The organism is Pseudomonas sp. MCal1 (assembly GCF_026341415.1).
Lineage (GTDB): Bacteria > Pseudomonadota > Gammaproteobacteria > Pseudomonadales > Pseudomonadaceae > Aquipseudomonas.
This window is the reverse complement of sequence record NZ_JAKUMP010000006.1, coordinates 1-56,662: the sequence shown is the minus strand read 5'-3', so window position 1 is coordinate 56,662 and position 56,662 is coordinate 1. Positions and strand designations below refer to the sequence as shown.

At 60.9% G+C, this 56,662-nt stretch carries 51 protein-coding genes, 2 tRNA genes and 2 pseudogenes (1 of these 55 cut by a window edge); 36 read left to right on the top strand and 19 right to left on the bottom strand.

The features are described from left to right. The 8 genes in view from phrB to MKZ87_RS11650 are tightly spaced (at most 52 nt apart) and all read left to right on the top strand, a layout consistent with a single transcriptional unit that may run on beyond the window. On the top strand, positions 1–994 hold the 3' portion of the coding sequence (phrB, locus tag MKZ87_RS11685; RefSeq protein ID WP_234205986.1) for a deoxyribodipyrimidine photo-lyase. 452 nt of this gene lie to the left of the window's left edge; only the last 994 of its 1,446 coding nucleotides appear in the window; the start codon falls outside the window, past its left edge; it ends in the stop codon at positions 992–994. Then, a complete protein-coding gene (locus tag MKZ87_RS11680; RefSeq protein WP_085700881.1) occupies positions 987–1,409 on the top strand; it encodes a nuclear transport factor 2 family protein in 423 nt (140 codons plus the stop codon). The genes phrB and MKZ87_RS11680 overlap by 8 nt, the downstream gene beginning before the upstream one ends. Next, positions 1,406–2,188, top strand: coding sequence for an SDR family NAD(P)-dependent oxidoreductase (locus MKZ87_RS11675; RefSeq protein ID WP_234205988.1), 783 nt, complete (start codon positions 1,406–1,408; stop codon positions 2,186–2,188). Before MKZ87_RS11680 ends, MKZ87_RS11675 begins: the two co-directional genes overlap by 4 nt. Then, the gene (locus tag MKZ87_RS11670; RefSeq protein WP_234205990.1) at positions 2,185–3,432 is read left to right on the top strand and encodes an NAD(P)/FAD-dependent oxidoreductase; all 1,248 of its coding nucleotides are present in this window, start codon (positions 2,185–2,187) and stop codon (positions 3,430–3,432) included. Before MKZ87_RS11675 ends, MKZ87_RS11670 begins: the two co-directional genes overlap by 4 nt. Further along, positions 3,429–4,244: a DUF1365 domain-containing protein gene (locus tag MKZ87_RS11665; protein ID WP_234205992.1), complete on the top strand. Its 816-nt coding sequence runs from the start codon at positions 3,429–3,431 to the stop codon at positions 4,242–4,244. The genes MKZ87_RS11670 and MKZ87_RS11665 overlap by 4 nt, the downstream gene beginning before the upstream one ends. Then, positions 4,231–5,502, top strand: a complete 1,272-nt coding sequence (locus tag MKZ87_RS11660; protein ID WP_085701806.1) for an SAM-dependent methyltransferase — start codon at positions 4,231–4,233, stop codon at positions 5,500–5,502. The genes MKZ87_RS11665 and MKZ87_RS11660 overlap by 14 nt, the downstream gene beginning before the upstream one ends. Beyond that, a complete protein-coding gene (locus MKZ87_RS11655; protein ID WP_234205994.1) occupies positions 5,495–5,986 on the top strand; it encodes a DUF2878 domain-containing protein in 492 nt (163 codons plus the stop codon). Before MKZ87_RS11660 ends, MKZ87_RS11655 begins: the two co-directional genes overlap by 8 nt. Before the next feature lie 52 nt (positions 5,987–6,038). Further along, entirely contained in the window at positions 6,039–6,344 is a 306-nt protein-coding gene (locus tag MKZ87_RS11650; protein WP_007951707.1) for a YkgJ family cysteine cluster protein, read from the top strand. 56 nt (positions 6,345–6,400) lie between these two features. Here the strand turns inward: MKZ87_RS11650 and MKZ87_RS11645 are convergent, their stop codons facing one another. The 6 genes from MKZ87_RS11645 to hemA all read right to left on the bottom strand — a co-directional run bounded on the left by MKZ87_RS11645 (position 6,401) and on the right by hemA (position 11,760). Continuing rightward, positions 6,401–6,919: an acyloxyacyl hydrolase gene (locus tag MKZ87_RS11645; RefSeq protein ID WP_085700887.1), complete on the bottom strand. Its 519-nt coding sequence runs from the start codon at positions 6,917–6,919 to the stop codon at positions 6,401–6,403. A 111-nt stretch (positions 6,920–7,030) separates the two neighbouring features. After that, positions 7,031–7,822 carry a glutamate racemase gene (murI, locus tag MKZ87_RS11640; protein ID WP_234205995.1) on the bottom strand — a complete coding sequence of 264 codons (792 nt, stop codon included), beginning with the start codon at positions 7,820–7,822 and terminating at the stop codon, positions 7,031–7,033. Further along, positions 7,815–8,570, bottom strand: coding sequence for a molybdopterin-synthase adenylyltransferase MoeB (locus tag MKZ87_RS11635; RefSeq protein ID WP_234205997.1), 756 nt, complete (start codon positions 8,568–8,570; stop codon positions 7,815–7,817). The genes murI and MKZ87_RS11635 overlap by 8 nt, the downstream gene beginning before the upstream one ends. Next, on the bottom strand, positions 8,564–9,394 hold the full coding sequence (prmC, locus tag MKZ87_RS11630) for a peptide chain release factor N(5)-glutamine methyltransferase (protein WP_266200945.1): 831 nt from the start codon (positions 9,392–9,394) through the stop codon (positions 8,564–8,566). The genes MKZ87_RS11635 and prmC overlap by 7 nt, the downstream gene beginning before the upstream one ends. Next, positions 9,395–10,477 carry a peptide chain release factor 1 gene (prfA, locus tag MKZ87_RS11625; RefSeq protein ID WP_085700891.1) on the bottom strand — a complete coding sequence of 361 codons (1,083 nt, stop codon included), beginning with the start codon at positions 10,475–10,477 and terminating at the stop codon, positions 9,395–9,397. Then, positions 10,474–11,760: a glutamyl-tRNA reductase gene (gene hemA, locus MKZ87_RS11620; protein ID WP_085700892.1), complete on the bottom strand. Its 1,287-nt coding sequence runs from the start codon at positions 11,758–11,760 to the stop codon at positions 10,474–10,476. Before hemA ends, prfA begins: the two co-directional genes overlap by 4 nt. Before the next feature lie 182 nt (positions 11,761–11,942). On the opposite strand from hemA, the gene MKZ87_RS11615 reads away from it, so the two are divergent. The 8 genes from MKZ87_RS11615 (at position 11,943) to ychF (ending at position 18,867) form a co-directional block, all read left to right on the top strand. Then, positions 11,943–13,667 carry a tetratricopeptide repeat protein gene (locus MKZ87_RS11615; RefSeq protein WP_085701810.1) on the top strand — a complete coding sequence of 575 codons (1,725 nt, stop codon included), beginning with the start codon at positions 11,943–11,945 and terminating at the stop codon, positions 13,665–13,667. 3 nt (positions 13,668–13,670) lie between these two features. Next, the gene (lolB, locus tag MKZ87_RS11610; protein ID WP_085700894.1) at positions 13,671–14,288 is read left to right on the top strand and encodes a lipoprotein insertase outer membrane protein LolB; all 618 of its coding nucleotides are present in this window, start codon (positions 13,671–13,673) and stop codon (positions 14,286–14,288) included. Between the two features lie 3 nt (positions 14,289–14,291). Continuing rightward, complete coding sequence (gene ispE, locus MKZ87_RS11605; protein ID WP_085700895.1) at positions 14,292–15,143, top strand: 4-(cytidine 5'-diphospho)-2-C-methyl-D-erythritol kinase; 852 nt, start codon at positions 14,292–14,294, stop codon at positions 15,141–15,143. Positions 15,144–15,180: 37 nt separating this feature from the next. Next, positions 15,181–15,255 (top strand) — tRNA-Gln (locus MKZ87_RS11600). Between the two features lie 47 nt (positions 15,256–15,302). Continuing rightward, positions 15,303–16,244, top strand: coding sequence for a ribose-phosphate pyrophosphokinase (locus tag MKZ87_RS11595; RefSeq protein ID WP_003171603.1), 942 nt, complete (start codon positions 15,303–15,305; stop codon positions 16,242–16,244). A gap of 141 nt (positions 16,245–16,385) precedes the next feature. Beyond that, the gene (locus MKZ87_RS11590; protein ID WP_085700896.1) at positions 16,386–16,988 is read left to right on the top strand and encodes a 50S ribosomal protein L25/general stress protein Ctc; all 603 of its coding nucleotides are present in this window, start codon (positions 16,386–16,388) and stop codon (positions 16,986–16,988) included. 171 nt (positions 16,989–17,159) lie between these two features. Further along, the gene (pth, locus tag MKZ87_RS11585; RefSeq protein WP_007951726.1) at positions 17,160–17,744 is read left to right on the top strand and encodes an aminoacyl-tRNA hydrolase; all 585 of its coding nucleotides are present in this window, start codon (positions 17,160–17,162) and stop codon (positions 17,742–17,744) included. 22 nt (positions 17,745–17,766) lie between these two features. Beyond that, positions 17,767–18,867, top strand: a complete 1,101-nt coding sequence (ychF, locus tag MKZ87_RS11580; protein ID WP_085684819.1) for a redox-regulated ATPase YchF — start codon at positions 17,767–17,769, stop codon at positions 18,865–18,867. 63 nt (positions 18,868–18,930) lie between these two features. Here ychF and MKZ87_RS11575 read toward each other — a convergent pair whose 3' ends face one another. Next, positions 18,931–20,148 (bottom strand): MFS transporter, encoded by a 1,218-nt coding sequence (locus MKZ87_RS11575; protein ID WP_085700898.1) that lies wholly within the window; start codon positions 20,146–20,148, stop codon positions 18,931–18,933. Between the two features lie 333 nt (positions 20,149–20,481). On the opposite strand from MKZ87_RS11575, the gene MKZ87_RS11570 reads away from it, so the two are divergent. Next, on the top strand, positions 20,482–22,539 hold the full coding sequence (locus MKZ87_RS11570; RefSeq protein ID WP_085701812.1) for a methyl-accepting chemotaxis protein: 2,058 nt from the start codon (positions 20,482–20,484) through the stop codon (positions 22,537–22,539). On the opposite strand, the gene MKZ87_RS11565 is transcribed toward MKZ87_RS11570, so the two are convergent. Next, positions 22,532–23,434: a LysR substrate-binding domain-containing protein gene (locus MKZ87_RS11565; protein WP_227233535.1), complete on the bottom strand. Its 903-nt coding sequence runs from the start codon at positions 23,432–23,434 to the stop codon at positions 22,532–22,534. The genes MKZ87_RS11570 and MKZ87_RS11565 overlap by 8 nt on opposite strands. A 227-nt stretch (positions 23,435–23,661) precedes the next feature. Between MKZ87_RS11565 and MKZ87_RS11560 the strand changes: the two genes are divergently transcribed. From MKZ87_RS11560 to MKZ87_RS11520, 9 genes are all read left to right on the top strand, one after another. Beyond that, on the top strand, positions 23,662–24,780 hold the full coding sequence (locus MKZ87_RS11560; protein ID WP_085701814.1) for an ABC transporter ATP-binding protein: 1,119 nt from the start codon (positions 23,662–23,664) through the stop codon (positions 24,778–24,780). Positions 24,781–24,795: 15 nt separating this feature from the next. Continuing rightward, on the top strand, positions 24,796–25,716 hold the full coding sequence (locus tag MKZ87_RS11555; protein ID WP_085700902.1) for an ABC transporter permease: 921 nt from the start codon (positions 24,796–24,798) through the stop codon (positions 25,714–25,716). Beyond that, positions 25,716–26,522 (top strand): ABC transporter permease, encoded by an 807-nt coding sequence (locus tag MKZ87_RS11550; protein WP_085701815.1) that lies wholly within the window; start codon positions 25,716–25,718, stop codon positions 26,520–26,522. The genes MKZ87_RS11555 and MKZ87_RS11550 overlap by 1 nt, the downstream gene beginning before the upstream one ends. Positions 26,523–26,549: 27 nt before the next feature. Next, positions 26,550–27,596: an extracellular solute-binding protein gene (locus MKZ87_RS11545; RefSeq protein ID WP_266200925.1), complete on the top strand. Its 1,047-nt coding sequence runs from the start codon at positions 26,550–26,552 to the stop codon at positions 27,594–27,596. A gap of 61 nt (positions 27,597–27,657) precedes the next feature. Beyond that, the gene (locus MKZ87_RS11540; protein WP_085701816.1) at positions 27,658–29,112 is read left to right on the top strand and encodes an amidase; all 1,455 of its coding nucleotides are present in this window, start codon (positions 27,658–27,660) and stop codon (positions 29,110–29,112) included. 86 nt (positions 29,113–29,198) lie between these two features. Continuing rightward, positions 29,199–29,275: transfer RNA gene (locus MKZ87_RS11535), tRNA-Met, on the top strand. A 210-nt stretch (positions 29,276–29,485) separates the two neighbouring features. Further along, positions 29,486–30,733: an S-type pyocin domain-containing protein gene (locus MKZ87_RS11530; RefSeq protein WP_085701817.1), complete on the top strand. Its 1,248-nt coding sequence runs from the start codon at positions 29,486–29,488 to the stop codon at positions 30,731–30,733. A 9-nt stretch (positions 30,734–30,742) separates the two neighbouring features. Further along, positions 30,743–31,012 carry a bacteriocin immunity protein gene (locus tag MKZ87_RS11525; protein WP_085700907.1) on the top strand — a complete coding sequence of 90 codons (270 nt, stop codon included), beginning with the start codon at positions 30,743–30,745 and terminating at the stop codon, positions 31,010–31,012. Then, the gene (locus tag MKZ87_RS11520; RefSeq protein WP_085701818.1) at positions 31,009–31,263 is read left to right on the top strand and encodes a bacteriocin immunity protein; all 255 of its coding nucleotides are present in this window, start codon (positions 31,009–31,011) and stop codon (positions 31,261–31,263) included. The genes MKZ87_RS11525 and MKZ87_RS11520 overlap by 4 nt, the downstream gene beginning before the upstream one ends. 83 nt (positions 31,264–31,346) lie before the next feature. Here the strand turns inward: MKZ87_RS11520 and MKZ87_RS11515 are convergent, their stop codons facing one another. Then, positions 31,347–32,453 (bottom strand): M14 family metallopeptidase, encoded by a 1,107-nt coding sequence (locus tag MKZ87_RS11515; RefSeq protein ID WP_085701819.1) that lies wholly within the window; start codon positions 32,451–32,453, stop codon positions 31,347–31,349. Between the two features lie 154 nt (positions 32,454–32,607). Here MKZ87_RS11515 and ggt point away from each other — a divergent pair, with 154 nt between their 5' ends. Then, the gene (gene ggt, locus MKZ87_RS11510; protein WP_085701820.1) at positions 32,608–34,440 is read left to right on the top strand and encodes a gamma-glutamyltransferase; all 1,833 of its coding nucleotides are present in this window, start codon (positions 32,608–32,610) and stop codon (positions 34,438–34,440) included. A gap of 90 nt (positions 34,441–34,530) precedes the next feature. Here ggt and MKZ87_RS11505 read toward each other — a convergent pair whose 3' ends face one another. From MKZ87_RS11505 to MKZ87_RS11495, 4 genes and pseudogenes are all read right to left on the bottom strand, one after another. Then, positions 34,531–35,130: a flavin reductase family protein gene (locus MKZ87_RS11505; protein WP_085701821.1), complete on the bottom strand. Its 600-nt coding sequence runs from the start codon at positions 35,128–35,130 to the stop codon at positions 34,531–34,533. Between the two features lie 87 nt (positions 35,131–35,217). Further along, positions 35,218–35,649, bottom strand: a pseudogene (locus MKZ87_RS29000) (methyl-accepting chemotaxis protein); the annotation flags it as partial. 156 nt (positions 35,650–35,805) lie between these two features. After that, positions 35,806–36,444, bottom strand: a pseudogene (locus MKZ87_RS28995) (PAS domain-containing protein); the annotation flags it as partial. Positions 36,445–36,651: 207 nt separating this feature from the next. Then, a complete protein-coding gene (locus MKZ87_RS11495) occupies positions 36,652–37,965 on the bottom strand; it encodes an MFS transporter (protein WP_085701823.1) in 1,314 nt (437 codons plus the stop codon). Positions 37,966–38,164: 199 nt separating this feature from the next. Between MKZ87_RS11495 and MKZ87_RS11490 the strand changes: the two genes are divergently transcribed. The 5 genes from MKZ87_RS11490 to MKZ87_RS11470 all read left to right on the top strand — a co-directional run bounded on the left by MKZ87_RS11490 (position 38,165) and on the right by MKZ87_RS11470 (position 45,148). After that, positions 38,165–39,583 (top strand): short-chain fatty acid transporter, encoded by a 1,419-nt coding sequence (locus MKZ87_RS11490; RefSeq protein ID WP_085701824.1) that lies wholly within the window; start codon positions 38,165–38,167, stop codon positions 39,581–39,583. A gap of 199 nt (positions 39,584–39,782) precedes the next feature. Further along, on the top strand, positions 39,783–41,480 hold the full coding sequence (locus MKZ87_RS11485; RefSeq protein WP_085700915.1) for a molecular chaperone HscC: 1,698 nt from the start codon (positions 39,783–39,785) through the stop codon (positions 41,478–41,480). A gap of 11 nt (positions 41,481–41,491) precedes the next feature. Then, positions 41,492–43,204: a J domain-containing protein gene (locus MKZ87_RS11480; protein ID WP_266200922.1), complete on the top strand. Its 1,713-nt coding sequence runs from the start codon at positions 41,492–41,494 to the stop codon at positions 43,202–43,204. A 62-nt stretch (positions 43,205–43,266) separates the two neighbouring features. Beyond that, positions 43,267–44,439, top strand: a complete 1,173-nt coding sequence (locus MKZ87_RS11475; RefSeq protein ID WP_266200921.1) for a hypothetical protein — start codon at positions 43,267–43,269, stop codon at positions 44,437–44,439. Between the two features lie 181 nt (positions 44,440–44,620). Further along, positions 44,621–45,148: a lysine methyltransferase gene (locus MKZ87_RS11470; RefSeq protein ID WP_085700918.1), complete on the top strand. Its 528-nt coding sequence runs from the start codon at positions 44,621–44,623 to the stop codon at positions 45,146–45,148. An 8-nt stretch (positions 45,149–45,156) separates the two neighbouring features. On the opposite strand, the gene can is transcribed toward MKZ87_RS11470, so the two are convergent. Next, a complete protein-coding gene (can, locus tag MKZ87_RS11465; RefSeq protein ID WP_007951756.1) occupies positions 45,157–45,801 on the bottom strand; it encodes a carbonate dehydratase in 645 nt (214 codons plus the stop codon). Between the two features lie 142 nt (positions 45,802–45,943). Between can and MKZ87_RS11460 the strand changes: the two genes are divergently transcribed. Then, a complete protein-coding gene (locus tag MKZ87_RS11460; RefSeq protein WP_266200919.1) occupies positions 45,944–46,348 on the top strand; it encodes a serine kinase/phosphatase in 405 nt (134 codons plus the stop codon). 125 nt (positions 46,349–46,473) lie between these two features. Here MKZ87_RS11460 and rimI read toward each other — a convergent pair whose 3' ends face one another. Then, positions 46,474–46,926 carry a ribosomal protein S18-alanine N-acetyltransferase gene (gene rimI, locus MKZ87_RS11455; RefSeq protein WP_266200918.1) on the bottom strand — a complete coding sequence of 151 codons (453 nt, stop codon included), beginning with the start codon at positions 46,924–46,926 and terminating at the stop codon, positions 46,474–46,476. 4 nt (positions 46,927–46,930) lie between these two features. After that, complete coding sequence (locus MKZ87_RS11450; protein WP_266201042.1) at positions 46,931–47,665, bottom strand: energy transducer TonB; 735 nt, start codon at positions 47,663–47,665, stop codon at positions 46,931–46,933. A gap of 231 nt (positions 47,666–47,896) precedes the next feature. Between MKZ87_RS11450 and mksB the strand changes: the two genes are divergently transcribed. From mksB to mksF, 3 genes are read left to right on the top strand one after another with little or no spacing between them, the layout of a single operon-like run. Further along, positions 47,897–49,189, top strand: a complete 1,293-nt coding sequence (gene mksB / locus MKZ87_RS11445) for an Mks condensin complex protein MksB (RefSeq protein WP_170929660.1) — start codon at positions 47,897–47,899, stop codon at positions 49,187–49,189. Then, a complete protein-coding gene (gene mksE, locus MKZ87_RS11440) occupies positions 49,179–49,880 on the top strand; it encodes an Mks condensin complex protein MksE (protein ID WP_007951764.1) in 702 nt (233 codons plus the stop codon). Before mksB ends, mksE begins: the two co-directional genes overlap by 11 nt. Further along, positions 49,877–52,717: an Mks condensin complex protein MksF gene (gene mksF, locus MKZ87_RS11435; protein ID WP_266200917.1), complete on the top strand. Its 2,841-nt coding sequence runs from the start codon at positions 49,877–49,879 to the stop codon at positions 52,715–52,717. Before mksE ends, mksF begins: the two co-directional genes overlap by 4 nt. 213 nt (positions 52,718–52,930) lie before the next feature. Here the strand turns inward: mksF and MKZ87_RS11430 are convergent, their stop codons facing one another. The 3 genes from MKZ87_RS11430 to MKZ87_RS11420 are packed head-to-tail and all read right to left on the bottom strand — an operon-like array spanning position 52,931 to position 56,496. Next, positions 52,931–55,234 carry a PqiB family protein gene (locus MKZ87_RS11430; protein WP_085700924.1) on the bottom strand — a complete coding sequence of 768 codons (2,304 nt, stop codon included), beginning with the start codon at positions 55,232–55,234 and terminating at the stop codon, positions 52,931–52,933. Next, entirely contained in the window at positions 55,227–55,850 is a 624-nt protein-coding gene (locus MKZ87_RS11425; protein WP_007951771.1) for a paraquat-inducible protein A, read from the bottom strand. Before MKZ87_RS11425 ends, MKZ87_RS11430 begins: the two co-directional genes overlap by 8 nt. Beyond that, a complete protein-coding gene (locus MKZ87_RS11420; protein WP_085701831.1) occupies positions 55,837–56,496 on the bottom strand; it encodes a paraquat-inducible protein A in 660 nt (219 codons plus the stop codon). Before MKZ87_RS11420 ends, MKZ87_RS11425 begins: the two co-directional genes overlap by 14 nt. Positions 56,497–56,662 lie beyond the last annotated feature (166 nt).

The window sequence follows — 56,662 nt, the reverse complement described above, 5'->3', positions numbered from 1 at the left end:
GTTCCGCAAGGTTTGCTACGAACGCCTGCACCGCTCGATGCCTTCGCTCAAACAAGCGCCGGGCAAACAATTGGCGCTGAACATCGCCAGCGACCCCGTTCCGCAAGCCATCGAAGGATTCCCGACACCCGACGAATCCCTGCGCGCCCTGTGGCCCGCCGGTGAAGCCGAGGCCCGGCGGCGCCTCGACACGTTCGCCGATGCGCAGATCGATTACTACAAGAGCGAGCGCGACTTTCCGGCCAAACCCGGCACCAGCCAGCTTTCGGCCTATCTGGCCGCTGGCGTGATTTCGCCACGCCAATGCCTGCACGCCGCCCTGCAAAGCAATCAGGGCGAATTCGAAAGCGGCAAGGTCGGGGCTGTCACCTGGATCAACGAACTGCTGTGGCGCGAGTTCTACAAACACATCCTCGTCGGATATCCGCGGGTTTCACGGCATCGCGCATTCCGCCCGGAAACCGAAGCCCTGGCCTGGCGCGACGCCCCCGAGGACCTGGCCGCCTGGCAAGAGGCCCGCACCGGCTTGCCGATCATCGACGCGGCCATGCGCCAACTGCTGGAAACCGGCTGGATGCACAACCGCCTGCGGATGGTGGTGGCAATGTTTCTGACCAAGAACCTGTTGATCGACTGGCGCGAGGGCGAGCGTTTCTTCATGCGCCACCTGATCGACGGCGACCTGGCCGCCAACAACGGCGGCTGGCAGTGGAGTGCTTCGACCGGTACCGATTCGGCGCCGTACTTCCGCATCTTCAACCCGGTCAGCCAGTCGGAAAAATTCGACAGCGAAGGCTTGTTCATCAAGCACTGGCTGCCGGAGCTGGCCGGGCTGAACAAGAAAGAAGTCCACGACCCGGCCAGTGCCGGCGGGCTGTTCGGCGTGGCGGACTATCCGGCGCCGATCGTCAATCTGGGCGCATCACGGGAACGGGCGCTGGCAGCCTTCAAGAACCTGCCGTCGCGATCGCCGCAAGGAGAGAGCGATGAGTGAATTTCTGCGCGGTTTTGCCCAGCGGTTCGCACAGTTGAACAAAGACAACCTGCGAAACCTGAACGAACTGTACAGCGAAGACATTCATTTCACCGATCCACTGCATGAAGTGCAGGGGCTGACGAACTTGCGCGGTTATTTCAGCGAGTTGTACGCCAACGTCAACGAACTGCGCTTCGATTTCCACGGCTTCGACCAGATCGGCGACGGCGAAGGTTATTTGCGTTGGGTCATGAGCTACCGCCACCCGCGTTTGAGCGGCGGGCAACTGATCCGCGTCGCCGGCTGCTCACATTTGCTCTGGAGCGACAAGGTTTACCGCCACCGGGATTACTTCGATGCCGGAGCGCTGCTTTATGAACATTTACCTGTATTGGGCCGAGTGATCGCTTGGCTGAAAAGGAGATTGGGATGAGTCGTACAGCTCCACGGCGTTATTGGCTGACCGGCGCCAGCAGTGGCATTGGTGCAGCATTGGCAGAAGAAATCCTCAAGACCGGCGGACATCTGGCGGTCAGTTCCCGCCAGGTCGCGCCGCTCAAGGTGTTGTCGCAACGTTATCCGGGACAGGTGCTGGTGGTACCCGGCGACCTGACCAACAGCCAGACCGTGCGCGAGATCGGCGAACAGATCGCACACGACTGGGGGGCGCTGGACTCGGTCATCCTCAACGCAGGCACTTGCGAATACGTCGACGCCCGCCAGTTCGACGCCACGATCATCGAACACGTGGTGCGCACCAACCTGCTCGCCAGCAGCTATTGCATCGAAGCCGCCCTGCCCTTGCTGCGCAAAGGTACGGCGCCGCATCTGGTGGGGATGGCCAGCTCGGTGACTTATGTGCCGCTGCCCCGCGCCGAAGCCTATGGCGCATCGAAGGCCGGGCTGCGTTATCTGTTCGAATCCCTGCGCATCGACCTCGCCGACGAAGGCATTGACGTCACGGTAATCAGCCCTGGTTTCGTCGACACACCGCTGACCGCCAAGAATGATTTTCCGATGCCGCTCAGCTGGCCTGTGGAAAAAGCCGCGCGGCATATCTTCGCCAAACTGAAGGATCGCCCGCTGGAGATCGCTTTCCCGGCGCTGTTCATCGCCGCCCTGTGGCCCTTGTCGAAAATGCCCGCGCGCGTACAACTGGCGATTGGCAAACGCATGGTGCGCAGCAACCCGCCGCTCAGGGATGCAACATGAAAATCGCCATCGTCGGTAGCGGCATCGCCGGTTTGACCTGCGCGTATCTGCTCGCTCGTCGACATGAAATCACCGTATTCGAAGCCGACGCCCGGGTCGGTGGTCACACGCACACGGTGCCGGTGACCGTGGACGGACGCGGCTACGCAGTGGACACCGGCTTCATCGTGTTCAACGACTGGACGTATCCCAACTTCATTCGTTTGCTCGGCCAGTTGGGCGTGGCGTTCAAGCCTACCGAAATGAGCTTTTCGGTGAACGATCCCGACACCGGCCTGGAATACAACGGCAATAACCTGAACAGCCTGTTCGCCCAGCGCAGCAATCTGTTGTCGCCCGGATTCTGGGGCATGTTGCGTGACATCCTGCGGTTCAATAAAGAGGCCCGGCGCGACCTTGCCGAGCAGCGAATCGCCGCCGACACCACCCTCGACGACTACTTCAAGGCTGGCGGTTACGGCGAGCGCTTCATCCTGCATTACATCGTGCCGATGGGGGCGGCGATCTGGTCGATGCCGATGGCCGAGATGCTCAATTTTCCGTTGCAGTTCTTCGTGCGCTTTTTCGAGAATCACGGGTTGCTGTCGATCAGCAACCGGCCGCAGTGGCAGGTGATCGAGGGCGGGTCCAGTGCCTACATCGCGCCGCTGACCGCGTCGTTCAAGGAGCGCATCCGCCTGAACTGCGCGGTAGGCCGGATCGATCGCGATGCGCACGGCGTGGTTATCCACAGCCCCGCCGGCATCGAACGTTTCGACAAAGTGGTACTGGCCTGCCACAGCGATCAGGCGTTGCGACTGCTGGGAAATCCTGACGATAAAGAACGGGCAATCCTCCGTGCCCTGCCCTATGCCGACAATGAAGTGGTGCTGCACACCGACACCCGTCTGCTGCCCACACGCAAACGGGCCTGGGCCAGTTGGAACTATCGCCTCGGCGGTGCTGGCCATACCCGGGCTGCCGTGACCTACGACATGAACATTCTGCAGGGCATCCAGAGCGACACCACGTTCTGCGTCAGCCTCAACCAGAGCGCCGGCATCAGCCCGTCCAAGGTGCTCGCGCGCTTCACCTACGCCCACCCGCAATTCAGCCTTGCAGCAGTGGCGGCGCAACAACGCTGGGCCGAAATCGACGGCGCGCAGCACACGCATTATTGCGGCGCCTATTGGGCCAACGGTTTCCATGAAGATGGCGTGGTCAGCGCCTTGCGCGTCGCCGCCGCTTTCGGAGAAAGCCTGTGAACAGCGCGCTCTACAGTGGCTGGATCGCCCATCGGCGATTTGCTCCACGCCGTCATGAATTCCGTTACCGGATCGGCATGCTGTACCTCGATCTGGCTGAACAGGAGGCGGTGCTGGGCCTGTCGCGACTGGCGGGTGCCAGCCGCTTTGCGCCGTTCTCATTTCGCGAAACCGACTACCTGAAAACCTTCACCGGCCGGGGTGTACGCCTGAGCGATGCGGTGCGCCGCTTGGTTGGCGATGCCCTGGGCCACGCGCCGCAAGGTTCGATCTGCCTGCTGACCCAGCCGCGCAGCTGGGGCCTGTCGTTCAACCCGGTGAGTTTTTTCTATTGCCACGAAGCCGACGGCCAACTGGCTGCGATTCTCTGCGAAGTCACCAACACGCCGTGGCGCGAGCGTTATCACTACGTGCTGCCGGCCCGGGCGCCGACCGATCTGCATGACTTTCACCAGCACTTTGCGGTGACCAAGGCATTTCACGTATCACCGTTCCTGCCGCCGGATCTGGAATACCGCATGCGTTTCAGCCCAGCCGCGCAGACTCTGGGCGTGCACATGGCCGACTGGCAAGGCGAGCGAAAACTGTTCGACGCCACCCTCGACCTGCGACGCGAACCCCTTGATCGACGCCACCTGCACCGGCACTTGTGGCGCTTTCCCTGGATGACCGCCAAGACCGCGCTGGCGATCTATTGGCAAGCATTGCGCCTGCTGCTCAAGCGCACCCCGGTGTATGACCACCAGCGCGCCGACGACCATTTTCGAACCGCCACCGTACCGACCAAGGAACGCCACCATGAAATCCACTAGCGTCTCGGCCAAAGCCAGCCTGTTCAGCCCCCACGGTTTGAGCAGTTCGCTGCTGCGCCGGGGAGTACTGCGCCAGTTGGAGCAGCTCAAACAGGGCCAACTGATCGTCATCGAGGACGGCGAACGTCACGTCTTCGGTACGCCGGGCAGCGCGCTGGTGGGGGAAATTCAGGTGCTGGATCCCGCCGCCTGGGGCCTGGTCGCGAGCAATGGTTCGATTGGTGCCGGCGAGGCTTTTATTCATGGTTACTGGCGCTCGCCGGATCTGACGGCAGTGGTGCGGGTCTTCGTCAGCAACCTTGAAGTGCTCGACGCAATGGAAGGTGGCCTGGCCCGGCTCAGTCGCCCGCTGGTGCGCGGGCTGCACTGGCTCAATCGCAATACGCGCAAGGGCTCGCAGAAAAACATCGCCGCTCATTACGACCTCGGCAATGACCTGTTCGAGCAGTTTCTCGACCCGACCATGATGTACTCGGCCGCGCAGTTTCTCCGCCCGGACGACAGCCTGGAGCAGGCGCAACTGAACAAACTGGAGCGGATCTGCCAGAAGCTTGCGCTCAAGCCCGACGACCATCTGCTGGAAATCGGCACCGGCTGGGGAAGCATGGCGCTGTACGCGGCGCAGCGTTACGGCTGCAAAGTCACCACCACCACGCTGTCGAAGGAGCAATTCGCCTTCACCGCCGCCCGTATCGAACGCCTCGGCTTGCAGGATCAGGTGACGCTGTTGCTCAAGGACTACCGCGACCTCACCGGCCAGTACGACAAACTGGTGTCGATCGAGATGATCGAAGCGGTCGGCCACCGCTTCCTGCCGACTTACTTCAAACAGTGCGCACACCTGCTCAAGAGCAACGGCCTGATGCTGCTGCAAGCGATCACTATCCGCGAACAGCGCTACGAGCAGGCGCGCCGTAGCGTGGACTTCATCCAGCGTTACATTTTTCCCGGCGGCGCCCTGCCCTGCGTGCAGAAAATGCTCGAGATCGTCAGCCGCGACACCGACATGAATCTGTTGCACATGGAAGATTTCGGCCTGCACTACGCCCGTACCCTGCGTCTGTGGCACGAGAATTTTCGGCATGCTCACGGGCGTCTGACCGAGCTGGGCTATGACGATTACTTCCTCAGGCTGTGGGAGTTCTACCTGTGTTATTGCGAGGGCGGATTCCTCGAACGCACCATCGGCACCGCGCAACTGGTGCTGGCCAAACCGGCGGCCATGACCGCGCCTTTGCTGGGCCGGTTCGATGCTTGAGCGGTTGGCCAACGCAGCCCTGTTCCAGATCGGCTGGCTGGCCTGCGTGCTCGGCGGTAACAGTTTGTGGTTGCTACTGGCGCTGACGGTGCTGGTGGTTCATCTGCGCTGGATCAGCAGCTGGGCGGATGAAGGCCGGTTGATCCTTAGCGTGGTGATTATCGGCACGGCGGTGGACAGCGCGCTGCGCGGCCTCGGGGTTTTCGAGTTCAAGGATATGTCGCCACTGATTCCGCTGTGGCTGATGTTGCTGTGGGCATTGTTTGCCACGACGTTGCGTCATTGCCTGCAATGGAGCGCACGGCCGTGGTGGCTGGCCAGTCTGCTTGGCGCGGCAGGGGGCGCGCTGTCCTATGGCGCCGGCGGACGACTGTCCGGCGTGCAATTTCCTTTCGGTGAACTCCCCAGCCTGATTGGCATCGCGCTGCTATGGGCGTTGCTGTTTCCGCTGCTGCACCAATTGTCCCGGCGGCTGGCGCGCTGAACGCCCGTCAGGCCTTTCACACGGTCATCGGTCACTGCCGTACACTGGCGCCATGAAAACCATTCCCCATCGGCAAATCGCCGAGCCCGAGGTCACCTGCTCGACCTGTGCAGCCTGCTGTTGTCAGCTCGAAGTGATGCTGATCACCGACACCGGCGTACCCGAGCGTTTTATCGATACCGACGATTGGGGTGGTGAAGTGATGCTGCGTCTGGACGACGGTTGGTGCGCGGCGCTGGATCGCGACACGATGATGTGCACGATCTACGAGAAGCGCCCGCTGATCTGCCGCGAGTTTGAAATGGGCGCGCCGGAATGCATCGATGAGCGCCAGGGTATTGCCACGGCGTATCGCTGATTACAAAAAAAAGGAGCGCTGAGCGCTCCTTTTTTCCTGGGCTTAACTTTCGAGGTTTACAGCGGCATCGTGTAATGCAGTGCGTAGCTTTCAACCCCGTCGTTGTCGCTGCTCAGACCGGCGTTGGAATAGTGCGTCGCACGGATCCCCACCTCATGCCCGCCATTGAAGCGCAGGCCGAAACCGATACGGTCCTCGAACTGGAAGGAACCGCCGAGCTTGTTGTCTTCGTACTCGGTGTTGGAAAACAGCGCCACGCCGATCCCCGCCTCGACATACGGCTTGACCGATTGACCGGCGAACTCGTACACAAATACCGGCGAGAACGAAAGGCTGTTGTTGCTGGAGGTCTTGTCACCTTCCCAGTAGGTGTAGGCGCCACTCCAGTAACCGGTCAGACGACCGACGTCGCTTTGCAGCCAGCTTTTGTCCCAATCGAAATTCATACCCAGGCGATAAGTCATCGTCGAATCGCTGGTACCACCCACTGCAAACTCGACGCCAGCAGCTTGTGCGGTAAAACTTTGCCCCATCAGTGCAGCCGCAATCGCGGCCAAGCAGAATAGTCGCTTCACGTTGAAACTTCCTTTTCGGAACGATCGTTTGGTTTTCTAGGTCACTCTGCGCTATAGAAATCTGCGCTTGGTCAGAAGTTCAGCTGACTTTTTAGATATTTCACATTTTTTTTACAAGGTGAATTTTTCGACTTCGCCGGCGACCTGCCCCAACAGCACCAGCGTGTTGCGCAAAGACGCGGGGTCGGCGCTGGTCCAAAATCTGACCGGTCGGTTCGGCCCTTCGGCGAGCAGGTCACGCTCGGCCAGCAACCGTTGCAATTGCCGCGCTACCGCCGCGCCCGTATCGATCAGGCTGATGTTCTCGGGGATCATCGACTTGAGCATCGGTTTGAGAAACGGATAGTGGGTGCAGCCCAGGATGATCGTGTCGCATCCGTTGGCAAGAAGTGGATCGACGTAGTGCTTGAGCAAGGCTCGTAACTGGGGACTGTTCAGATCGCCGCTTTCAATCAGTTCCACCAGTCCGGGGCACGGTTGAGTGATGACCCGCACATCCGTGGCGAAGCGGTCGAGCAGCGCCGCAAATTTCGCACTCTGCAAGGTGCCCGTGGTGGCGAGTACCCCCACCACCCCGCTGCGAGTGGCAGCAGCGGCCGGTTTGACCGCCGGCTCCATGCCGACAATCGGCCACTCGGGGAAATCCCGGCGCAGATCGGCGACGCCGGCCACGGTCGCAGTGTTGCAGGCGATCACCAGCGCCTTGGCGCCCTGCTCCCGGAAAAAACCGGCCATCACGCTGCAACGCTGGCGGATGAATTCAGGGGTTTTCTCGCCATAAGGAATATGGCCGCAGTCGCCGAGGTACAGCAGCGACTCATTCGGCAGTAGGTGCTGGATTTCCGCCAGCACCGATACACCACCGACGCCGGAATCGAATACGGCGATCGGCGCTTCACGCATGCTGCGAACCACAGACGCTGCAACCGGGATCGCGCTTGACCCGCAGTTCACGGAAACGCGAGCCCAATGCATCGATCAACAGCAGACGGCCCACCAGCGGCTCGCCGAACCCCGCCAGCAACTTCAAGGCTTCCAGCGCTTGCAGGCTGCCGACCAGACCCACCAGCGGACCGACCACGCCGGCTTCGCTGCAAGTCAGTTCGGCTTCGCTGCCGTGACCGTACAGGCAGTGGTAGCACGGGCTATCGGCGCGATGTGGGTCGAACACCGAAAGCTGTCCTTCGAGGCGAATCGCCGCGCCGCTGACCAAAGGCTTGCGCGCGGCCACGCAGGCGGCATTGACCGCTTCGCGGGTGGAGAAGTTGTCCGAGCAGTCGAGCACCAGGTCCACCGCCGCCACGGCTGCGGCGAGGCAATCCTCGTCCAGCGCCTGGCGATGGGGCACCAGTTTGATTTCGGGATTGATCGCGCTCAGGCGCTTGAGCGCCGAGTCGACCTTGGTCATACCGACGCTGTCGGTGTCGTGGATGATCTGGCGTTGCAGATTGGTCAGATCGACCGTATCGAAATCCGCCAGGTGCAACTCACCGACACCCGCCGCCGCCAGATACAAGGCAACCGGCGCACCGAGACCACCGAGGCCGACAATCAACACCCGACTGTCCTTGAGCTTCAACTGGCCATCGATGTCGATGTGTTGCAGCAGGATCTGCCGACTGTAGCGCAACAATTCCTGATCATTCAGCACGGCAGACGCCCCAGGCTGATCCGTTGATGGCCGCCCAGATCGGTGCGGCTGTGGACTTCTTCGAAACCTTGGGTCAGCAGCAGATCGCGCACGGCTTCGGCTTGATCATAGCCGTGTTCGAGCATCAGCCAGCCACCGGCCTCCAGATGGGCTGGCGCCTGGGCGATGATCAGACGCAGATCGTCGAGCCCGTCGACGCCGGCCACCAAGGCGCTTTCCGGTTCGAAACGCACGTCGCCTTCCACCAGATGCGGATCGGCGGCGCGGATGTACGGCGGATTGCTGATGATCAACTCGAAACGCTTGCCTTCGAGGGCACTGAACCAGTGACTGCTCAGTACCGTCGCGTTGTTCAGGTGCAGGCGCTGGCGATTGCGCTCGGCCAGGGCCACGGCTTCCAGCACCCGATCCACGGCGGTGACCTGCCACGCCGGGCGCTCGCTGGCCAGGGCCAGGGCGATCGCCCCGCTGCCCGTGCCGAGGTCGAGAACTTTGGCCGGGGTCGCCGGCAGCAGTTCCAGCGCGGCTTCCACCAGCAGTTCGGTGTCCGGGCGCGGGATCAGCGTGTGCGGGGCGACTTCCAGATCAAGCTTCCAGAAACCCTGCTGCCCCAGAATGTAAGCCACCGGCTCACCACTGCGACGACGTTGCAGGTACTCGGCGAAGACCAGTGCGGCTTCGCTGGGCACGATGCGCTCGGGCCAGGTGTGAAGAAAACTGCGCGACTTGCCCAGCGCGGCGGCCAGAAGCAGTTCGGCGTCCAGACGCGCGGTGGGGGAATCCGGCAGTTCGGCGGCGCGCAACAGGCTGGCGATGATGGTCATTTACTCACCTATCGCTGCGAGCTGGTCGGCCTGGTATTCGGCCAGCAACGGCTCGATCACTGCTTCGACGCCACCGGCGAGGATTTCGTCGAGGGAATACAGGGTCAGGTTGACGCGATGGTCGGTCACCCGGCCCTGGGCAAAGTTGTAGGTGCGGATACGCTCGGAGCGGTCACCGGAACCCACCAGCAATTTACGTTCGCTGGCGATGGCGTTGGCCGCCGCGGCGGTCTGCTGGTCGTTGAGCTTGGCCGACAACCAGGCCATCGCCCGGGCACGGTTCTTGTGCTGGGAACGTTCTTCCTGGCACTCGACCACGATGCCGGTCGGCAAGTGAGTGATGCGGATCGCCGAGTCGGTCTTGTTGACGTGCTGACCACCGGCCCCGGAGGAACGGTAAGTGTCGACGCGCAAGTCCGCCGGGTTGATCTCGATCGCTTCCTGCTCGTCCGGCTCAGGCAGCACCGCCACGGTGCAGGCCGAGGTGTGGATCCGGCCCTGGGATTCGGTGGCCGGCACGCGCTGTACGCGGTGAGCGCCGGACTCGAACTTCAGCTTGCCGTAGACGTTGTCGCCCTCGACCCGGGCAATGACTTCTTTATAGCCGCCATGTTCGCCTTCGTTTTCCGAGAGAATTTCCACGCGCCAGCCACGTCGTTCGGCGTAACGCGAGTACATGCGGAACAGGTCGCCGGAGAAGATCGCCGCCTCGTCGCCACCGGTGCCGGCGCGGATTTCGAGGAACACGTTGCGCCCGTCGTTGGGATCCTTGGGCAGCAACATGCGTTGCAGGTCGGATTCCAGCGTAATCAACAGTTCCTTGGCTTCGCGGACTTCTTCCACGGCCATTTCACGCATGTCCGGGTCGCTGTCCTTGAGCAGCGCCTGCGCGCCTTCAAGATCGCTTTGTACGCTGAGCAGCTTTTTATAGGCTTCGACCACCGGCTCGACTTCGGCGTATTCCTTGGAATAGGCGCGGAATTTGGCCTGGTCGGAAATGACTTCGGCGTCGCCGAGCAGCGCGGTCAGTTCCTCGAAACGGTCCTGGAGGATGTCCAGCTTATTGAGCAGTGACGCTTTCATTGCGGTTTTTTATCCGAAAAGCTATCCGGTGAGCCCTCGAGGGCAAAGAGTTCCTGAGCCATGGCCAGCGCATCGAGGCGGCCTTCGGCAGAAAGCTTTTTCAACTGTACGCTCGGGGCGTGCAGGAGTTTGTTGGTCAGGCCACGGGCCAATTGCCCGAGCACGTCTTCGGCGTTGCCGCCGTTGGCCAGCAGGCGCAGGGCCTTTTGCAGCTCCTCGTCGCGCAGGCGTTCGCTCTGTTGACGATAGGCCTTGAGCACATCGACCGCTGCCAGCTCGCGCAGACGCACCATGAAGTCGTCGGCACCGACCGAAACCATCTCTTCGGCGGCCTGGGCTGCACCCTGACGGCTCTTGAGGTTTTCGGCGACCACTTCGTGCAGATCGTCGACGCTATAGAGGTAAACGTCGTCGAGCTCGCCGACTTCTGGCTCGATGTCACGGGGAACGGCGATGTCGACCATGAAGATCGGCTTGTGCTTGCGCAGCTTCAGCGCGCTTTCCACAGCGCCTTTACCGAGGATCGGCAACTGACTGGCGGTAGAACTGATCACGATGTCGCTGCGCACCAGTTCGGCCGGGATGTCCGAGAGCAACACCGCGTGGGCACCGAACTGCTCGGCCAGCAGGCTGGCGCGTTCCAGCGTCCGGTTGGCGACCACGATGCGCTTGACCCCGAGGTCATGCAGATGGCGGGCGACCAAGGTGATGGTCTCGCCGGCGCCGATCAGCAGGGCCTGGCTGCGCTGCAGGTCGCTGAAAATCTGTTTGGCCAGGCTGACCGCGGCGAACGCCACGGACACCGGGTTTTCGCCGATGGCGGTGTCGGTGCGCACTTGCTTGGCGGCATTGAAGGTCGCCTGGAACAGACGCCCGAGCAGCGGCCCGATGGTGCCGGCCTCGCGGGCCACGGCGTAGGCCGATTTCATCTGGCCGAGAATCTGCGGTTCGCCCAGCACCAGCGAGTCGAGCCCGGAGGCGACGCGCATCATGTGACGAACTGCCGCATCATCTTCGTGCACATAAGCACTCGCGCGCAGCTCATCGAGGCTTAAATGGTGATAGTCGGCCAGCCAGCGCAGCACGATATCGGCCGAAAGCTGATCCTGTTCTATATACAGCTCGCTGCGATTGCAGGTGGAGAGGATCGCAGCTTCGCGGCTGTCGGTGAGTCGGCAGAGCTGCTGCAAGGCCTCCACCAGCTGCTCAGGGGTAAAGGCCACGCGCTCGCGGACGTCTACTGAAGCAGTCTTGTGGTTGATACCGAGTGCAAGGAAGGCCATTCAAGGTCGCTGATGGTGACGTGAAGCCGGCAATTGTCCTACTTCGTCAGATTCAGAACAACTACCGCTGACTATTGTCCCAATTGTCGGCCCCTGTAATGGCCACAATCGAGACTCGGTTATGTTTGGCCGAAGGCTTGTGTCATGATGATCCGACCGCAGGTTAGTCGTCCTCTTCCTATATGAATAGATCTTCCGCGTTGCTCCTCGCTTTTGTCTTCCTCAGCGGCTGCCAGGCCTTGGCCCCCGTTTCGCAGGACGGTGCCTCACCGGTCGAAGACACCACGCCGGCTCCTGAAAAGCCCAAGGTTTACAGCTCGTTCAGCCAGGAAACGGTGTTCAGCCTGCTGACTGCCGAACTCGCCGGCCAGCGCAATCGTTTCGACATTGCCCTGGACAACTACGTGACCCAGGCCATCAACACCCAGGATCCAGGCGTTTCCGAGCGCGCGTTCCGCATCGCCGAGTACCTGGGCGCCGACCAGCCAGCCCTCGATACGGCGCTGATCTGGGCGAAAAACGCCCCGGACGACCTCGAAGCGCAACGCGCAGCCGCCGTGCAACTGGCCCGCGCCGGGCGCTATGACGACTCGATGGTCTATATGGAGAAAGTCCTGCAGGGCAAGGGCGACACCCATTTCGACTTCCTCGCGCTGTCGGCTGCCGACACCGATCAGGAAACCCGCAACGGCCTGATGAAAAGTTTCGACCGCCTGTTGCAGCGTCACCCGAACAACAATCAGCTGATTTTCGGCAAGGCCCTGCTGATGCAGCAGGACGGCGACACCCAAGGCGCGCTGACCCTGCTCGAAGACAATCCGCCGGAAGACGGCGAGATCGCCCCGATCCTGCTGCGCGCACGCCTGCTGCAAGGGCTCAACCGCGGCGACGAAGCGCTGCCACTGCTGCAAAAGAGCATCAAGAAGTATCCGGACGACAAGCGCCTGCGCCTGACCTACGCACGGATGCTGGTGGAACAGGACCGGATGGACGACGCCAAGGTCGAGTTCTCCACCCTGGTTCAGCAATACCCGGAAGACGACGAACTGCGTTACTCGCTGGCGCTGGTCTGCCTGGAAGCCAAGGCCTGGGACGAGGCCAAGGGTTATCTGGAAGACCTGATCGCCCGGGAAAGTCATGTCGATTCGGCGCACCTGAACCTGGGGCGCATCGCCGAAGAACGCAACGACCCGCAAGGCGCGCTCATCGAGTACGCCCAGGTTGGCCCCGGCAACGACTATCTGCCGGCGCAATTGCGTCAGGCCGATATTCTGATGAACAACGGCAAGACCGCCGAAGCCCAGAGCAAACTGGCCGCCGAGCGTGACGAGCAGCCGGATTACGCAATCCAGCTGTATCTGATCGAAGCCGAAACCCTGTCCGCCAACAATCAGGGCGACAAGGCCTGGAAAGTCCTGCAACAAGCGTTGCAGCAGTACCCGGACGATCTGAATCTGCTTTACACCCGCGCGATGCAGGCGGAAAAACGCAATGACCTGGCGCAGATGGAAAAAGACCTGCGCCTGATCATCAAGCGCGATCCGGACAACGCCATGGCCCTCAACGCCCTCGGCTACACCCTGTCCGACCGCACCACCCGCTACGCTGAAGCCAAGGCGCTGATCGAGCAGGCACACCAGATCAACCCGGAAGACCCGGCGGTGCTCGACAGCCTCGGCTGGGTGAACTTCCGCATGGGCAATCTGGAAGACGCCGAGAAATACTTGCGTCAGGCCCTCGAGCGCTTCCCCGATCACGAAGTCGCCGCGCACCTGGGCGAAGTGCTGTGGACCAAGGGCAAGCAGCGCGAAGCGAAACAAATCTGGGGCAAGTTCCTCAAGGACCAGCCTGACAGCACCATCCTGCGCAGCACCATCAAGCGCCTGACCGGATCCGAGACTCTTTAACTCATGTTTTTGCGCCACGTCATAGTTTTCAGCTTCATCGCCCTGCTCGCCGGTTGCGCGGGCTTCGGCGCCCGTGAATCGGTCGAAGGCCACGGCAATCCTGGCCAATGGCGCGAGCACAAACAGCAATTGACCGGCCTTGATGGCTGGCAGATCGACGGCAAGATCGGCATCCGCGCCCCGAAAGATTCGGGCAGCGGCACGCTGTTCTGGCTGCAACGTCAGGATTACTACGACATCCGTCTGTCCGGCCCGCTGGGTCGTGGCGCGGCGCGCTTGACCGGCCGTCCGGGCGCGGTGTCGCTGGAAGTGGCGAATCAGGGCCGTTATGAAGCGCCGACGCCGGAAGCGCTGGTCGAGGAACAACTGGGCTGGAAACTGCCGGTCTCGCATCTGGCCTGGTGGGTTCGCGGCCTCCCGGCACCGGACAGCAAAAGCCGCCTGACCCTGGACGGCAACAGTCGTCTGGCCAATCTGGATCAGGATGGCTGGCAGGTCGAATACCTCAGCTATGCCGAACAGAACGGTTACTGGCTGCCCGAGCGGATCAAGCTGCACGGCGCCGATCTGGATGTGACGCTGGTCATCAAGACCTGGCAACCGCGCAAGTTGGGGCAATAACGCATGACCGCTCCACGCCTCACTTTGCCATCGCCAGCCAAACTCAACCTGATGCTGCACATCCTCGGTCGCCGTGAAGACGGTTATCACGAGTTGCAGACGCTTTTTCAATTTCTCGACTACGGCGACGAAATCACCTTCGCCGTGCGTGACGATGGCGTGATTCGCCTGCACACCGAATTCGAGGGTGTTCCCCACGACAGCAACCTGATCGTGCGCGCGGCGAAAAAACTTCAGGAGCAATCCGGCTGCTCGCTCGGCATCGATATCTGGATCGACAAGATCCTGCCGATGGGCGGCGGCATCGGTGGCGGCAGCTCGAACGCGGCCACCACCCTGCTCGGGCTCAATCATTTGTGGCAATTGGGCTGGGATGAAGATCGCCTGGCTGCACTGGGCCTGACGCTGGGCGCCGACGTGCCGGTGTTCGTGCGTGGCCATGCGGCTTTTGCCGAAGGTGTTGGCGAGAAACTGACCCCGGTCGAGCCTGCCGAACCGTGGTACGTCGTACTCGTTCCGCAAGTCTCTGTTAGTACGGCAGAAATTTTTTCAGATCCATTGTTGACACGTAACACGCCGCCCATTAAAGTGCGCCCCGTTCCCGAGGGAAACAGTCGAAATGACTGTTTGCCGGTGGTCGCAAGGCGTTATCCAGAAGTACGTAACGCATTGAATTTGCTAGGTAATTTTACTGAAGCAAAACTCACCGGAACTGGAAGTTGTGTGTTTGGGGGCTTCCCAAGCAAAGCTGAAGCTGATAAAGTCTCGGCCCTTCTGACAGAGACCCTTACAGGGTTTGTAGCAAAAGGAAGCAACGTTTCGATGTTGCATCGCAAGCTGCAAAGTCTGCTCTAAAAGAACCAAGTGCCCGGCACTTGCAAGCAACAGATACAGGGGCGTCGCCAAGCGGTAAGGCAGCAGGTTTTGATCCTGCCATGCGTTGGTTCGAATCCAGCCGCCCCTGCCATTTTCCTATACTCATCCAGGTATACCCTCAGCCTTCAGGTACTGCGCGTGTCCAAGATGATGGTCTTTACGGGGAACGCTAACCCCGATCTGGCTCGGCGTGTAGTACGTCAGCTGCATATCCCTCTCGGTGACATCTCTGTCGGTAAATTCTCCGACGGCGAAATTACAGCCGAGATCAATGAAAACGTTCGCGGTAAAGACGTCTTCATTATTCAGCCGACTTGCGCTCCGACCAACGACAACCTGATGGAACTGGTAGTGATGGCTGATGCCTTCCGCCGCTCCTCGGCTACTCGTATCACTGCTGTTATTCCTTATTTTGGCTATGCCCGTCAGGATCGCCGTCCGCGTTCCGCACGTGTGGCTATCAGCGCGAAAGTCGTTGCTGACATGCTCACCGTAGTCGGCATCGACCGTGTTCTCACGGTTGATCTGCATGCTGACCAGATTCAGGGTTTCTTCGATATTCCGGTAGATAACATCTACGGCTCCCCGGTTCTGGTGGATGACATCGAAGATCAGCGCTTCGAGAACCTGATGATCGTGTCCCCGGACATTGGTGGCGTCGTGCGTGCACGTGCCGTTGCCAAATCCCTGGGCGTGGATCTCGGGATCATCGACAAACGCCGTGAGAAAGCCAATCACTCTGAAGTGATGCATATCATCGGTGATGTCGAAGGGCGTACCTGCATCCTGGTCGATGACATGGTCGATACCGCCGGCACTCTGTGCCATGCGGCCAAGGCCCTGAAAGAGCATGGCGCAGCCAAGGTCTTTGCCTACTGCACACACCCTGTGCTGTCGGGTCGGGCCATCGAGAACATCGAAAATTCCGTGCTGGACGAGCTGGTGGTCACTAACACCATCCCGCTGTCCGCTGCAGCACAAGCCTGTGCACGTATCCGTCAACTGGATATCGCACCGGTTGTTGCCGAAGCGGTTCGCCGCATCAGCAATGAAGAATCGATCAGCGCGATGTTCCGTTAAGGGCCCTGCCCTTCTCGAAATGTCTCGTTGACGAAAAGCGCCCCGCCCCGGCATTCCTGCCGGGGCGGGGCTTTTTTGCCCATACCGTGTTCGGCGCTGGTCGCAAACGCCACTCGGTCATGGCTATTTTGGAGATACAAAATGAACGATTTTACTTTGAATGCTGAACTGCGTTCCGACCTGGGGAAAGGTGCGAGCCGCCGCCTGCGTCGTCTCGCCAACCTGGTTCCAGCTGTTGTTTACGGTGGCGACAAAGCCCCTGAATCCATCAGCATGCTGGCCAAAGAAGTTGCCAAACTGCTCGAAAACGAAGCTGCCTACAGCCACGTTATCGAACTGAACGTTGGTGGCACCAAGCAAAACGTGATCATCAAGGCTCTGCAGCGTCACCCGGCCAAAGGCCACGTGATGCACGCTGACTTCGTACGCGTTGTAGCTGGCCAGAAACTGACCGCTATCGTTCCTGTGCACTTCATCAACGAAGCTGCTCCAGTGAAGAAAGGCGGCGAAATCTCGCACGTTATTGCCGAGATCGAAGTTTCCTGCCTGCCAAAAGATCTGCCTGAGTTCATCGAAGTCGATCTGGCTGACGCTGAAATCGGCACCATCGTTCACCTGTCGGACCTCAAAGCTCCTAAAGGTGTCGAGTTCGTTGCTCTGGCACACGGCGATGACAAGGCTGTTGCCAACGTCCACGCTCCACGTGTTGCTCCAGAAGCTACCGAAGAAGGCGCAGCAGAGTAATTCACTCTGTCATGCCTGAGTGAGCAGGTAACATCGCGGACTGGAACGTAGCGAGAAAGCGGGCGGGAACGCGGAGTTTACATCCATGGTAAATGAGCATTTTTCGTCCACTTTCGCCGCCTTCACGGATTGCGGCGATGTTATCCACCACTCAAAGGAAGGGCCCCTATCGTGACTGCCATCAAACTGATCGTTGGCCTGGGAAATCCAGGTGCTGAATACGAACAGACCCGGCATAACGCAGGGGCCCTTTTTGTTGAGCGCATCGCCCACGCACAGAACGTGAATCTCGTGGCCGATCGCAAGTATTTCGGCCTGACCGGGCGCTTTTCGCATCAGGGTCAGGATGTTCGTCTGCTGATTCCCACCACCTACATGAACCGCAGCGGCCAGGCCGTGGCGGCACTCGCCGGTTTCTTCCGCATCAAGCCTGAAGAAATCCTGGTGGCGCACGACGAACTCGATCTGCCTCCGGGCGTCGCCAAGCTCAAGGTTGGCGGCGGTCATGGCGGTCACAACGGGTTGCGCGACATCATTGCGCAATTGGGCAATCAGAATACGTTCCACCGCCTGCGGCTTGGCATCGGCCACCCGGGCGTTGCCAGTATGGTTTCAAATTTCGTCCTGGGTCGTGCGCCTCGCGCCGAACAGGAAAAACTCGATGCCAGCATCGACTTTGCCCTCGGCGTGCTGCCGGATATCCTCGCCGGTGAATGGAACCGCGCGATGAAAAACCTGCACAGCCAGAAGGCCTGACTCTAATCCGAGGGGAAACACCATGGGATTCAATTGCGGCATCGTCGGCCTGCCTAACGTCGGCAAGTCCACCCTGTTCAACGCCCTGACCAAATCCGGGATCGCGGCCGAGAACTTCCCCTTCTGCACCATCGAGCCGAACAGCGGCATCGTGCCGATGCCCGATCCACGCCTGAACGCCCTGGCGGAAATCGTCAATCCGAAGCGCATCCTGCCGACCACCATGGAGTTCGTCGACATCGCGGGCCTGGTAGCCGGCGCTTCGAAAGGTGAAGGCCTGGGCAACAAGTTTCTGGCCAACATCCGCGAAACCGACGCGATCGCTCACGTTGTGCGCTGCTTCGAAGACGAAAACGTGATCCACGTTTCCAACAGCGTCGACCCGAAGCGCGACATCGAAATCATCGACCTGGAACTGATCTTCGCCGACCTCGACAGCTGCGAGAAGCAACTGCAGAAAGTCGCGCGCAACGCCAAGGGCGGTGACAAGGACGCAGTGGCCCAGAAAGCCCTGCTGGAGCAATTGATCCCGCACTTCACCGAAGGCAAGCCTGCACGCAGCCTGATGAAGAACATGAGCGCCGAAGAAAAGGCGATCATCAAGGGCTTTCACCTGCTGACCACCAAGCCGGTCATGTACATCGCCAACGTCGCTGAAGACGGTTTCGAGAACAACCCGCACCTGGACGTGGTCAAGGCCATCGCCGAAGAAGAAGGCGCCATGGTCGTTCCGGTCTGCAACAAGATCGAAGCGGAAATCGCCGAGCTGGACGACGGCGAAGAGAAAGACATGTTCCTCGAGGCCCTGGGCCTGGAAGAGCCTGGCCTGAACCGCGTCATCCGCGCCGGCTACGAAATGCTGCACCTGCAGACCTATTTCACCGCCGGTGTCGAAGAGGTCCGCGCCTGGACCGTCCGCGTCGGTGCCACCGCACCACAAGCCGCTGGCGTGATCCACACCGACTTCGAAAAAGGCTTCATCCGCGCTGAAGTGATCGCCTACAACGACTTCATCCAGTACAAAGGCGAAGCCGGTACCAAGGAAGCCGGTAAGTGGCGCCTGGAAGGCAAGGATTACATCGTCAAGGACGGCGACGTGATGCACTTCCGCTTCAACGTGTAAAAGCTGCACCCAAGAAAAAGCCGCGTTTGATACGCGGCTTTTTTATGCCTGAAATTCAGCCCGTCAGGCCTTTTTGGTTCTTGGCAGGAAGATCGCCAGCACCCCGAACAGCGGCAGGAACGAGCACAGGAAGTACACGTATTCGATGCCGTGAATGTCCGCCAGATGCCCGAGCAACGCCGCGCCAATCCCGCCAAAGCCGAACATCAGACCGAAGAACACCCCGGCAATCATCCCGACATTGCCCGGCACCAGTTCCTGCGCGTACACCACGATCGCCGAGAAGGCCGAGGCCAGAATGAAGCCGATCACTACGCTCAGGACGCTGGTCCAGAACAGGTCGACATGCGGCATCAGCAGCGTGAATGGCGCAACGCCAAGGATCGAGAACCAGATCACTGCCTTGCGCCCGATCTTGTCACCAATCGGCCCGCCGAAGAATGTGCCCGCCGCCACCGCACCGAGGAACAGGAACAGATGCAACTGGGAACTGGCCACCGACAGGTCGAACTTCTCGATCAGGTAGAAAGTGAAGTAACTGGTCAGGCTGGCCATGTAGAAGTACTTGGAGAACACCAACAGCCCGAGCACCACCAATGCACTGATCACCCTGCCCTTCGACAGTCCATGAGTGGCGGCCTGGCCAGCCTTGAGCTTGAAAAGGTTCAGGTGATGGGCGTACCAGCGGCTGATGCGATAGAGCACGAACAACGCAAACACCGCGAACAGCCCGAACCACGCCACATTGCCTTGCCCAAAGGGAATGATGATCGCCGCGGCGAGCAACGGACCGAACGCCGAACCGGCATTACCACCGACCTGGAACGTCGATTGCGCCAGACCGAAACGCCCACCCGACGCCAGCCGTGCGATACGAGAAGCTTCAGGATGAAAGGTCGAAGAGCCGATACCGATCAGCGCCGCCGCCAGCAAGATAAGAGGGAAACTGCCGACCATCGACATCATCACAATGCCGATCAGCGTGCACACCGAACCTGCCGGCAGCAGCCACGGTTTCGGATGCCGGTCGGTGTGATAACCGACCCACGGCTGCAACAGCGAAGCGGTCAGCTGGAACGTCAAAGTAATCAGGCCGACCTGGGTGAAGCTCAGGCCATAGTTGGCCTTGAGCAGCGGATAGATCGACGGCAGCACTGACTGGATCAGGTCGTTGATCAAATGCGCCAGCGCGACCGCGCCGATGATGCGCATCACCAATGGACTGCTCTGGGGAGGAGCGGACGCCGAGGCAGCGGCGGTCTGAACGTTGCTGATAGCCATGAAATTTTCCGGACTGCAGATGGGTGCACGCGGGCAGGTGCGTCAATGTGCCATTTTTCGGTGCGCCAGCGCCATCCCCTTAGCCAGCTAACGAACTATTCAGTCGTCGCGCCGCAAGTGATAGCGCAACGCCATGGTCTGAATCTTGCCTTGCTTATCCGCTTGAACGCGGCGCCCTTACAAAGGGCATCGAGAATGGGAAGTTTCGCTACAGAGCCGGCCTACAGAGCGGGCAAGGGTGAACTTTCGAGGCCTTTTAGCAGGGCACCAATCCCGGTCGCAACGACCGCGATGCACGCCGATGGTGCGTGGTGTCCAGAGGAGTCATGAGGCATGCAGGCTTTTTTATCACCGGGGATCGGATTGCTGGGGCGGTTTGGCTTCGCGCGTAAATTCCAGTTGTTGTTTCTACTGTTTATCCTGCCTTTGGCCGGCAGCCTGTTGATGATCGGCCAGGATTATCGCGACAAACTCAATCTGATCGCCGGCGAGCGCGCCGGTGTGCGGCAATTGCTCGCCCTCGATGCACTCGACAACCTGCTCGCCGCCCAACGCGACCGCGCCGCCCGCTGGCGCGCCACGGAAACCAACCGCCAGCCGACGCCCGCGACCCTTGCCGCGATGGCTGCGTTCGATGGCGTACAACCCGCTGTCGCCCAAGCGACAGTGGACTTGGGCAATGCCCTGCAAGCCGAAGGCGCGGAAGGCGAAACCCTGGCTCGCTATCAGGCCCTGCAAGCCGCGCTCGATGGTCTGGACTCGAAAAGCCTTTCCGGTGTCGGTTGGTGGCCGGACGGTTACGACCGCTTCACCAATGCCCTCAGCGCCCTGCAAGCCTTGCGCGAGCAGATCGCGATGGACAATCGCCTGATCCTTGCACCGTGGCTGGAAACCTATCTGCTGACGCAGATTTCCACCCAGCACGCACCGGATCTGATCGAGCGGGTCGGCCGACTCGCAGCCGTCGGTCAGGCGTCCGTGGTGTCCGGCCAGTTCACCCTGCAAAGCCGTCTGCAACTGCGTGACCTGCGCAGCCGCATCGGCGATGCCCGCGAGCAACTGGTGAAAACCGCAAATCTGCTGGAGTCGCGTCTGCCGCCAGCCCTGCAAGGCTGGGCCGGGCAATATCACGACAGCCTCAAGCAACTGGATGCCGGTTTGAAAGTGCTGGATGACGGCGTGTTCGGCGGCAGCATCAATCTCAAGCCTGAAGAATTCGAACGCAGCCTCGATGCCCTGCTCGGCAACCTCGCCACGCTACGCCAGCAATCACTGGTGACGCTGGATCAGAGGCTGGATGACTACCACGGATCGGCGATTCGTCAGTTCATCGTTGTCGCGGCGGTCTTCGGGGTTCTGTTGCTGGCGGCGCTGTATCTGTTCGTCTGCCTGCAAGCCTCGATCCGCCGCAGCGCCAGCGGCATCACACTGCTGGCTGAAGCCCTGCGTGACGGTAATCTGAGCCTGCAAGTGCCTGTCGTGGGCCGTGATGAACTGGCCTCGATCAGCACCGCGCTCAACGTGGCCGTGGTGCAGTTGCGCACCAGCCTGCTGGGCGTCGATCACGAGACTTCGCAATTGAGCAACGCGGTGCGCAGCCTCAACGATCACTCCAGCGGCGCGCTCAGCGAAGTCGAAGCACAACAATTGCAGATCAGCCAGATTGCCGCAGCAGCCACGCAATTGGCGGCGACGTCTCAAGGCGTGGCGCAAAGTTGCGAACAGGCTTCCGGCAGCGCCCAGCAGACCCGACGCATCGCTACCGACAGCAGCCGTGACAGTCAACGGACCACGGCGAGCATTCAACAGCTCAATCAGCGTCTGAACGAAACCGCAGCAGCGCTCGGTCGGGTCAGCGAGCAAGGGCAGCAGATTCAACTGGTGGTCGATACCATTCGCGGAGTCGCCGAACAGACCAATCTGCTGGCGCTCAACGCCGCCATCGAAGCCGCTCGCGCCGGCGAACAAGGTCGCGGTTTTGCCGTGGTGGCCGACGAGGTGCGCAGCCTGTCGCAACGCACGCAATCGTCCACGGCGCAGATCGCCGCGACGGTCGACAGTCTGCGCAACACGGTCAACGAAGCCGTGAGCCTGATGGAGGCTGCGTGCGGCCAGGCGCAATCGGACGCAGAAGCGGTCACCGGACTTGGTGAACGCCTCGGGGAAATCGCCAGCGCCGTGCAAAGCGTCACCGACACTCTCGCCCAGATCGCCACGGCGGTCGAAGAACAGGCCAGCACCGCCGATGAGGTCAGCGGCAATATCCAGCAGGTGGATCAGGCGGCGGTTCGCCTGCTCGACGGCGCACGGGCAGTCAACCTGGCGGCAGACACCTTGAGCCAGGGCAGCAAGGCCTTGAGTGACAACACCGCACGCTTCCGGCTCAGTTGATCAACGCTTCGGGAAAGTCCTGTTCCAGTTCAGACTTGAGCCATTGAATGAACCACGCCGCATCCGCCGACAGCTCGGCGGACGGCGTCAGCACCCGATAGCTTTCCAGCTTCACCTGAGCCTCCACTGCGCGCACCAGTTTGCCGGACCTGAGCTCTTCGCGAACCAGCACCTCATTGGCCAACGCGATGCCCTGCCCGCTCTCGGCCACCGATAACGCGTGATCGTTGTTCACGTAGAGCATGTCGGAATTGAGGTGAATATCCAGGTCATGGGCGGCGAACCAAAGGTTCCACCACTCGCCATCATCAACGTGGATCAACTCGTGCCGGACCAGGTCGGCCGGGCCACTGAGCGGCTCGATGCTTGCCAGATATTGCGGGGTGCAGATCGGAAACACACGGGGACAGATCAATGCTTCACGGGAGTCCGCGTACTGCCCGTCGAGACCGTAGACGATGCCGAGATCGGCGCTTTTGCCATCGACTTCGGTGAAGGTCGAGTTCGGTTCGATGGCGAACTTCAACCCCGGGCGCAAGTGACGCATGGCCTCGATGCGTGGCATCAGCCAGCGCTTGGCAAAACCCGGCACCACCATGATCCGCAGCCAGCGTTCGGCTTCTCTGGGGCGCGCTTCCTTGCCGGCCTCGATGATCAACTGCAGGGCGGCCGCGATCTTGCGGTGGTATTTCTCACCGGCCGGCGTCAGGTTGACCCCGCGCGACGTGCGTTCAAACAACTGAATGCCCAGCCAGTCCTCCAGCAACTTCACATGCCGGCCAATCGCCGGCTGAGTCACGTGCAAGGCTTTCGAGGCCTCGACATAGCTGCCCAGGCGGGCAGCAGCATCGAACGCTCGCACTGCATTGAGTGGCGGCAAACGGTGGTCGGGCATGTTTCTGGCACCTGTCGGTATTAAATTAACTAACACCTGCCATGTTTAAATTGAAGTTTCGCCCCGCGCAACCCCTCGCCGATAATCGAGCCACAGCAGAACAACAAAGACAGCTGGTTTCACCCCGTACGCAATCTCGATCCTGCCCAGAAAAATAATATCCATGGCCCGACAGATTCGCTGACTTGCAGCGCAATCGCAGGCGATGGGGGAATCGGAGGTAACGCATGAATGCCCTGCATTCGCTGCAAACGCTGGCGGTGTCGATCCGCTCGGTGCGCAAGGTCTACGGCGATCCGGACAGCGGTCCGGTGGCGTTGAAAAATATCGATCTGGATATCCGCGACAACGAATTCTTCACCCTCCTCGGGCCCTCCGGCTGTGGCAAGACCACGCTGCTGCGGATGATTGCCGGGTTCGAGTTTCCAACGCAGGGCGAGATCCTGCTCTACGGCGAAAACATCGCCGAACGCCCACCGTTTCAGCGCCCGGTCAACACGGTGTTCCAGCACTACGCACTGTTCCCGCACATGACCATCGCCGAAAACCTGGCCTTCGGCCTTGAATCGCACCCGATGGGCAAGGTCCTGACCAAGGCGCAGATCGCCGAGCGCGTGCGCGAGATGCTTGCCCTGGTGCAGATGGAACGCTTCGCCCATCGCAAGCCGGCGCAACTTTCCGGCGGCCAGCAGCAGCGCGTCGCCCTCGCCCGCGCACTGGCGCCGCATCCCAAGGTCCTGTTGCTTGACGAGCCGCTGTCGGCACTTGATCTCAAGTTGCGCCAGGCCATGCGCGAAGAGCTGAAAACCATCCAGGCCAGGACCGGCATCACCTTCATCTTCGTCACCCACGACCAGGAAGAAGCGCTGACCATGTCTGACCGCATCGCCGTGCTGTCCGAAGGCGAAGTGCAGCAAGTCGGTCGCCCGGAAGACATCTACGAACGGCCGCGTAATCGCTTCGTGGCCGACTTCATCGGCGAAACCAACTTCATCCAGGCCAGCGTCACTCGCGTCGAGGACGGTATGGCGTGGTTCGCCGGGCCGGCCGGGCACCCTCTGCCGGCGCAGCCGTGCAACGACGTGCAACCGGGTGCCGGCGTCACCCTGTCGGTGCGCCCCGAGCGCCTGCACCTGGTGCCTGCCAATACTGAGGCGGCGTTGCCGTGCCGGGTCCAAGCGCAGATTTATCTGGGCACCGACCTGCAATACCAGGTCAGCCTCGGCGACGGTTCGCGCCTCACAGTGCGCACACCCAACTGCATCGATCAGAGCCTGCGTTTTGCCGTGGGCAGCCAGGCCGGTCTGCTGTTCGACCGGGGAAGCGCCAGCGTCCTGCACGATTGAACCCGAGGAGTTGTCATGCACGCCTTACCGATAACCAACACGCTTGAACGCCGACGGGCATTGCAGAGCTTCCTCGGTGTCAGTCCGGCGCTGATCGCCATCGCTCTGTTTCTGGTAGTACCGATCCTGATCGTCATCGGTTATTCGCTGATGGAAGCCAACCCCTACGGCGGGGTGAACAAGGTGTTCAGCAGCGACGCCTACACCTCACTGCTGTTCGAACGGCAAATGGACGATAGCCTGGCCTTCGCCGACTCCTACCTGATCATCGCCCTGCGCTCGGTCGGGATCGCCGGCCTGACCACCGTCATCACGCTGCTGATCGGGTTTCCGGTGGCGGTGTGGCTGGCCATGCAGCCGGCGCATCGGCGCGGTCTGTTGATCTTTCTGATCACCGTGCCGTTCTGGGCCAACCTGCTGATCCGCACTTACGCGTGGATTCTGCTGCTGCGTAACACCGGGGTGATCAACAACAGTCTGATGGGCATGGGCGTCATCCATGAGCCGCTGCAGTTGCTGTACACCGACGGCGCCGTGTTGCTGGGGCTGGTTTATACCTATGCGCCCTTCGTGGTTTTGCCCATCTACGCCACGCTGGAAAAAATGGATATCCGCCTGCTCGAGGCCGCTCAGGACTTGTATGCCGGACGCCTGCGCACCTTGCGCAAAGTGGTGCTGCCGATCGCCAGACCGGGAATTCTCGCCGGCGCCATTCTCACCTTCGTGCCGTGCCTGGGCGCGATGATTGCCCCGGAACTGCTCGGTGGCGGCACGCGGATGATGCTCGGCAACCTGATCTTCCGACAGTTCAGCGATGCCCGTAACTGGCCGTTCGGCGCGGCGCTGTCGCTGGTGCTGATGGCGGCAGTAATGCTGGTGCTGACGGTCTATGCCTTGCGCGCCGAACGCCAGCGCATCGCCAAAGGAGGTGCGTGATGATCGGTCTGCTCAAACGCAAGGGACTGGGCGTACAGGATTTCCCAGGATTCGGCGGTTTCAGTTTTCTGTTCTACCTGTACCTCTACGCGCCGATCGTGGTGCTGGTGGTGTTCTCGTTCAACGCCAACCAGTCGGCCACGGTATGGACCGGTTTCAGCCTCGACTGGTATCGCGCCGCATTCGCCAATCAGGCGCTGCGCCAGGCGGCCGGCAACAGTCTGCTGATCGCGGTGTGCGCCAGCATGGTCGCCACGGCGATTGCCACCCTGGCGGCCCTCGGTACCTCACGGGGCGCGAAGTTCAAGGGCCTGCAACTGTCGATGGGCGCGATCATGCTGCCGCTGGTTCTGCCGGAAATCGTCGTCGGCGTCGCCACGCTCGCGCTGTTCTCAACCATCGGCCTGTCGCTCGGCTACGGCAATCTGATCATCGCCCATACGGTGTTCTGCATTCCGTTTGCCTACCTGCCGATCCGGGCTCGGCTCAACGACATGGACCTGTCGCTGGAACAAGCCTCGGCCGACCTGTATGCCGGCCCGTGGCGGACCTTTCGCAAAGTCACCCTGCCGTTGCTGATGCCGGGGATTTTCTCCGGGCTGATGCTGGCCTTCATCGTCTCGCTGGATAACTTCGTGATCTCGATGATGGTCTCCCAGGCCGGCACCACAACGCTGCCGATCTTCATCTTCGGCCTGTTGCGCATGGGCGTGACACCCGACGTCAACGCCGTGTCGACCCTGATCCTGGGCGTCTCGGTGCTGTTTGTCAGCCTCTCTTACCTGCTGGGCAAAAAGAACGCCTGAACCTTCCAAGAACCGTGGGGAAATAGCATGAGCAAGTGGATAAAAAGCGTCGGCACTTCGTTGTTTCTGACTGTGCCGCTGGTCATGGCCGGGAGTGTTCAAGCCGCCGAAAAACTCAACGTGGTGAGCTGGAGCGGTTACTTTTCACCGGAAATTCTCGCCAAATTCCAGAAGCAGACCGGCATCGAAGTCACCGTCGACTCCTACGACTCCAACGAGACGCTGCTGGCCAAACTGAAACAGGGCGGCGCCGGTTACGACGTGGCGATTCCCTCGCACCAGTTCATTCCGATCCTGATCAAGGAAAACCTGCTGGAGCGCTTCGATCCGGTCAAGGAGCCGTACTACGCCAGTGTGGTCGACAACCTGAAAAAACCGACCTGGGATCCGGAAGGCGCCTATTCGGTGCCGTTCATCTGGGGCACCACCAGCGTGGTGCTCGACAGTGGCCGCTACAAAGGCCCGGCCGACAGCTACAAAGTGCTCTACGAGCCGCCGGCCGAGTTGCAGGGGCGGATCAACATGTTCGATTCGGTCAGTGACATGGTCGACATGGCCAGCCTGTACCTGAACATTCCGCTGTGCAGCGAGGACCCGAAACAGATGCAACAGATCCTCACGTTGCTCAAGGCGCAGAAGCCATTCGTCAAGACCTACAGCTCCAAGGCCGGCTCGATCCGCGAGAACCTCGCCTCGGGCGAAATCGATATGTCGATGTTCTGGGGCGGTTCGTCCATGCGCGCCCGCGAGATGAAACCGAGCCTGAAATATCTGTATCCGAAAGAAGGGGTGCTGGCCTGGGTCGACAACATGGTCATCCCCGCCGGCAGCAAGAACCCGGCGAATGCCAAGGCGTTCATCGCGTTTCTCAGCCAGCCGGAAAACTCGGCGATGACCCAGAACTTCCTCAAGCATCAGAGCCCGATCAAAGGCGTCGAACCGTTCCTCGATACGAGCCTCAAGGATGCACCGGAACTGCATATTCCCGAGGGCACCCATGTGGTGTTCAGCAAGACCTGCGGTGAAGGCGCGATCCGTCTGGCCGATCGTCTGTGGACCAACCTGATGCGTTGATTTCTACCGCCCCGGCACGAGGCCGGGGCGTTTTTCCAGCCGTCTGAAGGGCGCCGTCGTCATGAACTCCAATAACATCAGCGAACTGGTCCTGTTGCCGGCCATCGAGCTCGCCGAACGCATCCGTCTGCGCCAGGTTTCCTGCCGCGAAGTGATGCAGACCTATCTTGCCCACATCGACCGGTTCAACTCGTCAGTCAATGCACTGATCAGCCTGCAGGCGCCGGAGGATCTGTTGGCCCAGGCCGACACACGTGACGCCGAACTGAGCCGGGGCCAGTACCGAGGCTGGATGCACGGCCTGCCCCACGCTATCAAGGATCTGTCGCTGACCTGCGGCATCCGCACCACGCTGGGCTCACCGCTGTTCAAGCACTTCATTCCCGAGCGTGACGGGATCATGGTCGAGCGGATCAAGGCTGCCGGCGCGATCATCATCGGCAAGACCAACACCCCGGAGTTCGGCCTCGGTTCGCAGAGCTACAACCCGCTGTTCGGCGCCACCGGCTGCGCCTTTGACCCGAGCAAAACCGCCGGCGGCAGCAGTGGCGGCGCGGCGGCGGCACTGGCGATGCATCTGGTGCCGGTGGCCGATGGCAGCGACATGATGGGCTCGCTGCGTAACCCGGCAGCGTTCAACAACATCTTCGGTTTCCGTCCGTCTCAGGGCCGCGTGCCGTTCGATGACAGCGCCGATCTGTTCTTCGATCAACTCGGTTATGAAGGGCCCATGGCGCGCAGTGTGCGTGATGCCGCGATGCTGCTGTCGGTGCAGGCCGGTGGCGATGCGCGGGCACCGCTGTCGATCAGTGAACCCGGTGAGGCCTTTGCCGCGCCGCTGGAACGCGACTTCACCGGTACAAGGATCGGCTGGCTCGGCGACTTCGGCGGGTATCTGCCCATGGAGAACGGCATTCTCGCGTTGTGTGAAAGGACCTTTGCCGACTTTGAAAGCTTGGGTTGCCATATCGAGTCGGTGCGTCCGGAGTTTGCCCCTGAGAAGCTGTGGAGCAGTTGGCGCACCTTGCGCCATTGGATGGTCGCCGGATCCCTGGGCGCTGCTTATGCCGATCCGCAAAAACGGACGCTGTTGAAACCGGAAGCCTGCTGGGAAGTGGAAAACGGTCTGAAGCTCTCGGCCAGCGAAGTGTTCGCCGCCTCGGTGGTGCGCAGCGACTGGTATCGGGCGATCTCACGCTTGTTCGAGCAATACGACTATCTGCTACTGCCCAGCGCGCAGGTCTTCCCGTTCGACAAGACGCAACCCTGGCCGACCGCGATCGAGGGAGTGAGCATGGACACTTATCATCGCTGGATGGAGGTGGTGATTCCCGGCACGTTATCCGGTTGCCCGGTGGCGAACGTCCAGGCCGGCTTCAATGCCCGGGGTTTGCCGATGGGGTTGCAGATCATCGGCCGGCATCAGGCGGACTTCGCCGTTCTGCAACTGGCGCACGCGTATGAGCAGGCCAGTCGCTGGTTCCAGCGCTGCCCTTCGCCACTGTTGAACGCCTGATTTTGATAAACGGTTGAAAGCGTAGAAAAAATTTTGAAATTTACGCTTGACGCTTTTCCATTTCAGGGGAATAATGCGCGCCACTTGGCTACATAGCTCAGTTGGTTAGAGCATAGCATTCATAATGCTGGGGTCCGGGGTTCAAGTCCCTGTGTAGCCACCAAGTACTAAAAACGGCTTACCGAAAGGTAGGCCGTTTTTTTATGCCTCGAGAAAAGCGATCCTCCGGGCGAACTGACCAGATTCCGTAGGACCAGGGTGCGAAAGACGTACGAAGAGGATTTTTCGTTCGAGCAAGCACCGGGATCGTATTGATCGCCGTTCAGCCTGACCGACAAGCTCCCCTGTCTCGATCCCAAGACAGGGAATTGTCATGGACCTGGACAAATACCTTTTCGACGATGAATGGCATCGAAAGCGCTGGAATGGCGGTGCCTCGTGGGCCGCCTGGAATCCACCCCAAGAGCCAGAACCCCTCTACGTTCCAACAGATGAATGGCCCACCCCAAAACCCCGCGACGATCTGGTTTTTGCCAAATCCTGCACACCGGATAACTGGTGTCGAACGGATGCCGGCACGACACCCGAGCCCGCCTCAAGTTTTGGCAAGGTCATGGTGGCGGGCGCCATGCGTGTTCCTGCTGCCAGCCATGACGTAGCGAAGGCAATCGGCGCTGATCTGGCCCTGGGGCGCATGGCCGGTGGTGGCATCCTGCAGCAGCGTCTCAACTGGGCCCTGCGTGTCGCCGGCGGCCCGGCCAGTATGCTCATCCTCGGGATGCTGCCGACCCGAATGGGCGACGGCACGCTCTACACCGACGATCAACTACGCACCTTGTCTCGCGCAACCACTCGCGTGCGCCTCCAGTTCCGACGCGATGCCGAAGGCGTCATGCAGGTCTACGGCATCCACACCGGAGCCTCAGGCGACGACTCGGTACGTACCGTAAAAGTCCAGTGGAACAGCGACAAGACCGCCATGGAGGCGAAGCTCAACGGCATCACCATTCTGTGGACACCGCAACGCGGGCCGCTGGGAGCGATGCCGCCGCTGGTTTATCCGGAGCACGGCGAGCCACTGAGCACGATCCTCGTCCACCCGATCGCCGCGAACACCGACAGCCAGATAGAAATCCTGCCCGGCGAAGACATCACCGCCGAAGATTGCATTCTGGTGTTTCCGGCGGAGACCGGACTGAAGTCGTTGTATGTGGTGTTTTCGAAACCGGCCAGGTTGATGCCGGGGATGGTGACGGGGGTTGGGGAGGATGTTACCGGTGTATGGCTTGACCATGCCCGGGCGGGATCTGGCGCGCCGATCCCAACCAGCATTGCCGATTCGCTAAGAGGCCGTGAATATTCCAGCTTTGATTCATTCAGGCGCGCCTTCTGGGCCGAAGCCTCAAAAGATACCAGGCTAGCCGAGCAGCTCAGCGAAGACAGCCTGGAGCGCATGCGCAACGGAAAGGCACCTCGCGCCCGATTAGCTGATGCAGTCGGCAAGAGAATCTCTCACGAAATTCATCATGTGGAACTGATATCTCAAGGCGGCGAGGTCTATAACGTTGACAACCTCAGAGTCCACACCCCCAAAAATCACGTCGAAGTACACCAGGATTGAGGTAATTGCATGAGCGACCCTTTCATCAAAAACAACTTTTCTGATTACACCGAACAAGACTTCGTTGAGTTCATTGACGAGATCAGAAAGGAAGACAAAGCACCGACAGATGACCGTGCAGATATTCTATTGCTGCACTTCAACGAGATCGTTGGGCATCCGAGCAAGATGGACCTTATCTACTACCCTGAGCCAGGTGCTGACACGTCATCCTCTGGCATAGCCCGCACAGTCGCGACATGGCGTGAAGCAAACGGGCTGCCAGGATTCAAGAAATGAAGATCTATGAGAAAACCATTTCTGACTACACGGAAGCCGAGTTCATTGAGTTTCTGAACTCCGTGCTGGCGGCCAATACAAGACCTGATGAAATACTTGACCCTCTAATTTTTGAGTTTGAACGTCTCAGTGAGCACCCGGCAGGATCTGACTTGATTTACTGGCCAAAAGATGGCGCGCAATGCACTCCCGAAGGCATCACAGAAACGGTGAAAAAGTGGCGCGCTACCAACGGACTGCCTGGCTTCTAGCAGTAACCATCCGGCATTCATAGTCAAAACCGCTGCGCACCACCAGGCCGCCAAAGCGGCTTACCGAAAGGCAAGCCGTTTGTTTATCCCTCGCCCGCTAAAGCCCTGAGCCCCTTCGCCCATATCTGCCGCGTGCGCAATCCCACCATCGCCCGCCAGTCCGGATCCGCCGGATAGAACTGCTCCAGCAGGTTCAACTTGATCGCCCGCCCGGTCGCATCCAGCGGATCGCCGTGCAGATGCAGCCAGTGATCATCGCGCAAGTAGCGATGTACATCCGGCCCCGGGTAAGTCCCGCACTCGATCACAAACGGCATCAACTGCACTCCCGGCAGCGCATCGAGCAGCGCCTGCGAGGTGTACCCGGTGGCGGTCGCCGCAACACCGGTTTCGCTCAAGGTTTCGGCATCGGTGTGCAGGGTATAGAGCCATGGGCCATAGATCGATTGCGCTTTGGCTAACGCCGGATACGGCCCTCGGGTAATCGTCAGCAGCATCGGATGCCCGTACTCGCCGGCGCCAGTGTGCAGGTCGAAACACATCACGGTTTCAGCACCGGCCAGATGATTCTCGATGATTGAATGCAACGTGCGATTCGACCAGCTCGGCGCAAGTCCGCCAAAAAACAGTCCGTCGGGATGACTGTGCTGGCCACCCTCGACAATCGACATGACGGCCGGCCAGCCATGCTTGGCGATTTGCGCATCAAGCAAGCCATCAGCTTTTTGCCGCTCGGGGCCGTTCAAATCGGTGCAGGCGTAAATTTCATGCAGAGTGGCGTAAGCCTGGTTATCCGGAAGCGGTCGGTTGAAATCCAGATGATTGCGGTTGAGGTCGATGTTGTCTTCGTTGACCCGCCGCAGCCATGCCGTGCCCCACGGGTTGATCAGGTGAATCATCACCACCGCGACATCCTTCGCCAGCGACTCCTGCGTGAAATGCTTGAGCCAGTCGATCTGGCACTCCGAACCGTAATAACCCTCAACCCCGTGGGTGCCGCTGAGCGCCACCAGGCGCCGCTTGGCCGATGGATCCCCCAGTACCGCGACATCGGTACTCAAAGACTCGCCAAACGGCCCATTGAGCAGATGCGCGTACGAAGAGAGCGTTGCGCCCGCCCCCTTCGCGGCGGCCAGAAAGCGCTCGCGCTGTTCGCGATAGCTGGGCCGGGTCGGAAACTCGTTGTGCATGGCGACCTCTTGTTGATTGTTCTGGCTTCACGTTTGCCCATGACCCTACAGAAAATCCGCCAAGGCATGAAGGACAAAGATACCTGCGGTTTGCGTCGTACACGGTCGGCCGATACAGTCCGTCAGACTTTTATCCCACGGACGGAGAGCCCGCGTGTTTCCAGCCCTGCCCCTGAACCGTTTTCGCCTGCCCGCCCTGGCTCTGATCGTCAGCGCCATCGCCCTCACGGCCTGTAACGCACCGCCCTCCTCGACTCTGCCGCTGGCACCGGAAGCCGCCTCCGGTTACCGCACCGGCCTGCAAGCCAGCCACGCTGAAAAACACATGGCCGCCGCTGCCAATCCGCTGGCCGCCGAGGCCGGTCGCGAGATGTTGCGTCAGGGTGGTTCCGCCATCGATGCCGCCATCGCGATGCAAGCCGTGTTGACCCTGGTCGAGCCGCAGTCCTCCGGGATCGGCGGTGGCGCGATGATCGTGCTGTGGGACGGCAAACAGGTGCGCACCTACGACGGTCGCGAAACCGCACCGGCCGGCGCGACCGAGAAGCTGTTTCTTCAGGACGACGGCAAACCGATGGCGTTCCCGCAGGCGCAGATCGGCGGACGCTCTGTCGGCACGCCGGGCGTGATGCGAGCGCTGGAACTGGCGCACAAAAAGCACGGCCGTTTGCCGTGGGCGACGTTGTTCGAGCCGGCGATCAAACTGGCGGAACAGGGCTTTGCAATTTCCCCGCGCCTGCATTCGCTGCTGGAATCCGATCCGGTGATTCGCCGTTCGCCGGACATGGCCAGGTACTTTCTGAACAGCGACGGCAGCGTCAAGGCCGTCGGCACGCGATTGCAAAACCCGGCGCTGGCCGCCGTGCTTAAACGCATCGCCAATGAAGGTGCGGACGCGCTGTACAAAGGCCCGATCGCGGAAGAGATCGTGGCCAAGGTTCAGGGGCACGCCAACCCCGGTAGCCTGTCACTGACCGACCTTCAGCACTATCAGGCCAAGGAGCGCGCGCCCCTGTGCACCGACTACAAGCGCTGGCAGGTTTGCGGCATGCCGCCACCCTCATCGGGCGGGATTGCGGTGGCGCAGATTCTCGGCACCTTGCAGGCGCTGGAAACCCGCGATCCGCGCCTGTCCCTGACGCCGCTCAAGCCTGTGCAAACCGATAAACCCGCCGCTATCGAGCCCGCGCCGCAAGCCGTGCACCTGATCGCCGAAGCCGAACGTCTGGCCTACGCCGACCGCGCGCAATACGTAGCCGATACCGATTTCGTGCCGGTGCCGGTCAAAGGCCTGGTCGATCCGGGTTACCTGGCCAGCCGCGCCAGCCTGATCGGCGAACGCAGCATGGGCAGTGCCAAACCCGGCACACCGCCGGGCGTGCAGGTCGCCTACGCGCCGGATCGCTCGCCGCTGCGCATTTCCACCTCGCAAGTGGTCGCGGTGGATGACTTCGGTGGCGCCGTGTCGATGACCACCACCATCGAAGCAGCGTTCGGCTCGCACCTGATGGTTCAGGGCTTCTTGCTCAACAATCAGATGACCGATTTCTCGTTCATCCCCGAAGAGAACGGACAGAAAGTCGCCAACCGCGTAGAGCCCGGCAAACGCCCTCGCTCGTCGATGGCACCGACCCTGATCTTTGATCGCAACAGCGGCGAATTCGTCGCCACCGTCGGCTCGCCCGGCGGCTCGCAGATCATCGAATACGTGGCCAAAACCACCGTCGGTCTGCTCGACTGGAACCTCGACCCGCAAAGCGCCATCAGCCTGCCCAACTTCGGCAGCCGCAACGGCCCCACCGAACTGGAACAGGGCCAGTTCAGCCCGACGCTGATCCAGGCACTCAAGGACAAGGGCCACGCTGTGAGCGAAATCGACATGACCAGCGGCACCCAGGCCATCGTGCGGGTCAAGGATGCCCAGGGGAATGCAACGCTGGCGGGTGGGGCAGATCCTCGGCGCGAAGGAGTAGCGTTAGGGGATTGAATTCCCTACCAGCCAACTGAAAAAGGCTTACCGAGAGGCAAGCCTTTTTTGTATTGCAACATCCGGCCATGACCTGTCATCAAGCGGCGCTCAAACCGACAGCGTCTTGCCATCCACCGGATCGCCAATTGTCAGGAAGTGTCCACCGGCCACATGATGCAGCGTGCGCAAGCCGTCATGCCCCTCGAAGTGCCAGCGTCCATCGCTGAAGACTCGCGAATCAGCGTGCGCCGCAATGACCTCGGCCAGGAACAGATCGTACTGTTCATGATTGCGCGGCTCCGGCAGCAACCGGCATTCGAGCCAGGCGACACAACCGTCCAGCATCGGTGCATCGACCTGCTCACCGGCGAAAGTCGGCAGGCCATAAGCCTGGAACTTGTCCCGCCCCTGATCCCGATTGATTTCAAGACCCGAAGTCGAACCCACGGTCTGCACGATGTCAGCCTGATTCACACAGGGAACGTTGAGAACAAAAGTGCTCGAGGCCTCGAGCAGTTGTCGGGTCCAGGTGGATTTGTCGAGGACTACCGCCACTTTCGGCGGATCGAAATCCAGCGGCATGGCCCACGCAGCGGCCATGATGTTGCGCTGCCCGTCATGGGCGGCACTGACCAGCACGGTCGGCCCGTGATTGAGCAGGCGGTAGGCTTTGTTCAGGGGAACCGGGCGACGGAAGGACTCGCGCATGGGATCTGCTCCGGGAAAAAGAGCCGATTGTAGCGGGATAGAAACAACGAAGGGATGACCGCGAACCATCCCTTCGCCCGACAGGCATCAGCTCGATAACTGGTTGGCGAACTGGCCGACCGCATCCACCACTTTCTGCGCGCCGTCCTGAATCTCGACGATTACCGTACCCGCCTCTGCCGCCAGCGCCAGCCCTTGTTCGGCCTGTTGCTTGCCGTCAGTCATCAGGGCCACGGCGTTGCGCGCCATGTCCTGGTTCTGGCGCACCACACCGACAATTTCTTCGGTCGCCTGACTGGTGCGCGAAGCCAGTTGCCGCACTTCGTCGGCCACCACCGCAAAGCCCCGGCCCTGCTCACCGGCGCGAGCGGCTTCGATGGCGGCATTCAGCGCCAGCAGGTTGGTCTGTTCGGCAATGCCGCTGATGGTCTTGACGATGGTGCCGATCACCTGGGATTGCTCGTTCAGCGCCTCGATGCCCTCGCCGGCGGTCTGCATGTGTTTCGACAGATCGCGCATCACGTTGACTGCTTCAGTTACCACACGGGTGCCGCGCTGGGCGGTGCTGTCAGTTTGCAGGGACGTGCTGTAGGCGATGTTGGCGGCATCGGCGACAGCCTGTTCCTGATTGACCTGATCGGTGATCACCGTGGCGAACTTCACCACTTTGTAGAGTTTTTCGTTGGCGTCGAGCACCGGGTTGTAGGACGCCTCCAGCCAGACCGTCCGGCCATGGCTGTCGACCCGCTTGAAACGGCCGGCGACGAATTCGCCGTTGTTCAGGCGACGCCAGAAGTTCTGGTACTCGGCGCTGTTGTACTCCTCCGGCTCACAGAACTGGCGGTGATGTTTGCCCTTGATCTGCGCCAGGCTGTAACCCATGCCCTGGAGGAACCGGTCGTTGGCAGTCAGCACATTTCCGCTGAGGTCGAACTCGATCACGGCGGTCGAACGTACCAGCGCGCCGATCAGGTTCTCGTGTTCGCGGGAGGCCTCGATGGTGCGGGTCAGGTCGCTGGAGAAAATCGAGAAATGCTTGATCCGGCCATCCGATGAACGAATCGGCTGGGCGATCGAACGCAACCACGCCTCTTCGCCATTACCGCGGGAAAGACGCACAGCGCCGGCGAAATGCTCGCCACGGGTCAAAGCGGCCTTGAAGCGGTGATGAAAATCGTCGGACTTCACATGCGCCGGCACGATGTCTTCGATCGCTCGGCCGATCAGGTCCTGACTCTTGTAGAACATTTCACTGAGGAAATTCTGGTTGACCGACTGAATCCGTCCGTCGGGCTCAAGGGTAAGCACCAGCATCTCGCTTTCCAGGCTTTCCTTCACTTGCAGAAGGCTGGAGAGTTCTTCACGAAGAGCCGCCAGCTCTTGCTTCAGGCGTTTGTTGAACATGGGAAAGCACCGATGGACTGGATGGATAGCGGGTATGCAGCCTAACCATCGGCCTTGGAAATCTTTTCTGAAGAGCGCTTGAGGCTTGTCCTACAAAAATAGTTACGCCTCGACAAATCAGGCAGTGCCGGCCACCGGACAATGTTCTGCGCGCGGCATGCGCGAACCGAAATACGCCGCAGTGAAGACGCCCACCGCGCCCATCGCTGTGCAGAACATCACACAGATCCAAGGGCTCCATGGCATCAGACCGATCAGCAGCAACGGTGTGACACTGGCCCAGGCGGCGTAGGCAATGTTGTAGGTGAAGGAGATCCCGGAAACGCGGATCCGCGCCGGGAACAGGCTGACCATCACCGACGGCACCGCACCGACCACGCCACAGCACAACCCGGCGATGGCATAGGCCAGACCGACCCAATCCCCACCGCTGATCAGGCAGGTGTAAAGCAGGCCGATCCCCAGCGGCAGCAGCAGGCTGTAGAGCATGACCGTGCGCCAGGCACCGATGCGATCCACCAGTCGTCCGGCAATCACGCAGCCGATGTTCAGAAAGACGATGCCCAGCGCACTTAACGCGAAGGTGTGGCCGGCAGTCATGCCGAAGGTTTTCTGCATCATCGTCGGGGTAATGACCACGAACACCACCACTGCCGAGGTCAGCACGCAGGTCAGGAGCATGGCCGGCAACATGGCCAGGCGATGGTCGCGCAGCACAGTGCGCAGCGGCAGTTCGACCCGCGCCTCGCGCTGCGCCTCCATGGCCATGAACACCGGGGTTTCGCTCAGCCAGCGGCGCAGCCAGACGCCGATCACGCCGAATACACCGCCCAGCAGAAACGGATAACGCCATGCGTAATCCAGCACCTCAGCCGGGGTGAACACCTGCGCAAGAAAGGTCGCGGTCAACGCGCCGATCAGATAACCGAAGGTCAGCCCGGCCTGCAGAAAGCCCAACGCATAACCGCGATGCCCGGCCGGCGCGTGCTCGGCGACGAACACCCAGGCGCTCGGCACTTCACCGCCCACCGCCGCGCCTTGCAGGATGCGCAGCGCCAGCAGCAACAGCGGTGCGAAATAGCCGATCTGCGCGTAGGTCGGCATGATCCCGATCAGCAGGCACGGCAGCGCCATCATCAGGATGCTCAGGCTGAAAACTTTCTTGCGCCCCAGCCGGTCGGCGAAATGCGCCATCAGGATTCCACCCAGCGGGCGCGCCAGATAGCCGGTGACAAAGATCCCGAAACTTTGCAGCAGGCGCAGCCACTCAGGCATTTCCGGCGGGAAGAACAGCTGGCTGAGGGTCAGGGCGAAGAACACGAAAATGATGAAATCGTAGATCTCCAGCGCCCCGCCCAGTGCCGCAAGGCCGAGGGTCTTGTAGTCGGAACGGCTGAACGGCGCCGGTCGGGCAGTGGAATGGGCAGTCATGGCAAAGAACTCTGGCAGGCAAAAAACCAAGGCGCCCATGGTCTACGCAAACGGGCCGATCGACAACCCGTTAGACCATAGTCTGATTCAGTGAAACACGGTCACAAAAATCCGCCGGTTGATTTACTGTTGGCACCTGTCCAGACGGGCCGGCCAAGCCCCGAAGACCACAATAAACATAAAAATCCGAGGTACTCCCGTGGCCGTTGATATCGAAGATAGCCGCTCTGCGCGCTTTGCCTTGCGCTGCTCCAGTTTTGCCGAACGCTGGTTTCCCGACTCCTGGGTGTTCGCCGCACTTGCCGTGATCATCGTCGCACTGGCCACCCTGGCCATGGGCGCCAAGCCCACCGATGCCGCCATGGCCTTCGGCGACGGTTTCTGGAGCCTGATCCCCTTCACCATGCAGATGGCCTTCGTGGTGATCGGCGGTTATGTCGTGGCCAGTTCGCCGCCTGCCGTGAAACTGATCGATCGCCTGGCGCGGATCCCGAAGAACGGTCGCTCGGCCGTGGCCTGGGTCGCGCTGATCTCGATGGTCGCGTCCTTGTTGAACTGGGGCCTGTCGCTGGTGTTCGGCGGTTTGCTGGTCCGCGCCCTCGCCCGCCGCACCGATCTGAAAATGGACTACCGCGCCGCCGGTGCCGCCGCCTACCTTGGCCTCGGCGCCGTGTGGGCGCTGGGCCTGTCGTCGTCCGCCGCGCAGTTGCAGGCCAATCCGGCCAGCCTGCCGCCGTCGATCCTGTCGATCACCGGGGTGATCCCGTTCACCCAGACGATTTTCCTCTGGCAGTCGGGGGTGATGCTGCTGGCGCTGATCGTGATTTCGATCATCATCGCCTACGCCACCGCACCCGGTCCGAACTCGGCGCGTGACGCCAAGGACTGCGGCATCGACCCGGCCTTCAACCTGCCGCCGCTGCAACCGCGCACCCGGCCCGGCGAGTGGCTGGAGCACAGCCCGCTGCTGATCATCCTGTTGGTCTTGCTGGCGGCCGGTTGGCTGTTCCACGAGTTCTCGACCAAACCTGCGATCACCGCGATTTCCGGGCTCAATACCTATAACTTTCTGTTCATCATGCTCGGCGCGTTACTGCACTGGCGCCCGCGCAGTTTCCTCGATGCGGTGTCGCGCGCCGTGCCGACCACCACCGGGGTGCTGATCCAGTTCCCGCTGTACGGCTCGATTGCCGCGCTGATGACCACGGTCAAGGGCACCGATGCCCAGACCCTGGCTCATCACATCTCGACGTTCTTCGTCAGCATCGCTTCCCACGACACCTATGCGTTGCTGATGGGCGTGTACTCGGCGATTCTCGGTTTCTTCATTCCGTCTGGCGGCGGCAAGTGGATCATTGAGGCGCCGTACGTGATGCAGGTGGCCAACGATCTGAACTATCACCTTGGCTGGGCGGTACAGATCTACAACGCCGCCGAAGCCCTGCCGAACCTGATCAACCCGTTCTACATGCTGCCGCTGCTGGGCGTGCTGGGGCTGAAGGCGCGGGATCTGATCGGTTTCTCGTTCGTGCAATTGCTGGTGCATACGCCGCTGGTGCTGGCGCTGCTGTGGGCGCTGGGCACGACGCTTTCGTATTTGCCGCCCGTCATGCCTTAAACGATAACGACAGGGTGCTGGCTCCAGCGCCCTGTCTTTGCTTTCGACAAACGCCCCGAACGATCCCTTCTGCGGCTGCCTGTCGCAAATAATGGCTCAGAGCCATCATCTTTCTTTACCGCGCCACTGCCTCGGTAATATTCTTGCGCGCCCAATATCTGTTTCATTTTTTGTCTGAGCGCAAAGGGAGTTCGTTGCAATGATCGTCGGGATTGACCTGGGAACCACCAACAGCCTTGTTGCCGTATGGCGCGGCGATGCCACTGAGTTGGTGCCCAACGCCCTGGGGCAGTTTCTGACACCCAGCGTGGTGGGCCTGGACGATCAGGGCCGGATTCTGGTCGGGCAAGCCGCCCGCGAACGCCTGCACACTCATCCGCGCCTGACTGCGTCGCTGTTCAAACGCCATATGGGCAGTGCGACGGAGGTCTACCTCGGGGATAAAAAATTCCGTCCCGAAGAGCTGTCGGCGCTGGTGCTCAAGAGCCTGAAAGAAGACGTCGAGCGCACCTACGGCCAGACCGTCACGGAAGCCGTGATCAGCGTGCCGGCCTATTTCAGCGACGCCCAGCGCAAGGCCACGCGCATCGCCGGTGAACTGGCGGGCCTGAAAGTCGAAAAGCTGATCAACGAACCCACCGCCGCCGCACTCGCCTACGGCCTGCACCAACGGGACAAGGAAACGTCGTTCCTGGTGTTCGACCTGGGTGGCGGCACGTTCGACGTGTCGATTCTCGAACTCTTCGAGGGCGTCATGGAAGTGCGCGCCAGCGCCGGTGACAACTTCCTCGGCGGCGAGGATTTCGACAATGTGCTGCTTGAGCACTTTATCGATCAGCATCGCAACGTCTCGGACTTCCCCGAGCGCTCCACCATCCTCCAGCCCCTGCGCCGCGAAGCCGAGCGCGTACGCCGCGCACTGGGCCAGGACGCCAGCACCGAATTCAGATTGCAGGTCGGCGAAAAGCAATGGACGCAGACCATCACTCAGGCGCAGATGGCGACGTTGTACATGCCGCTGCTCGAACGCCTGCGCGCGCCGATCGAACGGGCCCTGCGGGACGCACGCATCCGCGTCAGCGACCTCGATGAGATCCTGCTGGTCGGCGGCACCACCCGCATGCCGCTGGTGCGCAAACTTGCCGCCGGGCTGTTCGGCCGTTTCCCGTCGATCAGCCTCGATCCGGATCAGGTCGTGGCTCAGGGCGCCGCGATTCAGGCAGCACTCAAGGCCCGTTCGGCCGCGCTGGAAGAAGTGGTGCTCACCGATGTCTGTTCCTACACCCTGGGGATCGAGACTTCCACGCAGGTCGGTCGCCAGTATGAAAGCGGTCACTACTTGCCGATCATCGAACGCAACAGCATCGTCCCGGTCAGCCGGGTGAAAACCGTGCAGACCCTTCACGACAACCAGGAACAGGTCGTCGTGAAGATCTTTCAGGGCGAAAGCCGCCTGGTCAAAGACAACGTGGCGCTCGGCCAACTGGACATCAAGGTGCCCAAGCGCAAGGCCGGCGAAGTCGAGCTGGATGTGCGCTTCACCTACGACAACAACGGCTTGCTCGAAGCCCAGGTCAGCATTCCCCTGACCGGTCAGCAACACTCGCTGGTCATCGAGAACAACCCCGGCGTGCTGACGCCCGAGGAGATCCAGCAGCGCCTGCAAGCCCTGGCGCAACTGAAGATCCATCCGCGCGAGCAGCAGGTGAACACTCTGCTCAGTGCACGGTTGGAACGTCTCTATCAGGAAAGCCTGGGCGACCTGCGCGATCAGATCGGCTACTGGGCCAAGCAATTCCAGCAGGCGCTGGATTCCCAGGACGAGCGGCAGATCCGTGAAACCCGTACCGAACTGAGCAAACAGTTGAGCGCCCTCGACCGTAACCCTTGGCAGTAAGGAAGCACGACATGGAATGCTGGTCTGTCCTGCAACTGCCCGAAGACGCCGGGCTGCGTGATATCAAGCGCAGCTATGCGCGCCTGCTGAAAGTCTTTCGGCCCGATGAGGATGCCGCAGGTTTTCAGCGCCTGCGCGAAGCCTATGAGCGCGCGCTGTCGATTGCCCAATGGCGCCTTGAAAACGAGGAGACCGAGGAGCACGGCGACGTCATGCTGGCTCCGGGGATCGCCGCGCTGGCGGTACAAGAGCAGGCCATGGCTCAGCCACTGCAGAAGACCGGAACCGATGCGTGGGATTACCCTTCGCCGCCATTCGAACCGGTGACCCCGGCCGCGCCCGAAGCACCGCTCGAGTCGCCGGTCTTGCGGGTACAGCCCCTGAATCCGGAGCCTGTGGAACCGACCGTTGATCCGGCCGTTGAAGCCGCGTCGCAATTGCTGAACGGCCTCTCGGACACCAATCTGGACCAACGCTGGGAGCAAGCGCGCCAGCAAGATTGTGCGCAAGCGTTCCAGACACTGTTGCTGACGTTGTGCTTCGACCATCCCGCCCTGCGCCTTTCGATTGCCCGTTGGGCAGTGCAGCACCTCGGATGGCTGGGCCCGTGGCAGGAGATCGTGATCGGCGACGGGCAGCGCGGCATTCTTGCCACCGAGTTGCTGATGGACTACCGGCAATCGCTGGAGGCATTGCTCGCCTCGCAGAACGAGCGTGAATTTCTCGCGCAGCTCAAGACTTATACGGCCCAACCCTGGCTCCAGGTGTTCGACCGTCGGGAACACTGGCAGCAGATCATCCTGCAACTGCTGCAGGACACGGAATGGAGCGTGCCGCTGTTCGACCGTGTGTCCCAACTGTTCGGCTGGGACGACACCAAGGGCATTCATCCGCAACCGGACTGGCTCTGGCAGGCGCTGATTGAGCGCTGCAACCAGGAAAGCCTCTACGACACCCTGTGCGCCCGGGCCGAAGATCAGCGCAACGGGTCGCCCGACGCGCTCGCCGCGCGGATGCTGATCAGCCCGATGAAGCCGCGGCAACAGAAAGACATGACCGACCGGTTCATTCCGGCTGACTGGCAGGCCTGCCAGCAACTGTCGGAAACCCTCAAGTGGCGCTTCCCCGACCTGCTCGCCCGTTTGCCGTACGCCGACGTTTTCTACTGGCGACGGTTTTTGCCACGCTACATCGCCGCCGAAACCTGGTTGCGGTCATGGGCTGCGATTGCGCTGGCGCTGTGGCTGTTCTATCTGCCTGCCGAGCACAAGACCACGGCCATGAGCATCGTCATTCCCCTGGCCTTCGCCTGTGTTCCTGTCTGGTTTTTCCGGATCGGCTTGAGTTATTGGTTTCTGATCAGCGCCCATTTGATCGTCCAGGATCTGTGGTTGACCGAAAGGATCATTCCACGCCGATGGAACCCTGATACACGCTGGCTCGTGCTGCGCCATGGCCTGCCGCAAGCCGTCATGATCCTGCTGTTCTCGGTCATGCTCGGAGGTCTGGGAGCCTTCACCTACATCGGGGTGATCCTGATCGGGCTCTGGCACAAGCGGCGCATCGGTACGCTCGACCCGGAGTTCAGCGACAAGCACCCTTGGCTGACCGCGCTGCATTGGGCGCATTTCAGCCCGCTGCAACTGCTGTTTCTGGTGGTCATGACCGGCGTGATTCTCGCCAGTCAGCTCGGTTATTCGCTGAAACTCCTGTTCCCCGGCTAGGCTAGATGCGGGCCGGATTGCCCCTCCACCAAGGTTTTACCCTCGCTGAAAAGGATCTGAGCATGTTGAAACTTGCAGGCCTCACCCTCGCGGCGCTCACGTTGAGCGCCGCCGCCCACGCCGATGTCGACCTGAAACTGGGCAGCACCGAGCGCGTTACCCGTCTCTTCGCCTACCCCAACAATTGCAGCGTGATCTGCTTTCGCAACTGGACGCTGGAGCAGACCGTCGCCCATTACCTGAGCCAGAGCGTGCAGCGCGACGGCTACACCAACGCCAAAGTGCTGGTGAAAAACGACAACGATCAGCTCTACGCCGAAATCAGCGGCGTACCGAAGGGCTACGACAAACCGCTGACCGCGCTGCTGGACGCCGGCGACCTGGCCTATAACGGCGCCAGCAAACTCAACGCCGACGGCAAATGGGCGTACAGCTGGTACCTGTTCCTGCCACTCGGCATGGCTCTGGAAAACCGTAAAAGTGTCGAGCTGCTGCACTTCCCGCCGGATTACTCGCTGACCCAGGCCCAGGATTACCTGCGCTCGAACACCACCGACCGCTGGGCCGCGCTGCTGACCGACAATGGCATCCCCGCCGATCAGACGCCGGCTTACCAGACCATCATCGACATCGCCCCGATCGCCGCGCCCGCCAGCGCCGGCAAGGATCTGGAAGGCGTGTACGACTATTTCAAGGATTACCAGACCACCATGGTCAAGCAGGTCAGCCAGAACGCCAGCGGCGCCGTGCTGCCGATGGTTGCCTTTGGTGCGCCGGTGCGTAACTGGATCAAGCAGCAATACGGGGCGACCGTGAACGTACTGGGTCTGGCAACCATCAGCCCGAGCGCGGGCGTGAACGTGCCGGTGCTGGGTTCCAACCACCCGAGCTACATCTGGTACGCCGCCGATCCGAGCAACTACACCGGCGACGATGCCCAGGCCAAGGCCGATGCAGCCGGTCTGAAGGTGATGGGACAAGATTTGAGCGCCGCCTGCTGGCAGGCCGGAATGGGCAGCAAACCCGGCACCGATCCCAAGACCCTGCTCAACAGCTGCACCCAGACCTGGCAAGTGACACAGAAAGCCAAGACCTGCGAGCTGTTCTACACCACGATCCGCAACCAGACCGTGGCACAAGCGGACAAGACCTGCTCGACCGCACCGATCAAATCCCAGCTGCAACAGCTGAAAAGCCCGCTGCCGGACATGGCCGCGCCCGCCGCCCATCTCTGAACGGACATGTGGTGCTCCCGTGTCAGTCCTGGCTGACGCGGGAAAGCGTCTATTTCGACTGTCAGATCTGACAGTAGACCGCTAGGGTAATTTGCAGGATCTTGGATCCAATCAGCGTGTTGCAGGACTGACAGGACGTCAGCCGACGGAAGTCGCGACACCGAAGCCAACAGGGACCGTTATGAACACATACGCATTACCGGGCAAACCGGCACGCGATACCGAAGGCATTTATCCTTTTGCCGGACTCCCCGTCCGCCTCGGATTTCCGTCGAAGCAGGATTTCCAGATTGTTCACGACCCCGAAGGGGTGGCCACCGCTGTCATAGCGTGCCGGGCATTCCTGCGAATCACCCGAATGTGTCGGGTTTCAGGCCAACTGCTGCCTTATCGCTGTCGGCAGACCCGGCAGATGCTGGCCGGTATCCATCTCTACGATCCGCGCTTTTGCGGCGCGTTCGAGCATTGCTGCGACCCGAACACCTTTCTCGACATGAGCGAGTTATGGGTGTGGGCCCTGCGAGATATTGTCGAGGGAGAACGGCTGACGGTGGACTACACCGCCACCGAAGACAAACTGCTGCGCCAGTTCGCCTGCGGTTGCGGGTCCTCGCGCTGCCGTGGGTGGATCACCGGTTACGACGAATCACCCAATCTTGAAGGCCAGCGCTATCTGCTGAGCTGGCGGCGTCGGCAAGGTTTACGCTGAACGACCGATCAAGGCGCGCCGACCGGGCGCAAGCGGTATTGCGGCGGCAATTGCTCGAAACCGCTGATCGTGGTGTTCAGGCTCTTCCAGCGACCATCCTTGATGCCGTAGATGCAGCCGTGGATCGACAGGCTCTGCCCGCGATGCCAGGCGTTCTGGATGATGCTGGTGTGGGCGACGTTGGCCACTTGCTGGATCACATTGAGCTCGCACAGACGATCGACCTGTTCTTCTTCGGTCGGCAGCTTGGCCAGTTCTTCGCGCTTTTCGTAGTACAGGTCGCGGATCGAACGCAGCCAGCCGTCGATCAGGCCGAACTGGCGATCCTGCATCGACGCCCGCACACCGCCGCAGCCGTAGTGCCCGGTCACCAGAATGTGTTTGACCTTGAGCACGTCCACCGCGTACTGGATCACCGACAGGCAGTTGAGGTCGGTGTGCAGCACCACGTTGGCGACGTTGCGGTGAACGAACAGATCGCCCGGCAGCATGCCGACGATTTCGTTGGCCGGCACCCGAGCGTCGGAGCAGCCGATCCACAGATATTCCGGTGTCTGCTGGCGGGCCAGCTTGGCGAAGAAATCCGGGTCTTCCTTGGTGATCGCGTCAGCCCAACGCTCGTTGTTATCAATCAGGTCTTGTAAGTCATGCATGCTGTAAGGCCTCAAGAAAGATGCGCTGGTATGACAGTCGACCGCCGGTCGGGGTCACTCCGGAATCAAGGGTGATTTGCTTTGAATTTCTGGTGCGCCCGGTGAGTCCATCCCAGTAAGGCCCACAGTATGAGGAATTGCCATGACTGATTCACGACGTCCCTTCGATGCGGTGCAACCGGAGCCCATCGATGATAACGAAGACCGCATGGGTTCAGTGCATGAGCTGGACTTCGACGACGAACAGCCCAGCGCGAAGATCGGCGAGGAACTGCCCGAGCGCGAGCGCGAACAGTTGTTGCCCCGTGAGCGTGTGCGCGAAGCGGGTTTTACCGGGGCATCGACCGCCGACCATGAGCCCACCGACGATGACCTGAGCCCGGAAACCCTGATCCGTGAGGACGGTGCCCGGGATGCCCAGGAGCTCGGCGGCGACAATCAGGCCGATTGGGATCTGAGCGTGGTCGACGAGGACGACATCGGCGGCGGCAACGGACTGGATGAGGCGGAGCTGGCGCGCCGCGATCCGCTGGATCGCAAGCGTTGATTTGTATTGCCTGACAGGACGCCATCGCGGGCAAGCCCGCTCCCACAGAGATCCGGGTCGTACTCAAATTATGTATACGACACTAAAACCTGTGGGAGCGGGCTTGCCCGCGATGCTTCAACGTTTCAATTGACCAGCGTGCAGGCCATGACCACGGCATCTTCACGCCCGCCGACCGCCGGGTAGTAATCCCGGCGCCGGCCGATCTCGTTGAAGCCATAGTGTTCGTACAGGCGAAAGGCTGACGTGTTGCTGTCGCGCACTTCCAGGAAACATTCCCGGGCATCGGCCGCGTAGGCGCGGGACATCAGGTATTCGAGCAGGGTCAGCCCCAGTCCGCGCCCTTGGTTTTCCGGCTTGACTGTGATGTTGAGCAAGTGCGCCTCATCGAGGATGATCTGCACCACCCCGTGTCCCACTTGCTGCTCACCTTCGAACATCAGCCAGATCTGGTACTTGCCCAGGCCGTCGAGAAAAATCCCGCGGGTCCACGGATGGCTGTACGCGGCGTATTCAATCTTCAGCACAGCGTCCAGATCCGCCTCGGTCATCGGGCGAAACGATACAGCGTCACTCATTCGATTATTTCCAGCGCGCCATCAGCCGACGCATGGCTTGCCACACGGCGGCCTTGCGCTGTGGCTCTTCCATCAACAATTCCAGCCCCGGCACCGCCCACGCCAGGCCCAGACCCTCGATCTGCAACTCACGGTTGAACGCCTCGGCATCCGCTTCACCGGCAAAGCGCACCGCCGGCAGTCCGATCAGCCACAGGCAGGCGCACGGCGCCGCCTCCATCTGCACCGACAGGAAACCCTGGACGAAATCCCGGGCCGCTTCCGGTCCCTGATCCATCGTGCCGCGGTTCAGCCATGGCCAACGCACCGGCTCACCGACAATCTGCGGCGCGTCCGGCAGACCGGCGGCACGCAGCATGTCCTTAAGTAACAGATAGGCAGGATCGCGGGACTGGAAAGCTTCGCCTGTGGGTAACTCCACCAGTAGCAGGCAACGGCCGGCGCGCAGCAATTGCAGGGCAAACCGCGGTGGCGGCACCGGTGCCGGCCTGGACACCACAGGTGTTTCGTCGACTTCTTCGACCGGTTTGGCGCCCGTGCGGGGACTGGCCGGCGAAGGTCGCGCAATCTCGATCTTCGGCCGTTCGACCGGACGCGCGGCCGGCTGCACCGGCGCTTCGACCGGGGTTGCCGGGATCTGCGGCGCGGCAACTTCGGGCTCGGGCATGTCCAGCAGCTCGGGCCGCGACGGGGCGGCAAAGGGCAATTCAGTGCGCGGCAGCCAGTTGACCACCTGCATGGCGTTCAAATAGGCGCGGCGGCGGGACTCGATTAGCAAGGGTCGGCCACTTGTGGATAACTGAAGTGCGCCGATTCTACCGCCCTTCGCTCAAGATCGCGCGCTGTTGATCGATAGTCTTGACCGATAACTTGACGCAAAGAAAAGCGACAGCCCGTCCCGAGAGTGAATCGCATCCTTCGTGATGCAGTACAATCGCGGCTTTTAATCGCCAACCAGCCGGCCATTCCGATGATCGAACCCAAGCGCGTCTTGCGCGCCCTCGCTGAACACTGGGCACTTCTGGAGCCACTGTGCGAGCACTTCGACCAGGGCACCCTGAGCCTCAACGAACTGCGCACGCAACTGGCCGCCCAACAACTGGACAGCACGCCGCAGGACATCACCAGCCTGCTCGACGTGTGGATCCGCCTCGACATTCTGGTTCCCGTGGCGAAAAGCCCGAACCGTTTCGAGCTCAATGCGCAGATCCACGATTTCCTGGCCTACCTGCGCCGCGAGCACCGTCTGGGCCTGTGCCTGGAGATCGAAGCCTATCTGCGCCACCTCGAGCGTCTGGCCGGTTATATCCAGGATGCGTTCGACGTCCGTGACGGCAATGATCTGGCCCGTCAGCTGCGCCTGCTCGACATGCGCGTGCGCGACGTTCTGAAGAAACTCGACAACGACGAACAGGCGCTGGTGGCCGTGGCCGAACGGGCCAAGACCAGCGACCGACAGATTCCGCTGCGTCAGCGTTACGCCGAAGTACTGGCGACCTGGGACGAATACGTCGAGCCGATGATCGATCTGGTGAACGCCGACGGCGCCTTCGAACAAGGCGTGCGCAAGGTCGAAACCGTGCTGCTGAAAATGCTCAGCGAACAGCAGCGCCTGGGCCATCTGGTCGATGACGACATGCTGCTGCGCACCCACGCGCGCATACTCGAAATGCAGACCAGCGCCCAGTTGACCCTGCGTCACGCCCGCGAGCTGTTGCTGCCGCTGCGTGAAGAAGCGCGCCGGCACAACGCCGTCACCCGTGGCGCCGCCCTCGCCCTCGCCGCGATTCGCCGCAAAGGCATCGACGCCGTGCCACAAGCCGCGATGCCGTTGTTCACCCGGCCGCAAAGCACCTTCCTCGGCAGCGCCAGTCAGGTCGAAGCCTACGTCTACGCCCTCGCCCGTTTCGAGCCGAAACCGGCGCGTTTCCCCAAAGCACACAAGTCGCAGAAAACCGGCGATGCCCCGCGCGCACCGCGCACCGTGCGCGAGATGGTCGACCGCTGCGAAGAATCCCTGCCGATGCCGGATCTGATGACCTGGCTGCTGGAGCAGGAGCCGGACGGCGCGACCGACGAATTGCTTTACTGGTTCTCGCGCCTGTCGCGGGAAAAACGCTTCAAGCGCGAGCGTCTGGAACGCCGCGAATACCACACTCAGGAGCACCAGGTCAGCCTGCGCTCCTTCGCCCTGCTCTCGGCCGGCGACGCCACCGAGGATTCTGCGAGCACCCTCTCTGCAGGTACGTCTAATGCATCTTGATCTTTCCGAACTGTCGCAACTGGCGCCGATCTTCCGCGAGTTGTTCAAGGGTTACCACGTCAGCCGTCGTGATCCTGAGCTGTATGCACAACTGTCGAATTTCCAGGACCAGTACCGCACGCTGTTCAAGGCACTGGGTTTTGAACTGGTCTGCGACACCCGTGGTTTCTACTACTTCGTGCCGGACATGGCTGCCGCAGCGGTGAACAAGACCGCTCAGCGTCTGGCGCTGTTCACTTTCATCCTGGTGGAGCATCTGGCCGATCAGGGCCGCGATCCGATCGCCGTGCTCGACGGCGGCAGCCTCGGCCGCGAAGAACTGCCGTCGCTGCTGGAAAAGTACCGCGACCTGTTCATCCAGGCCGAAGTGCAGACCGTTGAAGAGCTGGAAGAAAAGATCATGCGCCGCATGACCCAGCTCGGCTTCGCCAGCGAGGAAAACGGCGTGTACCGTTTCCTGCCGCCGATGCACCGCTTCCTAGACGTCTGCCTGTCGGTTCAGCAGGACCGCGACCTGGCGGCCAGCGTGCACAGCGTTCTGCCGCTGCCGGCACCGGTGTTGATCGACGAGGCCGCCGAGGCCAAATTCCTCGCCACCGACGACCCGCTCGATCTCAGCGAATTTGAGGAAGAGAGTGAAGAAGACGCACTGGCCCGCGCCATTGCCGAAGAACAGGAGTCCGATGCATGAGCCAGGAACGCTACGGCATCCGCCGCTTTGCCCTTTTGAACACCGCCGGTTACAGCCTCGGCCTGTTCCCGCTGGAAGAGCCGCTGTCGGTCTACGGCGCGAACAACCTCGGCAAATCCGCCTCGATCAACGCCTTGCAGTTCCCGATCCTGGCGCGCATGTCGGACATGAGCTTCGGCAAGTACAGCCTTGAGCAATCCCGGCGCTTCTACTTTGCTTCCGACACCAGTTACATCCTCGTTGAAGTGAACCTGCCCCACGGCCCGCACGTGATCGGCGTGGTTGGTCGCGGCCCGGGTGGCGGTTTCGGTCACCAGTTCTTCGCCTACGCCGGCAAGCTCGACCTGGCTCACTACCAGAAAAACGACACCTGCCTGCGTCAGAAAGAGCTGTTCAGCAACCTTGAGAAAGAAGGTCTGAAAGCCTACGAACTCAAGCCGGATGAGCTGCGCCGTTTGCTGGTTGGCGGTCACACGTCGATCCCGCTGGATCTGACCCTGATCCCGCTGCGCTCCACCAGCGAGCAGAGCCTGAAGACTTTCCGCGCGCTGTTCATCAACCTGCTGCACATGCGCGAAATCACCGCAGCCAAGCTCAAGCAATTGTTCCTCGATGCCTTCGAACACAGCCTGCGTTCCGGCAGCGTCGATTACATCGCGGCGTGCGAAGAAGCCTTCCGCGACGTGCGGCGCATGGAACAGGATTACAACTCGCTGGTGGCTGCCGGCCCGTTGGTCGAAGCCTTGTCCAATGGCGTGAAGCAGCGCGATGTGCTGCGCGGCAAACTGCATCGCCTGTCGCCACTGCTCGACTCGTTGCTCGGCACCTGGTCGGACTACGCAACGGCGCGCAAGGAAGAGCTGACAATTCAGGCCGAGCACTACCGTCGCGAGCAGGACGACCTGCAAAACGATCAGCGGGGTGGCACTCAGGAACTGATGCGTCTGGAACGGGAAATCTCCGGCATCCAGCGCTGGCTCGGCGAACTGTCGGTACTGAAAAACCGCTTTGCGCTGGTCGATGACGTCAAGGTGCTGGAGCAGCAACTGCTGGCGGCCAAGGACGCTCACGACGAACTGGCCGGTGCACTGGCGCAGTCCCGTCAGTTCAGCGCCGAGGATCTGGAGGAACGTCTTCGCGATCTGGAAAAACGCCTGAAGTCGGTGAAGCAGCAACTCGATCACGCCGACAACAACAGCTACGCGCGCCTGCGCGAAGAGTTCTCGCAGCAGGACGTCGAACGTCTGATGCGCCTGTTCAACAGCGCGCTGTTCAGTCTGCCGCTGGGCGAACATGGCATCACCCTCGACGAGGATGGCGAATGGGTGAAGTCGGTCGAGCTGATCCTCGACGGTTTCAAGGGCGAGCGTTTCGAAGTGCCGGGCCTGTCGATCGACATCTCGCACATCGAGCCGCCGGCGCTGCAAGCGCTGGCCGACCGCGCCGCGCTGCGCGATCAGAAAGAACGCCTGGAAAAAGAGCTCAAGCAGCTCAAGACCCAACAAGCCGTAGCCGCCGACCGCGCTGCGAGCAAGACCCAGACCGAGGCGCTGTACCAGCAGGTACTGGATGCGCAGAAGGCGCTGGAAGACTTCCGTCGCACCCAGACCTTGAGCGCCGAAGAAGGCGACAAGCTCGAGCAACTGGCGCAGATGGAGGCCGCGCAGGACGAACTCAAACGCTCCAGCGATGCGTTCACCGAGCGCGTCCAGCAACTGTCGGCCAAGCTGCAACTGGTCGGCCGGCAGATCGCCGACATGGAAGCCAAGCAACGCACCCTCGACGACGCCCTGCGTCGCCGTCAGCTGTTGCCGGCAGACCTGCCGTTCGGTACGCCGTTCATGGATCCGGTCGACGATTCGATGGACAACCTGCTGCCGCTGCTCAACGACTATCAGGACAGCTGGCAAGGCCTGCTGCGTGCCGACGGTCAGATTGAAGCGCTTTACGCACAGGTTCGCCTTAAGGGCGTGGCCAAGTTCGACAGCGAAGACGACATGGAGCGCCGCCTGTCGTTGCTGATCAACGCTTACGCGCACCGTACCGACGAAGCCCTGACCCTCGGCAAGGCCCGTCGTGCAGCCGTGACCGATATTGCCCGAACCCTGCGCAACATCCGCAGCGACTACGACAGCCTCGAGCACCAACTGGCGCTGTTCAACCGCGAGATCAACAAGCGTCAGGTGTCCAACCTGCAGAGCTTCCGCATCGTGCTCGCACCGAACAAGGAAGCCCTCAAGCACATCGACCAGATCATCCACAGCGCCGGTCAGTACGAAGAAGGCGAAACCCTGTCGGTGTTCGACCTGAGCCAAAGTGCGGAACAGGACAACAAGAACGAAGAGGCCAAGGAATACCTGGCACGGCTGGTGGCGGCGAACCACAACCAGCTTGGCCTCAAGGACTTGTTCGAACTGGCGTTCGAGATCACTAAGGTCAACGGCCAGCCGGTGATCCACACCGATATCGACGGCGCGGCGTCCAACGGCACCACGATGACCATCAAGGCGCTGACCAACATGTACTTGTTGCTGCACTTGATGGACCGCGACCTGGCCGGCCGCGTGCGTCTGCCGTACTATCTCGACGAGGCGGCGGACATCGACGAGAAGAACCAGGCCGCCCTGCTGGAAACCAGCCTGCAACTGGGCTTCGTGCCGATTCTGGCGAGCGTGAAGCCGCAGGTCTGCGCCAGTGTCGCCATCGACCTGGAAGGTGGCAGCGGCCCGGCCGGCATCTACATCGACGAGGCGGACTGGAAGTACATCCGTCGCCACGATGTGGTGAAGGCCACGATCAACGTCGAAGCGGACGAGCCGGAGCTGGATGCGGTTTGATGCGTAACTGACGGGTACAAAAAAGGGCCGCGATCCATTGGATCGCGGCCCTTTTTTATGTCTTGGAATTTTGTGCTGAATGACAGGGCCTCTTCGCGGGCAAGCCCGCTCCCACAGGGATTGATGTCTTACACAAATTTGTATTCAACAAAAAATCTGTGGGAGCGGGCAAGCCCGCGAAGGCGCCCTCAACAACGCCCCATATTTCCCGGATTATTTACCGAGGGGGATTTTCGGCGCCCAGTTCAGCCACTCGTCTTCGAACTTGTCGAACAGCGGGAAGGTTTGTTCGGCGCGGGCCGGATTGCCCATCTTCTCGCCGTCCGGGGTGGCGAAGGCGATACCGCCCTGAATCACTGTTTCAAGCGACTCGGTGCGCATGGTCACGCCTTTGAACAAGCCGATATCGAAACCGACGCCGCTGGTGTTCCAGAAGCGACTGCCGCTGCGCACCAGTGGCGCGTACTTCGGTTCGATCAGGATGTGCACCAGTACGCGATCCGCTGTCTGGCCCAGTTCGTAACCGGTGACTTTGCCCACGGTGATCTCGCGGTAGGTGACCGGCACACCCGGTTTCAGCGAGCCACGACGAGCAGCGCTCAATACCAGACTCAAACCAGCCTCTTGCTTGGTCACCTCCGGTGGATTGGCCAGGGCCACGAAGTTCTTCTGCGGGCCGAGGTTCTTGGCCGCCGGTTGCACTTCGATGTACTGGCCGGTAACCAGGGTCTCCAGGTTCGAGGTCTTGATCAGCCCCAATTCCGGCTTGACCACCCAGAACTGACTGCCGACCCGGGCGATCTTCTCCGGCACTTCAGTGATGCGCGCGGTGAGGATCACCGATTGCAGATCATCGGTCAGGTCGACACTTTCGATCTTGCCGACGTCCAGGCCTTTGAAGCGAACCGGTGTGCCGCTGCGCAGACCGTCCGCGCGATCGACCTTGATGGTGACGACAGCGCCTTTCTGATTCGCTTCGTCGTGGCTGGCGAACAGACGGAAGCGTGGAATGCGTTTTTGCAGCGGTGCCTTGGCTTGCGGCGTTTCGAAGGCGATGCCGCCGGCCATCAGGGTCTGCAACGATTCACTCTTGACCTGAATGCCGCCCGTCAGACCGCCAGTCAGCGTGACGCCGCTGACGTTCCAGAACCGGGTCGAGGCGTTGACCAGGTTTTCGTATTCCTTCTCGATGTGGACGCCGATCACCAGTTGCTTGCGGGTCTTGGAGAACTGATAGCTCTGCACCGAACCGACCTTGACCTGCTTGTAGAGAATCGGGCTGCCGACATCGATCGAACCGAGGGTGTCGGTGAACAGCACAAGGTGCAGCCCGGGTGCGCGCAGATCCAGCGGCGGTGCTTTTGGCCGGGCCTCGAATTCACGTTGTGGCGCACCACCCTTGTCGCCCGGACGGACCGCGATGTAGTTACCTTTGACCAACGCTTCCAGACCGGTGATGCCTGCCAGTGAGATCGAAGGTTTGACCACCCAGAATTGCGTGCCGGTGACCAGATAGTCTTCGGCCAGCGGATCGAGGGTCAGCTCGGCGGTTGCGCTGGACAGGTCCGGATCGATCTTCAGCGCTTTCAGGTTACCGACCTGAATGCCCTTGTACATCACCGGGGTACGCCCGGCCTGCAGGCCTTCGAAATCGCTGAGTTTGACCTTCACACGGATGCCGGCGGCGGCCGCGTCGAAATCTTCATAAAGACGAAACGGCAGGCTCGGATCGGTGGGCGGGCTGTCCTTGCGGTTCTCCGGGGTAGCGAAGGCAATACCGCCGGCGACGATACTGGCAAGAGATTCGCTGCGCACTTTCACGCCGGACAGGTTGGCGTCGATGCTGATGCCGCTGGCGTTCCAGAAACGGGTGTGTTTGCGCACCAGTTTGGCGTAGGTCGGTTCGATGAATACCTTGAGCTCGACCGTGCTCTGGTCTTCCGACAGCACATAACTTTTGATCTGACCGACTTTGATCTGTTTGTAGAAAACCGGGCTGCCACGATTCAACGAACCGAGGCGATCGGCCTTGATGGTCAAGTGCAGGCCGGGCTTGGAATCCGATAGCGGTGGCTCTTCGGCCAGGGCCTTGAACTTGCGAGTCGGCTCGCCTTCGCCGGGGCTGATGGCGACGTAGTTACCCGAAACCAGAGTTTCCAGACCGGTGATCCCGGCCAGGGTCACGCTTGGCTTGACCAGCCAGAATCGGGTGCTGGTCTTGAGGTACTGATCGACATCCTTGTTCATCTCGATGGTCGCGATGACACCTTTGGAGTTGCCTTCATCATCGAGCTTGAGGGCTTTCACCTTGCCGACCGGCATGCCTTTGTAGACCACTTCGGTCTTGTTGGCCTGAATGCCTTCACCACTTTCAAAACGCACCTGAATCTCGATGCCGGTTTCGGTATAGGCACGCCAGCCGAGCCAGCCACCGATAATCAGGGCGATCAGGGGCAACACCCAGATGGCGGACCAGTTCGAAGCCGGTCGGGTTTTCGCTACAGGCAAATCAGTCATGGTCGGCGTCCGACTCCGTGTTATCCCAAATCAGTCGGGGATCGAAAGTGACAGCGGCGAGCATCGTCAGAATCACCACACTGGCGAAGGCGATGGCGCCAAGATTGGCTTCGACGCTGGCAAGCCGGCCGAAGTTGACGACCGCCACCAGAATGGCGATCACGAAAATATCGAGCATCGACCAGCGACCGATGAACTCGATGAAGCGGTACATCCAGATCCGCTGACGGGCGGACAAGGGCTGGCGACGCTGCACAGAAAACAGTAGCAGCGCGATGCCCACCAGTTTGAACGTCGGCACCAGAATACTGGCGATGAATACCACGGCGGCGATCGGAATCATGCCGTGCTGCACCAGTTGGATGACACCGGACATGATCGTGCTCGGATCACCCTGGCCCAGTGAGCTGACCGTCATGATCGGCAATACGTTGGCCGGGATGTAGATAATTGCGGCCGTGATCAGCAGCGCCCAGGTTCGCGCGAGACTATTGGGCCGCCGGGCGTGAACCAGCGCACCGCATCGAGTGCAGGTCTGCACATCGCTGTCGGTATCCTGCCTGTTCAGTTCGTGGCATTCGGTACAGATCAGAATGCCTGCATCAATCGCCCGCATGGGCATCTTCTCCTGATAACGCCTGCCAGATCTGGTGCGGCGACATCACCACTTCGAGCCAGACCTGAACCAGTAACAAGCCGATGAAACACGCCAGACCGAGGCCCACGGTGATAGCTGCCATGTCCGCCAGTTTGACGATTGCGACCAGGACGCCCATCAGGTAGACCTCGAGCATGCCCCAGTCTTTGAGGTGGTGATAAATGCGGTAGAGCAGCAGGCCATAACTGCGTCCGGTGTTGAAACGGATCGTCAGCAACACAATCAATTGGCACAGCAGTTTCAGCAGCGGAATTGCCATGCTGCAAAGGAATACCACCACTGAAACACCGCGCATATCGGTGTTGAAAAGACCGATCACACCGCTCCAGACAGTGTCCTGCGACGATTGCCCGAGAAGATTGAGCTGCATGATGGGTAAAAAGTTCGCCGGCACGTAGAGCAACAACGCGGCAATGACCAGGGCGAGACTGCGCTGCACCACGTTATGACGGTGAGCGTACAGTTCGTAACCGCAGCGTGGACAGAGAGCTTTTTCGCCGTGAGCAAGCTTGGGCTTGCGCATCAGCAGATCGCACTCATGGCAGGCCACCAAGTCATCCAGCGGTAAATCTGACAGCCCGGGGGCGTCAACCGAATCCGACATAAGGGCTCTGACTCCGAAAAAGTTGGGATCTATTCTAGTGTTCTGATTCGAAAATAACTGTGCAAATTTGTTCGCTGACGCGAGCAAAAACTTTCCTGCGGGCAAAACAAAACCCCAACTGCTTTCGCAATTGGGGTTTCGGAATTTAATCTTGACGATGACCTAC

What these genes read in the sequence shown, in the direction of transcription:
- MKZ87_RS11475 (WP_266200921.1), top strand. Translation starts at nt 43,267, where the DNA reads ATGTTGAAACTTGCAGGCCTCACCCTCGCGGCGCTCACGTTGAGCGCC.
- MKZ87_RS11675 (WP_234205988.1), top strand. Translation starts at nt 1,406, where the DNA reads ATGAGTCGTACAGCTCCACGGCGTTATTGGCTGACCGGCGCCAGCAGT.
- MKZ87_RS11570 (WP_085701812.1), top strand. Translation starts at nt 20,482, where the DNA reads ATGCAGGCTTTTTTATCACCGGGGATCGGATTGCTGGGGCGGTTTGGC.
- ychF (WP_085684819.1), top strand. Translation starts at nt 17,767, where the DNA reads ATGGGATTCAATTGCGGCATCGTCGGCCTGCCTAACGTCGGCAAGTCC.
- MKZ87_RS11525 (WP_085700907.1), top strand. Translation starts at nt 30,743, where the DNA reads ATGAGCGACCCTTTCATCAAAAACAACTTTTCTGATTACACCGAACAA.
- MKZ87_RS11555 (WP_085700902.1), top strand. Translation starts at nt 24,796, where the DNA reads ATGCACGCCTTACCGATAACCAACACGCTTGAACGCCGACGGGCATTG.
- hemA (WP_085700892.1), bottom strand. Translation starts at nt 11,760, where the DNA reads ATGGCCTTCCTTGCACTCGGTATCAACCACAAGACTGCTTCAGTAGAC.
- prmC (WP_266200945.1), bottom strand. Translation starts at nt 9,394, where the DNA reads ATGACCATCATCGCCAGCCTGTTGCGCGCCGCCGAACTGCCGGATTCC.
- MKZ87_RS11615 (WP_085701810.1), top strand. Translation starts at nt 11,943, where the DNA reads ATGAATAGATCTTCCGCGTTGCTCCTCGCTTTTGTCTTCCTCAGCGGC.
- mksB (WP_170929660.1), top strand. Translation starts at nt 47,897, where the DNA reads ATGATCGAACCCAAGCGCGTCTTGCGCGCCCTCGCTGAACACTGGGCA.
- lolB (WP_085700894.1), top strand. Translation starts at nt 13,671, where the DNA reads ATGTTTTTGCGCCACGTCATAGTTTTCAGCTTCATCGCCCTGCTCGCC.
- MKZ87_RS11420 (WP_085701831.1), bottom strand. Translation starts at nt 56,496, where the DNA reads ATGTCGGATTCGGTTGACGCCCCCGGGCTGTCAGATTTACCGCTGGAT.
- MKZ87_RS11655 (WP_234205994.1), top strand. Translation starts at nt 5,495, where the DNA reads ATGCTTGAGCGGTTGGCCAACGCAGCCCTGTTCCAGATCGGCTGGCTG.
- MKZ87_RS11550 (WP_085701815.1), top strand. Translation starts at nt 25,716, where the DNA reads ATGATCGGTCTGCTCAAACGCAAGGGACTGGGCGTACAGGATTTCCCA.
- MKZ87_RS11470 (WP_085700918.1), top strand. Translation starts at nt 44,621, where the DNA reads ATGAACACATACGCATTACCGGGCAAACCGGCACGCGATACCGAAGGC.
- MKZ87_RS11460 (WP_266200919.1), top strand. Translation starts at nt 45,944, where the DNA reads ATGACTGATTCACGACGTCCCTTCGATGCGGTGCAACCGGAGCCCATC.
- MKZ87_RS11660 (WP_085701806.1), top strand. Translation starts at nt 4,231, where the DNA reads ATGAAATCCACTAGCGTCTCGGCCAAAGCCAGCCTGTTCAGCCCCCAC.
- MKZ87_RS11650 (WP_007951707.1), top strand. Translation starts at nt 6,039, where the DNA reads ATGAAAACCATTCCCCATCGGCAAATCGCCGAGCCCGAGGTCACCTGC.
- mksF (WP_266200917.1), top strand. Translation starts at nt 49,877, where the DNA reads ATGAGCCAGGAACGCTACGGCATCCGCCGCTTTGCCCTTTTGAACACC.
- MKZ87_RS11545 (WP_266200925.1), top strand. Translation starts at nt 26,550, where the DNA reads ATGAGCAAGTGGATAAAAAGCGTCGGCACTTCGTTGTTTCTGACTGTG.
- MKZ87_RS11495 (WP_085701823.1), bottom strand. Translation starts at nt 37,965, where the DNA reads ATGACTGCCCATTCCACTGCCCGACCGGCGCCGTTCAGCCGTTCCGAC.
- MKZ87_RS11430 (WP_085700924.1), bottom strand. Translation starts at nt 55,234, where the DNA reads ATGACTGATTTGCCTGTAGCGAAAACCCGACCGGCTTCGAACTGGTCC.
- MKZ87_RS11590 (WP_085700896.1), top strand. Translation starts at nt 16,386, where the DNA reads ATGAACGATTTTACTTTGAATGCTGAACTGCGTTCCGACCTGGGGAAA.
- MKZ87_RS11565 (WP_227233535.1), bottom strand. Translation starts at nt 23,434, where the DNA reads ATGCCCGACCACCGTTTGCCGCCACTCAATGCAGTGCGAGCGTTCGAT.
- MKZ87_RS11450 (WP_266201042.1), bottom strand. Translation starts at nt 47,665, where the DNA reads ATGCAGGTGGTCAACTGGCTGCCGCGCACTGAATTGCCCTTTGCCGCC.
- MKZ87_RS11485 (WP_085700915.1), top strand. Translation starts at nt 39,783, where the DNA reads ATGATCGTCGGGATTGACCTGGGAACCACCAACAGCCTTGTTGCCGTA.
- can (WP_007951756.1), bottom strand. Translation starts at nt 45,801, where the DNA reads ATGCATGACTTACAAGACCTGATTGATAACAACGAGCGTTGGGCTGAC.
- rimI (WP_266200918.1), bottom strand. Translation starts at nt 46,926, where the DNA reads ATGAGTGACGCTGTATCGTTTCGCCCGATGACCGAGGCGGATCTGGAC.
- prfA (WP_085700891.1), bottom strand. Translation starts at nt 10,477, where the DNA reads ATGAAAGCGTCACTGCTCAATAAGCTGGACATCCTCCAGGACCGTTTC.
- MKZ87_RS11530 (WP_085701817.1), top strand. Translation starts at nt 29,486, where the DNA reads ATGGACCTGGACAAATACCTTTTCGACGATGAATGGCATCGAAAGCGC.
- MKZ87_RS11425 (WP_007951771.1), bottom strand. Translation starts at nt 55,850, where the DNA reads ATGCGGGCGATTGATGCAGGCATTCTGATCTGTACCGAATGCCACGAA.
- MKZ87_RS11560 (WP_085701814.1), top strand. Translation starts at nt 23,662, where the DNA reads ATGAATGCCCTGCATTCGCTGCAAACGCTGGCGGTGTCGATCCGCTCG.
- MKZ87_RS11680 (WP_085700881.1), top strand. Translation starts at nt 987, where the DNA reads ATGAGTGAATTTCTGCGCGGTTTTGCCCAGCGGTTCGCACAGTTGAAC.
- MKZ87_RS11540 (WP_085701816.1), top strand. Translation starts at nt 27,658, where the DNA reads ATGAACTCCAATAACATCAGCGAACTGGTCCTGTTGCCGGCCATCGAG.
- murI (WP_234205995.1), bottom strand. Translation starts at nt 7,822, where the DNA reads ATGCGTGAAGCGCCGATCGCCGTATTCGATTCCGGCGTCGGTGGTGTA.
- MKZ87_RS11480 (WP_266200922.1), top strand. Translation starts at nt 41,492, where the DNA reads ATGGAATGCTGGTCTGTCCTGCAACTGCCCGAAGACGCCGGGCTGCGT.
- MKZ87_RS11505 (WP_085701821.1), bottom strand. Translation starts at nt 35,130, where the DNA reads ATGCGCGAGTCCTTCCGTCGCCCGGTTCCCCTGAACAAAGCCTACCGC.
- MKZ87_RS11575 (WP_085700898.1), bottom strand. Translation starts at nt 20,148, where the DNA reads ATGGCTATCAGCAACGTTCAGACCGCCGCTGCCTCGGCGTCCGCTCCT.
- MKZ87_RS11520 (WP_085701818.1), top strand. Translation starts at nt 31,009, where the DNA reads ATGAAGATCTATGAGAAAACCATTTCTGACTACACGGAAGCCGAGTTC.
- MKZ87_RS11515 (WP_085701819.1), bottom strand. Translation starts at nt 32,453, where the DNA reads ATGCACAACGAGTTTCCGACCCGGCCCAGCTATCGCGAACAGCGCGAG.
- mksE (WP_007951764.1), top strand. Translation starts at nt 49,179, where the DNA reads ATGCATCTTGATCTTTCCGAACTGTCGCAACTGGCGCCGATCTTCCGC.
- ispE (WP_085700895.1), top strand. Translation starts at nt 14,292, where the DNA reads ATGACCGCTCCACGCCTCACTTTGCCATCGCCAGCCAAACTCAACCTG.
- MKZ87_RS11670 (WP_234205990.1), top strand. Translation starts at nt 2,185, where the DNA reads ATGAAAATCGCCATCGTCGGTAGCGGCATCGCCGGTTTGACCTGCGCG.